Below are 57,671 nucleotides of genomic sequence, written 5' to 3'. Positions count from 1 at the left end.
CCACCCGGACCAATTTGCTCCTGGGCGGCCAGTTGGACGTCACGACGGTGGTCGGCCCCGATCGATCCCGGCTGGCCGCGGCCGGGATCGAGTCCACGGCCATGCAGGACCCGCTCGGCCAGTTGTTGTTCAACGAGGATCCGAACCGGGTCACCGCCGATCCGCAGGTGCGTCGGGCGCTGGTCACGGCGATCGACCTCCGGCAACTCGGCGCGGTCGCCACCGGCGGCAAGGGTGTGCGGCCGACCCGACTGGGCACCGCGATGTCCCCGCCCTGTCCGACCGACTCCGTCACCGCCAACCTGCCGACGCACGACGTGGACCGCGCCGCCGAGATGCTGAGCACCGCCGGGTGGAAGAAGTCCGGTGGGTACTGGACCAAGAACGGGCGGCAACTGTCCATCGCCGTGCCCTACCCGGGCCTGTCCGGCACCCAGGTCGTCGCGGCGGCCGAACTGGCGGTCAAGCAGTGGAAGTCGTTCGGCGTGAAGGTGACCCTCCAGCCGACCACACCGGCGACGAAGGTGTCCACACTGATGACCGGTGAGTGGGACGTGGCGTGGGCGCCACTGTCACTGAGCACACCCGACCAGATGCTCCCGTTCTACTCCGGGACCAAGCCGCCCGAGGGCCTCAACTTCGGTTCCGTGCAGAACCCGGAGTACGAGCGCCTGACCGCGCTCGCGATGGCCAAGCCGGACACCGCCGGCTGCGCCGAATGGACCGCGGCGGAGGAGGAGTTGATGAAGCGGATCGATGTGATCACCTTCGTGGACAGCAACGTCCCCTACTTCACCCGGGGCTACACGTTCGAGGTCGACGGCGGCGGTTTCCTGCCCACATCCCTGCACCGCACCGACGCGCGCTGACGCCCGTTCGGCGGCCGACCCGCGCGCACCTCACCCGCCCGCACCACCCGGGGCCGCCGACGTGTGCTCGCCCGCGGGCGCCCGGGCGGATGAGGGTGCGGAAACGGGGGTCGTCCGACCGGACGACCCCCGCGGCTCGCGACGCTCCCGTACCGCGGCCCGAAGCAGTCCCACCGGCCCGAATGAGATCACCCTTGGCCACTGCTTGTCATCGCGGCAACCGCACAAGCACGACGTTCGCCGACGCTGATTCCGGCTCGGGTCAGGCGCAGGGGGCACCAGGGTAGCCGGGGCCTCCGGGCGGGCCGGAAGGCTTCCAGGAGGAGATGACGTCGTTCATGGACGAGCCACCGATCGGCGTTGCCGCGAGGTTGGGGATACCGCTGTAGCCGGGTATCAGGATGCCGCGGCCCTGGTAGTTGTTGTGTTCGAAGAAGCAGATCGGCGTGGGGGTGGGATTCACGATGGACGAGATGGTGTCCTGATAGCCGGGGCCGACCCCTTTGAGAGCGTCGGACACGGTGGTCGGGACGAGGGTCACACAGTTCTGCTGGCCCGCGTCCCTGCAGACGGTGATTTTGGTTGGGGTGGCCATTGTCCCCGCGTTGCCACCGGAGGCGGCCGCGGTGCCGGTGACGGCGCCGATGATGCCAACCGTCAGTGCGAGACATGCGGTGGCGCTGAAGAGTGGGTTCTTGATGACGCGCATGAGGTGCCTACTCCTTGGGTTCGAGACCGCCCACCGGTGTACTTCCGACAGACGGTGGTCGGCCGACTGCGATCGCCCGGGCATATCCGGATCGTCGACTTCTAGACCGGGTACGCACCTCGGATGTGACAAGTCGGGGACGAGACAAGGCCGTTGCGGTTCGCGATCCGCAGGTGGACCATCTTGCGGTCGAGCGCGACGGCCCGTCGTCGGTCCCTTCTCGCGCCCGGTCGTCTCGAATGGAGAGGCACTCGCCGGGTGGCCTTCGCCGCCACTACCGCCTTGCGGCGCGAAGTCGCTCCCACGAAGCGGCAGTTCGGCATCGAGCGATCGGGGCGCCCCGGGCGGAGGTTGCCGGTCAGTCGGTTCGGTGTGACGGCCCGTAGAGGTCGTCGAGGCGGAGCGGTGCGGGCGGGGGCAGGGGCGGCGCGCCGTCCGTGGCCCGGCAGGACCGGAGGAAGTAGGCGAGCAGGCGGCGCGAGGCGGCCAGGGACACCTCCGGGGACTGTTGCACGACGCCGCTGTTCGCCAGGAGCAGGAGGGTGACGTCGCTGGGATCGAAGTCCTTGCGCAACTGCCCTGTGTTCTTCGCGCGTTGCACCAGCCTGGCGAGTCCCGCCTCGGTGCGGGCGCGCTCGCGACGAAGGTCGGGATCGTCGGGGGACTCGCCGAGGAACGCCGCGCTGAACCCGCGGTCCTCGGCCTGCATCCTGCACACCTTGGCGAGGGCGGAGCAGAAACCGCGCCAGGGATCGTCGTCCCGCAGGGCCTCGTCCAAGGCCCCGGAGCACTCGGTGAGCTGCTCGGAGAACGCCGCGGCGATCAGCGAGCCCCGGGTCGGGAAGTGCCGGTAGAGGGTGGCGGCGCCGACGCCGGCCCGGCGGGCGATGGTGCTGGAGGGTACGTCGGTGCCGTTGAGGGCGTATGCCTCGCGGGCGGCCCGGAGGAGCCGGGCGCGGTTGTGCCGGGCGTCGGCTCGCTGCTCCCGGACGGCGGTCTCGGCGGCGGGCGAGGACTGGTTTCGAGACGGCTGAACAGGCATGTCTCTCACTTAACCACAAATGGAAGAGGTCGTCCGTTTAGCGGGTTAGCGTGATCCGGTGCCGCGACATCGAGGTCACCGAGGTCACCGAGGACGTCCGAGCCTCGTTGTCCGGCAGCCACTTCCCCTTCTTTCATGCGCGACAAGACGCGACGAGGAGACATCATGCGTGCAGTGGAGATCACCGAATTCGGTGGCCCGGAGAACCTCAAGCCGGTCGACCGACCGGACCCGACCGCCGAGCCGGGCCATGCCGTATTGGCGGTGGCAGCGGCCGGGGTCGGCTTCTTCGATGTTCTGCTACGGCAGGGTGCCAAGCCCGATGTCGGCACCGGCGCCGTACCCGGGCTGGAGGTGGCCGGCACGGTCGTCGAGGTCGGTTCGGGGGACGACGCCGGGTGGGTGGGACGCCGGGTCTTCGCGACGACCGGACACGGCGGCGGCTACAGCGACCGCGCCATGGTGCCCGTCGAGTCTCTCGTGGAACTGCCGGAGGACGTCTCGTTCCATGACGCGGTAGCGCTCGGGGTGAATTCCCTGGTCGCCGCGGCAAGCGTGGAAAGGGCCGACGTCAAGGCGGGCGAGCGGGTGCTCGTCCGCGGCGCCGGTGGCGGGATCGGCGTGCTCACCACCCAACTCGCGGCCGCTCGGGGTGCGACGGTGATCGCCTCCGTTCCCGACCGGTCCGTTGCGCAGCGGCTGTACGACCTGGGGGCCGCGGAAGTCGTGGGCGTGGACGCGGTCGACCCGGGCCCGGACGGCCGCTATGACGCCGTCATCGACATCGTCGCCGGTTCCGACGTGGCCGACTTCATTCCCCTGCTGCGCCCGAACGGCAGGTACGTGATCAGTGGTGTCGTCGCGGGTGCCCCCACTCCCGACTTCGGCATGGCGCTGTTCGCGAACTTCCAGCAGTCCTGGACCATTTCGGCCCTCAGTCTCTCCAGTGCGCCGTCGAAGACCGCCGCCGAGACCTTCGCACTCGTCTTCGCCGACGTGCGCGAAGGCCGACTGGAGCCGGTGCTGCACGGCACCTTCCCGCTGGACGAAGCCGCGGCCGCGCACACTCTGCTGGAGTCCCGCGCCGTCTTCGGCAAGATCGTTCTGACCGTCTGATTCGGCGGAACGATCAGTGTTCGTGTCGGGTCACCAGCGCACCGGGAGGGCCTGCAGCTTGAGCACCCGCAGGCCCTCCGACCACACCAACTCCTCGACCGGAACGGCCAGGTCGAGGTCCGGCAGACGGCGTAGCACGGCCTCGAACGCGACCCGCAGTTCGAGCCGGGCAAGGTGCACGCCCAGGCAGTGGTGCGGCCCGTGGCCGAACGCGATGTGGCTGGGCGGGTCGACGCGGGTGATGTCGAAGGTGTCCGGGTCGACGAACCGGGCCGGGTCGTGGTTGGCGGCGCCGAACGGCGCGATGACCCCCTCGTGCGGCTTGACCCGGACGCCGCCGAGCTCGATCTCGGTGGTGGCGATGCGCGGGGTGCCCCCGGAGCCGGGCGGCACGTACCGCAGGATCTCCTCGACGGCGGCGTCCAGGCGCTCGGGCTCGGCACGCAGCAGGGCGAGTTGTTCGGGGTGGGTGAGCAGCATGTAGAGGCCGCGGGTGAACACGGTGGCGGTGGTCTCGTGGCCGGCGGAGATCAAAGCCCGGACGAGTTGTACGAGTTCGTGCTCGCTCAGCCGGTCGTCCTGGTCGCGGGCGCTGACCAGGGCGTCCAGGAGGTCGCCCGCATCCCCGTCGTCGCCCGTGCCGTCGGCCCCGCCGGCGCTTCGCCGTGCCGCGATCAACGTGCCCACGTAGTCGACGTACTCGCGTTGCGCCGCGAGCATCTCGTCGCGCGTCCAGCGGGTGAGCGACAACCCCATTTCGGTCCAGCGCCGGAAGTCGGCCGCGTCGTCGTCCGGAATGCCGAGCAGTTCGGAGACGATCCGGATGGGCAGCGGGAGCGCGAATCCCTCGTACAGGTCGCCGGTCCGCCCCGGGTCGGCAACGAAGTCGTCGAGGAGCCGCTCGGCGACCGCCCGAACCCGCGGCTCCCACGTACGGATCCGGCGCGGTGTGAAGGCGCCCTGCACGATCCGCCGGATCCGGGTGTGCTCCGGCGGGTCCATGCCGACGATCATGTCCTTGACGAGCGACGCGTCGAAGCCGGTGGCCAGTCGCGGGGCGCCGGCGCGGGACAGGTCACGGCTGAAGCGCGGGTCGTCGAGGACGGTCAGGATGTCCTGGTATCGACTGGCCAGCCACGCTCGGTCCCCGGACGGCAGGATCACCGGTGCGACGGGGCAGCCGGCGCGCAGTTCGCGGTACTGCTCGGGCTGGGTGCCGCCGGGTCCGCCGGCGAACGGGAAGTGCAGTGTGGCGTCGTCGAGTTCCATCCCTACCCCCGTAAATTTCCAGAACACGTTCTCATTTCCTGTCGAGAATGGTCGAGTCGCCGCGTCGATACAAGGGCCACCACATGAACGCGCGGGTGAACAAGAGTTCGATGACGCCAGGCTTTGCCCGAGGCCCGTCCCCGTCGGCGCCCGCATCCGCATCCGCAGGGGGCTCCTCCCGTCCGCCCTTCACCAGGGTGATCGCAGGCGTACTCCGCACGCCGAGGCGGGGACCGTGCGACTCCCGGATGGCCAACGGGGCCGACACAAGTCCACGCAATACACAGGGTGACGCATATTCACCGTATAGTGACCGACGGTCGTCACTCGTGACCGTGTGCCGTGCGCCGACGACGCCTGCGGGGAGGCTCGCCGACCGACCGGCGTCTTCCCGGAGCGGCGCCGGCCTCGGCTGATCGTTGCCCAATGGTGGGCGCCGCCCCGGTGGACCGCAGCGTTGATACAAGAATGGAGCAGCCGATGGGGATCGTCGTCCGCAGGCTCTCGGCGGTGGTCGCCGCCGCGTTGCTCGCCACGTTGTCGAGCGGTTGTTCCGACAGCGGTGGAGGGTCGTCGTCTTCGAAGTCCTCCGCTCCAGGTACGGGCACGGCGTCCGCGGGTGCGGCCACGGTCACCACCCGATCGGGTTCACTGGGCAAGATCCTGGTCGACTCCACCGGCCGAACCCTCTACCTGTTCGAAGCCGACACCTCGGGTACGTCGACCTGTTCCGGCGACTGCGCCGTCGCGTGGCCGCCACTGCTCGCACCCGGACAACCAACCGCGGGCGGGGACGCCAAGGCCGACCTGCTCGGCATCACGACGCGGGGCGACGGCGGTCGGGAGGTCACCTACAACGGCCACCCTCTGTACCTCTACCAAGGTGACCGGCAACCCGGCGACACCAACGGCCAGGGGCTCGATCAGTTCGGCGCCAAGTGGTACGTCCTGGGCCCGGACGGAAACAAGGTGACCACCTCCCCGAAGAGCACCAACAGCAGCGGCGGCGGCTACTGACCGTGCGGCGTCCGAGAGTCGCGGTGCCGAGGGTACGCGCGGGCCCCGGCCCAGGTCAGCGGTGGAGCGTGAGCCGGTCGTCGGGCTCCGCTCGCACCTCGGTCCCGAACGGGTGGCCGGCCCGGGTCAGTGTTGCCGCGAGCCACTCGACGTCGACGCGCGCGGCCCGCCGCAGACGCATCTTGACGGCACGCAGCGGCGCCATGCGCAGGCCGACCAGCTCTCCCGTGTCGCTTGCCACGGTGGCGAAGTACAGGAGCCGCAGGTCGTCGCGGTAGGACTCGTAGCCGCGGATGCCCTCGTAGTCGTCGACGCAGTCGCCGCAGCCGTACAGGATCAGCTTGTTCCGGTACACGTGGATCGCTCGCGGGTGGTGCGAGGAGTGGCCGTGCACGACGTCGACGCCGCCGTCGATCAGCCGGCGCGCGTATCGGGTCTGCGCGGGCTCGATGTCGTGGCCCCAATTCGAGCCCCAGTGCAGGGACGTGACCACGACGTCGCCCGGGCGTTTCACCCGCCCCACCCGTTCGAGGAGTTCCGCGACGTTCCGCTCCGATCCCTCGTGCGTGAAGTCGACGCCGGAGCGGTTCGCGGTCGCGGCCCAACCGGGCGGCACCCCGCTGGACGGCATGCCCTGGGCGAAGACCACCACCCGCCCGTCCTCCCCGACGGGCACCACCGCGGCACGCCGGGCCTCCTCCAGGTCGCTTCCCGCGCCGGCGGTGCGCAGCCCGGCCCCGTGCAGCGCGTCGAGGGTGTCCGCCAGACCCGTGCGGCCGAAGTCGAGGACGTGGTTGTTCGCCAGGACGCACACGTCCGGCCGGACCGCCTCCAGGCACGGGATGTTGTCGGGGTGCATCCGGTAGTGCACGGCCTTGAACGGCTCGAAGTCGTCGCAGGTGGTGATGCCGGTCTCCAGGTTCACGACCCGGGCGTCGGGCGCCTCGGCATCGAGGACGTCCAGCGCATCGCCCCAGGGCCAACGGAATCCCACCGGTCGCGGAATCGACCCGTTGGCCTCCTCCGCCAATCGCACGTACTCGCCCGCGTCACGGACGAAGCCCTCGCGCAGCGACGGATCCCCCGGGTGGGGAAGAATCCCGTCGATGCCGCGGCCCAGCATCACGTCTCCGCACAGACACAGCGTCACATGGCGATTCCTCATGCTTCCAGGGTTCCACCACCGGGCAAGCCGTCCCGGAACCATCACCGCCGCGCAAGCCGTCCCGGGTCCATCGCCGAATACGGCGTCGCACCGGCCGCCCGAGACGACGGCCGGGAACTGCTCCATCGGTCGATCGGCCGCAACCGTGCCCGACATTGATAGTTGATTCAGTGGCGCAACTATGTTTCCCTGGGGCGACCGCCGAGCCGGGCTCGCCGGTCGCCCCGGGCGCAGACAGGGAGAGACGCCGTGGAGGATTCGATTCGCACGTGGCTGGAAAAGCACATGGGCCGCGTCACGAGCCTGGAGCGCCAGGCCAGGTGGCGGCCCGTGTGGTTCGCCGACGTCGACAGCGGCGCCGAGTCGCGCGCCCTGTGCGTGCGTGGCGACCGTACCGACTACCCGGGCATCTTTCCGCTGGAGCACGAGATGCTCGTCCAGCGACTGCTCCACGACCGAGGCGTGCGCGTCGCCGCGGTGCACGGATGGATCGACCAACCCCGGGCGTACGTGATGGACCGGGTGCCGGGTCGGTCCGATTTCGCCGAGTGCACCCCGCAACAGCGCGACGCGGTGATGGACGACTACATCGACATCCTCGCGGACCTGCACGCGCTCGACGTGCGGCCGTTCGAGGCGGCCGGCGTGCGGCGCGACGGCATGGGTGCCTACGAGCGCTGGTACCGCTCGTCGAAGAAGCGGCCCGACCCCTTCCTGGAGTACTGCCTGGCCTGGCTGAGGCGTCATCCGCTGGACACCCGCGGCCGGGACTCGGTCATCGTCTGGGACTCCGGCCAGTTTCACCAGGACGGGCAGCGGGTCACGGCGGTACTCGACCTCGAACTGGCCCATCTCGGCGACCCGTTGATGGATCTCGCGGCCATGCGCATGCGCGACACCGTGATCGGCTACGGCGACTTCCGCCGACTGTACGCGAGGTACGAGGAGCGCTCGGGGACCGCGGTGGACCTGGAGGCGCTCCAGCACCACCACTTCGCGTTCACCCTGTCGAACCAACTCGCCTTCCACCACGCGCTCGCCGACCCGCCGCCCGGCTCGGACTACATGACCAACCTGCAGTGGTGCCACGAGACCAATCTGTTCGCGGTCGAGGCATTGGCGGACCACCTCGGAATCGCACTGGAGCCGGTCGCCCTGCCCGAGCCGCAGGTGTCGCCGGCCGCGGTGCCAGGCCGCCACCTGGTCGAGTCGCTGCGCTCCGGCGACTACGAACAGCGCCGCCTGTTCCGCCTGGCCCGACACATCCGGCGTGTCGACGAGATCGGACGCGAGTGCGACGAGGCGAACCTCGACGACCTCGCCGCCGTCCTTGGGCACCGCCCCGGGACCTGGCAGGAGGGGGACGCCGACCTGGAGGCGTTCGTTCTCGCCGACGACGGCAGGTCCGACCACGCCCTCGTCCGACTCTTCCACCGTCGCCTGTGGCGCGCCCACCAGACGCTCGGCCCCGCCGGCTCGGCAATGGCCACACACCACCCTCTCCAGTCGTGGTGACGCGGCCGCCCAAGCGGCACGATCCCGCTCGTTCCCTGCCCGTCCCCGCCCCCTTTCCTGGGAGGAATTCGCCATCGTGAACGACCGCGAGAAGCGCGCCCGCACCGTCGCCGACTTCTGGAAGGGCGTCGACACCCACGACTGGGACCTCGTGGCCTCCACGCTCGCCGACGACTTCGTGCGCGTGGGCATGCGCGACAACGAGGAGGACACCTGCCGCGGGAAGGACGCCTACACGGCGTTCGTGTCCGGGGTGATCGGCCGCACGCAGACGCACGAACTGCGCTCCCGTTTCACGTTCCTGAGCGAGGACGGCCGCCACGCGTTCAACGAGGCCGTCGAGATCATCACCTACGCGCCGGGCGAGGAACCCCTGGCGATGCGCTTCGCGAACCACCTCGAACTCGACGACGACGGCCTGATCAGCAGGCTCGACATCTTCTGGAAGACCCCGCCGGTCATGCCGCCGGACTGGATCACCGTCGACTCCGTCATCGGCGAGCGCAAGGCCGACGCGTGAGCGCCGCCGCGGCGGGGACCCCGCAGGAGAACGCACCTCCTCTGGGGCCGTCGTCGGCCGGGCTCGACGGGCGCGTCGCCGTCGTCACCGGAGCCGCCCGCGGCATCGGTGCCGCGACCGCGGTCGCGCTCGCGCGGTTCGGGGCGGACGTGGCGATCTGCGACCGTGACGTCGCGGGAATGGAGCGGACCGCCGACGAGGTGCGGGCGGCCGGACGGCGGGTGCCGGTTCGTGAACCGGACGTGCGGGACGACGCCGGCGTCGAACACTTCCTCACCGACAGCCGGGACGCGCTCGGCCCCCGGACACCCTGGTCAACAACGCCGGCGGCGGGTTCCGGGCGCCGTTCCAGGACGTCACGGCCAAGGGCCGGGGGGGCGCTGGTCGACGAGAACTTCACCTCCGTCACGCACGTCGTGCGCCACGGCGTGCCGCTGATGAACGACGGCGGCTCCATCGTCAACGTCACCACCGTGGAGGCGTTCCGGGCCGCCCCCGGCTTCGCCGTCCACGCGGCGATGAAGGCGGCGGTGGAACAGCTCACCCGATCCCTGGCCCTGGAACTGTCGCAGCGCCGAATCCGGGTGAACTGCCTTGCCCCGGACGCGATTCCCACGCCCGGTGACGCCGGCCTCGGCGCGACCGTGCCGCACGACGGCGGCGAGGACTACGAGGCGTACGCGGCGAAGGTGCCGCTCGGATTCGGGACGACCGACGACTGCGCGGCGGCGATCGTCTTCCTCGCGAGCGACATGTCCCGGTTCATCACCGGGACGACGCTGCACGTCGACGGCGGGTCGCCGGCCGCGTCCGGCTGGACGCGCCGTGCGAACGGAACGTTCATGCTCTGACGCCGGATCAACCGTCCGCCATGGCGGACAGCGCCTGGGCCAGCCGTTCCAGCAACAGCGGGAGCACATCTCGGTCGGCGGGGCTCCAGGGCGCGGCCGCCTCGCCCAACAGCCGTGCCCACGCCTGCCAGATGTCGCGCAGCGTGGACGCTCCCGAGGCGGTGAGTTCCAAGGTGGCCGCGCGTGCGTCCCGAGGGTCGGGTGTGCGTTCGACCAGGCCGGCGGCGACCAGGTCGGTCACCTGTCGGCTGAGCGTCGTGCGACCCATTCCCATCTGGTCCGCCAGGTCGCTGAGACGGATCGGCTGGAAGTCCCCGATCCGGGTCAGCGCCAGCACCAGGTGGGTGGGCACGTCGACCCGTGCCTCCCGGCCGACCCGTTCCAGCAGACGTTCGTCCCGGGCCGCCCGCACCAGGTCACGCAGCGGCGGAACGAGCGCGGCCAGCCAGGTCGCCTCGCCGATGTCCGGCGGCGTCTCGGGCCCCGGAGCGGTGTTCCCGTCGTCGATCATCCGTGCCCTGTCCCGTGCGGTCTCCTACGGCCGCGACCATCGTAGCGATGTGGTTGCGCCATGAACGCAACTTGATCGGCGGAGCGCCCGTGCCGCCGCACGCGACCACCGGAGCCCGCCCGACCCGTTCTCCGGAGGACCGCATGACACACCGGCAACCGAGGATCGGCGAAGCCGACGGCACCGACACCCCACCGGGCGCGGCCCGCGCGCCGTCCGCGACGCCGGGACACTGTGGGAGTTGGTGGAACGTCGCGCGGCGGCGTCGCCGGACACCCCGATGCTGCTGGATGCCGACGACCGCAGGTTCACGTTCCGCGAGATCCGCGACCGGGCCGAGCGGGTCGCCGCCGGCTATGGTGCAGATCCCCGAGCAACCCGAGATCGTCGACGCGTTGCCGCGCAACGACACCCTGCGCAAGGTCCTCAAGTACCGACTGCGCGACGAGTACGCCGCGAAGCCCTGGACCCCGCACCACCCCTGACGACGAGGACATCGGCGGCAACTGCGGCTTCTCCCTCGCCCCGCTCAAGGCCCGGGACGCCGACTACACGCGCCGAATGACGGCCAAGGTCGAGGGCATGGCCCTGCCGGCACTGGAGAACGGCATCGACTGGAGCTGGGAGACCGCCGTAGGCTGATTGGTGGTGGCCAGTGCGTGCGGGCGCGTCCGACGCACGGATCCGGGCCGCGCGCAGTCTGCGGATCGCCTGTTCGGCCCCGGTGAAAGCGCGGTGAAGGGACATCGATGACTCAGCCGTCGAAGGCCGCGTCCTCGCGCGGTCGTGGCCGTCCGCCGCGACTGTCCCGCGAGAAGATCGTCGATGCCGCCGTGGCACTGGTGTACGAGGATCCGGGCATGCCGCTGACGGTCAAGCGGGTCGCGGAAGCCGCCGACTCGGCGCCGATGGCGCTGTACCGGTACTTCCCCGACCGGGACGACCTGCTCCACGCGGTGGCCGACCGGGTGGCGTCCGACATGCGGTTCGACAAGCCGACGGGCGCGACCTGGCAGGAGCGGTTGCGCGGCTGGATGTTGCTGAGCATGGAACACCTGCGGCCGTATCCACAGTTGCTGCCGTACATCGCCTCCACCCGCCAACCGAGCTGGCTGCCGTCCTTCGCACTGCTGACCGAGATGCTGCGGCCGTTGCGACTGGGCGACGAGGATCTGGCCATGGCCATCGCTCTCATCGGCACGACCATCATGGGCCAGGCGACCCTGGCCGCCTCGCGCGTCCCCGCGGCCGAGATGTCCGCCGTCCTGCGGGAGGCGCTCGGCGAGGCGGATGCGGTGGAGCAGGCCGAGGTGGGTCCGGTGGTCGACGCGCTGCCCGGTGCCTTCGATCGCCTCTACGACGTTGTCATCGACATCACCATCGCGGCGGTCGAGTCCCTCGCCGAAGACACCTCCGGGACGAGCCCCACGCCGAAGCGCGTCCGTGCGGCGCCGACGAACCCGATATTCAGCAGTGCTTCGTCGGCGTAGCCCATCGGGCGGTTCATCGTGGGTTCGCGGCATCGAATGCGCCGGCGCTCGGCGGGTCCAGGGTGGGAGCGTCGTGCTCAGCCCGCGAGTCCCGGGGTCTGGGGGAGGGCCTGCTCGGCCCAGATCGTCTTGCCGGATTGCCGGTATCGGCTGCCCCAGCGCTGGGTGAGTTGGGCGACCAGGAACAACCCGCGGCCACCTTCGTCGGTGTTGCGGGCCCGGCGGAGGCGGGGTTGGGTGTTGCTGCCGTCGGAGACTTCACAGACGAGGACGTTGCCGCGGATCAGCCGCAGGGAGACGGGGCCGTCGCCGCCGTAGCGCAGGGCGTTGGTGACCAGTTCGCTGACGACCAGTTCGGTGGTGAAGGCGAGTTCGTCCAGTCCCCACGTGGCGAGTTGTCGCACCGCCAGGTCGCGGGCCTGCCCGACACAGGCGAGGTCGTCGGGCAACTCCCATACCGTGCTGTCCCGGTCGGTCAGCGGGCTCACGCGGGCCAGCAGCAGGGTGGCGTCGTCCTCGCGTGGCTCGTGGGCCGGTGCGTCGAGCAGGTCGCGGGCGACCTGGTCCAAGTCCCGGTGCATGGCGTCGACTTGCTCGATCCGGTCGAGCAGCCTGCGCATGCCGCCGTCGAGGTCGTGGTCGGGGCCGGTGACCAGGCCGTCGCTGTACAGCACCAGGACGCTTCCCGGCTCCAGGGCGATGTCGGTGAGCTCGAACGGCATGCCGCCGACGCCGAGCGGCGGCCCGGGCTCCAGTTCGACGTACCGCGCGTGTCCGTCGGGGCCGACGACAACGGGTGGCAGGTGCCCGGCGGAGGCCATCCGGCAATGGCCGGAGACCGGATCGTACTCCGCGTACAGGCAGGTCGCCCCCGCGATCGCCGCCGAGCCTCCCGGGTCGCCGGGGAGCCGCAGGATCAGGTCGTCGACATGGGTCAGCAGCTCGTCCGGCGGCAGATCCAAATCGGCGAGGGCCTGTACGGCGGTGCGCAGGCGTCCCATCGTGCCGCTCGCCGCGAGGCCGTGGCCCACCACGTCGCCGACGACGAGGGCCAGCCGTAGGGAGGACAGCGGGATCGCGTCGTACCAGTCGCCGCCGACGCCCGCCGCGGACGCGGTCGGCAGGTATGCGCCGAACGTCTCGGCGGCCGGCGCACCGGTGCTCGCCCCGGCCAGGAGGCTGTGTTGAAGGGCCAGCGCGACGCGGCGTTCACGGGTGTATCGGCGCGCGTTGTCCACGCTCAGGGCGGCGCGCGAGGCGACCTCCTCCAAAAGTCGGGCGTCGTCCTCGTCGAAGGCATCCGGGCGCTCGGTGCGCCACAACTGCACCGCGCCGAGCATGTGGCCGCGGGCGAACAGCGGTACCGCCAGGATGCTGTGACCGCCCGCAGGCAGGATTCGGCGGAGCAGGTCGGGATCCTGCCGCGATCCGACGACCAGCTGCGGGGTCAGCAACGTTGCCCCACGTTCGAGGGTCAGGGCCTCCGGCCTGCCCGGCGGGACCGGGGGTTCCTGGCCGACCTGCACAAGATCGGCCGGCCACTCCGCGCCGCCCCGTGCGACCGCAGCCCGGACCGCGGGCGTGTAGCCGGTCGCCGGATCCCGCACGGGCTCGTCGCCGTTCAGGACGGCCCGGGCCAGGTCCACGGCGGCCAGGTCCGCCCAGCGTGGCACGAGCAGGTCGACCAGTTGCTGCGCGGTCTCCGTGACGTCCAAGGACGCGCCGATGGTCGCTGCCGCTTCGTGCACGATGGCCGCTCGTGACTCGGCGCGCACCTGGTCGGTCACGTCGTAGAGAGTCATCAGAAGCCCGCGCGGAGGAGCGTCGCGCGGGGGGATGCGAATGATCGCGATCCGCAGATATCGCGTGCCGTCGCTCGGCGTATGGGCGGCGAGCGGTTGTCGGCCGACGACCGGGGCATCGGCCGTCAGCGCGTGCCGGAGCTGCGCCCCGGCATCGTCGACACCGAGGGCGGCCAGCAGGGTGTCCGCGTGGGTGCCGACCCGGACCGGAGCGTGGCGGAAGAGTGCCGCGCCGGCGTTCGCGGCGATCACCCGCAGATCGGCGTCCAGGACCACCAGCCCGATCGAGTCCTGGATGAACAAGGAGGCGGTCAGCTGCTTCGCCCACTCGGGGGGCAGCCCGAGCCCCGCGACGAGCCGGTGCTGTTCGTACATGCTCGGACCGCTTTCAGTACCCCGGAAACCGGCGGGTGCTCTCCAGTATCTCCCTCCGTGGCCCGAACGAGCAGGTGCAGCCGATCCGCCGCGCGGCGGATACGCGCTCGGGGCGGCGGGCCGAGGGGCTCGCAACGGCATGGCCCGGGGCCGCCCGCCCCGAGGCGGTCGCGGACGGCACGACCGGTGAGTGGACGGATCGATGTCGGACGTCTGCATCGGATCGGTACGCTGACGACATGCCCGCCCCCACGCGCCGTTCCGCCGATTCCGCAGGCCGCTCCTCGGCCCCGGACCTTCGTGCCCAGCAGAAGCGATATACCCGGCAACGACTGATCGAGGCCGCAGCCGGTCTGTTCGAGGCGAAGGGCTACGAGGCCACGACCGTCGACGACATCGTCGCCGAGGCGGGAGCCGCCCGGGCCACGTTCTACCTGCACTTCACCGGGAAGGGCGACATCGTCGCCGAGCTGGCCGACCGTATCTGGGCGGACACGGCCGCGATGTTCGCCGCGTTCGGCGAACTGCCCGACTGGTCGCACGCGAGCATCCGGGCGTGGTTGAGCGCGTACGTCACGCGGGGCGAGGAGAACCGGCAGGCGCTGCGGATCTTCGCCGAGCAATTGCCGCACGCATTGCGCAACCAACACCAGGATCACGTCAAGGAGTTCGTCGCCCTGCTCACCCGGCCGCCCGAGCGCTGGGCACATTTCTCCAAGCCGGAGGCCAAGCGGCGCGCCTACCTGCTGATCACGCAGTTGGAGACGTTCATGCCCTCGTGGATGGCGGGCCGCTGGAGTCGGGAACGCTCGGCCATCCTGGACACGCTGACCACCGTCTGGCGCAACACCCTGGAGGCCGACAACGATCCCCGCGCAGACGTCGATCGGGCGACCGCACGCGGGTGACCCACGCCGGTCGCCGGCCGACGTCCCGCCCCGGACTCCCGACGCCGCATGCCCGGCAAGTTATGTGTAGCCTGTACGCAAAACCAAAAGACGAAGCAGGATCGGCATTTTACGACGTCATCATGGCTATGATAACCATCATGTGAACGGGGCTGCACCGGCTCTCGACCGAGCCAAGGCCCCCAGCGAACGAGGAGTTTCGGCATGCCCGCACCCGAGGACGATCCCGTATCGCGGCGAATCACCCACGTGGAACTGCTGCACCGTCCCGGCGAGCGCGCGCAGGCCCGGCGGCTGCTCGAACTGCTGGGGTGTCGTGTCCTGGACCGGGGAGGTCACTTCTTCAGCGCCTTCGTCGAACCCGGGGTGACCGACTACCGGAGCAACGTCCTGTACGCGTCCGAGGTGACCCCCCAGCAGTGGGCCTTCGAACAACAACTGGACGCCGAGGCCGCCGACGGGCCGCTCGCCCGAGCACGGTCGGCCTGGAGCACGCACATGCGGGCGCATCCCCAGTACACGTACCACTTCGGGTTGCGGCTGCCGTCCGAGCAGGCACTGGACGCGGCCTTGGCGCACATCGAGGCGGCCGGTCGCGAGGGCGGCGAACTCGCGGGCCGGGTCGAGGTGGTGGCGGTATTCCGCCCCGGTGATCCCGGCGCCGCGACCGACACGATGGTCCAGGCGTTCGTCCGCACCGACGTCGTGGCATGCGGCCTGGTCGGCCTCGGGCAACACATCGAACTGCAATGGCACCTGCCCTCGACCACCTGACCCCCGCGACCGCTTCGATCGTGGCCACCGCCACTCGAAGGCATCGACCGGGCGCGACCTCGCAGGCAAGGTCGCGCGGGTGATCGAAGGCGTCAACGCGTATGGCGGCCGGCGCCCGGAGGGGTCGGATCGGCGTATCGCTCCCGAAGGTCTCGCTTGAGGACCTTGCCGCTCGGGTTCTTGGGCAACGACCGGGTCGGCACGACGGTTTTCGGAACCTTGAACCCGGCCAGAGTCGACGCGCAGTGTTCGATCAGCCCCTCGCCGGTGACGGTGGCGCCCGGACGCAGGACGACGGCCGCGGTCACCGCCTCGACCCAGTACGGGTGCGGCACGCCGAAGACGGCGGCCTCGACCACGTCGGGATGCATGTGCAGGACTTCCTCGACCTCGCGGCTGGAGACGTTCTCGCCGCCGGTGTTGACCATGTCCTTCTTGCGGTCGACGACGTACAGGTAGCCGTCCTCGTCGAAGCGGCCCAGGTCGCCGCTGTGGAACCAGCCGCTGCGAAACGCCTGGGCGGTGCGCTCGGGGTCGTTCCAGTAGCCGTACATGGTGTGCGGGCCGCGGTGGACGATCTCGCCCACCCGACCGGCCGGCACGGGGTTGTCGTCCTCGTCGACGACGCGGGTCTCCACGTTGAGTCCGGGGCGCCCCGCGGAACCGGCTCTGCGTCGTTGGTCGGCTGGGCCCAGTACGGTCGCCACCGGGGACATCTCGGTCTGGCCGTAGAAGTTGTACAGCCCCAACTCCGGTAGCCGGCGCCCGAGTTCGGCCAGCACCTCGACCGGCATGGCGGCCGCCCCGTAGTAGCCCTTGCGCAGGGAGGACAGGTCGCGGCGGGCGAAGTCGGGGTGGCGCAGCAGGGATATCCATACCGTGGGCGGGGCGAAGAACTTGGTGGCGCGCTCGCGCTCGATCGTCTCCAGCACCCGGCCGGGCTCCGGTCCCGGCAGGACGATCGAGGTGGCACCGAGGTGGACGTTCGGCGTGAGGAAGCAGTGCAACTGCGCACAGTGGTAGAGCGGCAACGCGTGGATCTCGACGTCGTCGCGGGACATGCCGCCGTCCACGATCGCGCTCGTGTACTGCGCCGTCAGGTTGCGAGTGGTCATGACGGCACCCTTGGGCCGTGACTCGGTTCCCGAGGTGTACATGATCTGCACGGGATCGTCGTCGTCGATCCGCGCCTCGAACGCGTCGCCCCGTTCCTTGCCGAGGCTGTCCAGCCGGACCCAGCCGTGGTGGTCCGTGTCGCCGATCACCACCCGCAACGGTGCGATGGGCGTGGCGAGTTGCAGCGCCTCGCGCGCGGTGTTCAGCACGTCGTCGCCGGCGATCATGCCGACCGCCCCCGAGTGTTCGAGCACGTAGGCGACCTCTGCGGCGGTGAGCATGAAGTTCACCGGTACCGAGACGGCGCCCACGCGGGCGAGGGCGAAGTAGGCCACCACGAAGCCGTGGCTGTTGCGGGACAGGACGACCACCCGGTCGCCCTTGGTGATGCCTCGGCGGGCGAGTGCACCGGCCGTGCGGCGCACCTGGGCGTCGAGTTCGGCATACGTCTGGCGCAATGCCCCCGCGACCACAGCGGTCTTGTCCGGGTCGCGGGCGGCGCTGCGCGCGAGCAGATCGGCGATGCCGTGGCGGCGCGCCCGCGTCACGTCGGCGGGCAGAGGGCGCTCGATGGTCATGACAGTGCTCCGGTCGAGGATTCGGGTGGTTGCGGCGGCCGCGTCGTCACCTCGCGGTTCGCCGCCGCGAGGTGACGGTGGGGGAGCGGACCGCGTTCGCCTCCGGGAAGGGGCGGGAGGGGCTCGCTCCGGTCGGCCCGGTCAGGTGAGGAGGTATTCGTTCTCCTGCGGCGCGCGGGTCATCCACCAGTAGTCGACCAGGCGCCAGGGGTTGGAGACGACCACGCGGCCGGAACTGTTGCGGTAGTAGCCGCGGACGGAGGAGTGGCTCCAGACGAGACCGTCCAGGGCCCGGTCGACGGTCTCGTTGTAGGCGTCGTGGGCCTGTTCGGTGGGTTCGATCGCGGTGGCGCCGCGGGCGTGCATGAGGCCCAGGCAACCGAGGATGTAGTTGACCTGCGCCTCGCTGATGATGTTGACGCCGGCGCCGTGGTTCGGGCCGGAGTTGGGGCCGCCGATGACGAAGAAGTTCGGGAACCCGGGCACGGTGACCCCGCGCAGGGCTCGGGGGTCCTCCTCGCCCCAGACGTCGCGCAGGGCGACGCGGTCGCGGCCGGTGATGTCGATGCCGTCGAGCATGGGCAGCAGGTGGTACCCGGTGGCCAGGACGACGACGTCGACCGCGACCACCTCGCCGTCGGCGGTGGCCAGGCCCTCGGCGGTGGCGTGGGTGATCGCCGAGGTCTCCAGGCGCACGTGGTCGCGACGCAGCATGCGGTACCAGTCGCAGTCGCGCAGGATCCGCTTGCCGAACGGGGGGTAGGCCGGGACGGCCTTGGCGAGGAGGTCGGGCCGGCCGTCGAGTTCCTCGCGGGCGTAGGCGAGGAGCCACTGGCGGGCGTCCTCGTTGGCCTGGGACACCGATTCGGTCATGGTCCAGTCGGGGTCCACGACCACGCGGGGGTAGTTGCCGTCGGCGGTGATCCAGTAGGTGAGGGTGCGGAACCACTCGGCGTAGAACGGCACGTGCCGCATGGCCCAGCGGGCGCCGTCGGGGACGACGAGACCGTCGGCGCGGCGCGGCATGATCCACGAGGGCTGACGTTGGAAGACGGTCAGTTCACCGACTCGGTCCACGACGGCGGGGCCGAGTTGCATGGCGCTGGCACCGGTGCCGATCAGGGCGACCCGCTTGCCGGTGAGGTCGACGTCGGGGTCCCAGGCGGCGGTGTGGATCACCGGACCGGCGAACTTCTCCAGGCCGGGGAAGCCGGGACGCATCGGGGCCTGGAAGAACCCGATGGCGCTGATGACGGCGTCGGCCTGCTCCGTGTGTTCGACGCCGTCCGGTCCGCGGCTGGTGACGGTCCAACGGCGGGTGCTCTCGTCATAGTGGGCGCCGGTGACCTCGGTGTCGAAGGTGGTGTTCTCGCGCAGGCGGTGGGCGTCGGCACAGGTGCGCAGGTAGTCCCAGACCACCTGGCCGTTCGAGTAGTACTCCGGCCAGTCGGGGTTGATCTCGAAGGAGAAGGAGTAGAAGTGGCTGGGGGTGTCCACCCCGATCCCCGGATAGCGGTTGGCCAGCCACGTTCCGCCGACGTCCGCGTTGCGGTCGTAGACGTGGTAGCTGTAACCGGCCTCGGCGAGCTTGATGGCCGCGCACATGCCGCTGAGCCCCGCGCCGATGATCACCGCGTGAAAGCCGTCCGGCGGACTGGCGCGGACCGTGCCGGGGACGGCCTCGCGAGCGCTGAAACCGCCCTGCTCGCGCAGCAGCGGCAGGAACTCGACGTCGACCGGCTCGCCGACGCAGACGGAGGCCATGCGTTGGAACAGCTCGTCGGGCAGCGGCCGATCCGCCTCCGGCGGGGCGGGACGGGTCAGCGCCTCGGCGAGCAGGTCGCGGGCACGGCCGGCAAGGTCCGCCCGGTCGGCCGCTTCCGTCGTCGGCGCGACGGCCGGGGCGAGTTCCTCCAGGAGCGCCGCGTCGCGGGTGAGCTGGATCAACGCCATCAACACGATGCGCGGGTCGGCCTGTGCCAACTGCCGCCGGATCTCGGCCCGATCGGTCTGCGGCAGGGGCAGGGCCGCGGCGCGAGGGCGCGGATACGCGGCTTCGACGGAGCGCATGGGCGTGGGCATGAGGGGCCTCCGGGAACGTTCTGCCTCGATCGTGGTCGGCCGTGCCCGGGACACCTCCCGCCGGCTGACCAATGAGGATGGTCAATAGACACGCTGTCCAGCGAGAAAAGAATGCCCACCCGGGCGACAACTGTCCAGAGCCACCGCCGAACATCGGACCGTGCGAGGTCACGAATTTGTGTACTGACCTCTCGAAATCAACCCGGTCCACCCGGTGGAATCGCCGAAACGCCGCCGCATGGTGGTCGGACCCCGGCCGTCGCGCTTCGGCGTAACCGGTCCACGAAACACCCGCAGCGGATGCCGGTGCGGGTGGCTGCGGAGGTGGAACGGACAGGCGATCCCTCGAATCGGCACCGCGCGCCCGTTCGCCCCTTGCGGAAGGGGGCGGGACGGGCGCGCGTTCCGCGGGACGCGTCAGACCACGCCCGGTGTGGCCCAGTCGGTGGTGGGGGCGATCGCGTAGGTGGCGATGAGGGCGCGGATGAAGTCCTTGTCGTTCATGGGGTCCGAGGGTTCGGCGACCTCGACTCCCCGGGCCCGCAGGTCGGCGAGGAGGCGTTCGAAGACGAGGTCGTGGGTGAGGTCGTCGGTGTGGTCCATGTTCTTCTTCAGTTCGTCGTGGTCCGCGTAGACCTCGGCGTTCCAGTGCACGAGCAGGCGCATCTCCTCGGGCCGGTAGCGGCGGATCGCCTCGCCGTCGGTGGTGATCGCCCAGTCCTCGCGGGAGGCGTCCCAGCCCAGGAGCGAACGGTTCTTCAGGCCGGGTGTGTCGCGCTCCTCGGGGCGGCCCACCGGGTCGCCGCGGTGGAACATCGACTCGTTCTGCACGACCACGCCCTTGTTCCACAGGGGGTGGTCCAGGCGCTTGGGCTCGCCGTGCGGCCCGTCGGGCCAGTAGGTGAAGGTGCCGTTCTCGCCGAGGTACCACCACGTGATGACCTGGGCCATCTTCACCAGGTGGTCGGTGAACAGGCCGGAGCGGCCCATGACGTTCATCAGCCACGTGGGGGAGTTCTCGTAGCGGATGCCGCGGAAGGTGACCGCGTCCAGGTGCGAGGTGAGTCCGCTGTGGTGCGGGCCGCAGAAGTTGAACAGCATCATCGTGGGGCGGGCGTACTCGCCGCCCCAGTACGCCTTCGCCAGGTCCAGGAAACGGGAGTTGTAGAAGCAGTCCGCCAACTCCGGGTACAGCACCGTGGAGTTCTGGGCGAAGAACCCGCGGAAGTGGGCGCCGGCGACGTCGTCGAGCGTGAGGTCGAGGACCTGGTCGTTGTCCGGGCCGCTGGAGGTGGCGACCAGTTCCTCGATCGAGTCGAAGGTCTGGGCGATGATCGTCCGCCACGGGCCGTGCTGCTTGAGGACGTCGAGGATCCGGCGGTGCTGGTCGTCGGTGTACACACCCTCCACGACTCTGGGCGGGGCCACCGGGCGCAGGATGTCGTTGAGCTGTGTCAGTGTCCGGCTCATCGTGTGTTGTCCTTTCCGGGCGGCCGACGCTCGGTGGCCGCCTGCGAATACTTGATCCGTACACAAATTCCGCCCCGCGTCACGCCGACTCCTCGTCGGGTGCGGCGAATCGCCGGGCTCGGCGCACGGGGCCGGCCGCGGGGGATCGCTCCCGGATCGGGAGGATCGTCGACGCGGGCGGGACCTCGACCCGCGGTTCGGGTCGACGGGTTCGTTCGGTGATTCCGGGGCGGTCGAGACGCCGGGAGCAGCCCGTCGGGGGCGGTGGTTCCCGGCACAGTAGGACGACGGGAAGGCGAGGTCAACGGGCTCGACCGTGTGACCGAGGTCATCCGGGTGAAGCCGTCGGTGGCCAGGATATCAATTTTGCGTTTCTGATACGCGAAATCCTGCCATCCGTCGGCGCGACCCGCCACCCCGGATCGTTCGAGATCGGCCCGGGAGGCGTGGAGCGCCGCCCGGTAGTCTTTCCTGTACAGGAATAGGTCGAGTCGGATGTGCTGCCGGTGTTCGCCGGGGAACGGGCAGGTATGAGCACGAACATCGAGGACAGGTCGTGGCGTGGCCCCAAGGCGTCGCAACGGCTGGCGCAGGTCCTGGCGCGGCCGATTCTCACCGGCGCCCTCCGTGAGGGCGACCGCCTGCCCAACGAGCAGGAGATGATGCTGCGCTACGAGGCCGGCCGCCCGACCGTGCGCGAGGCGCTGCGACTTCTGGAGACCCGCGGTCTGATCGTGCTCAAGAGCGGCCCGGGAGGGGGGCCGGTCGTACGACACCCGCGCAAGGACAGCCTGGGCGAGTCGCTCAGTCTCCTGCTCCAGATCGAGGGTGCCTCCTTCGGCGACGTCGCGGACGCCCGTCGCGCGTTGGAGCCGATGCTCGCCCGGCGGGCGGCGGAGCGGATCACCGCGGAGCAGGTGGTCGAACTCGACGAGACGGTACGCCTGCTGCGGGAGAACCCCGGCGACCAACAGGTGTTCGCCGTCCAGAACCAGCGATTCCACGCCGTGGTCGCGGAGGCGGCGCGCAGTGTCGTGCTGGACGTGTTCGCCAGTTCGCTCAAGGCGCTGGCGGACGGCGTGCGGGTGGGCGTGACCTATTCGGCCCGCAAACAGGCCGCCGTGGCGACGGCCCACGAGGTCATTGTGGCGGCCCTGCGGACGGGCGATCCGGACGCCGCGGAAGCGGCGATGCGCGAACACCTCGAAGAGGCCGAGCGGTATTGGCGTCGCCGATACCCGGACCTGATGGGCCGCCCGGTCGAGTGGACGTATTGAGGTCTCGCGACCCGGGCCCCGGCCGCGCCCGACGTGCCGGGGCCGGCCACCGTCACAGTTGCAGCGACTGCAGTTCGTAGTACTCCTCCAGCCCCGCGCGGCCGAACTCGCGGCCGCGTCCGGAGCACTTCACGCCGCCGAAGGGGGCGGCGGTGTGGAAGCGCCCGCCGTTGACGTCGACCTGCCCGGTGCGCAGCCGCAGCGCCACGGCGGCGGCGCTCTCCCGGTCCGGGCCCCACACCGCGCCGGAGAGGCCGTATCGGGTGCCGTCGGCGATCCGGATGCCTTCGTCGACGTCGTCGTAGGGGGTGATGGCCAGGACGGGTCCGAAGACCTCCTCCTGCCCGAGTTCCGACTCCGGCGCGACGTCGGCGAACACGGTCGGGCGCACGAAGAACCCGCGTTCGAGGCCGTCCGGCGCGTGCGCGCCGCCGACGGTGAGCCGGGCGCCGTCGGCGCCGGCGCGCTCGATGAATCCGCGGACGCGGTCGCGCTGGGCGGCCGAGATCAGTGGCCCCTGCTTGGTGGCCGGGTCGGCGGGATCACCGAGGGTGAAGCGGGCGGCGGTGGCGGTGGCCGCCTCCACCGCCTCGCGGTAGAGCGAACGGTGCACCACCAGGCGGGTCAGCGCGAGGCAGGTCTGGCCGGAGTTGAGGAAGCAACTGTTCACGGTGGCCCGCGCGGCCGCGACCGCGTCGGCGCCGGGCAGTACCAAGGTAGCGGACTTGCCGCCCAGTTCGAGCTGTACGCGCTTGAGCCCGGCCGCGGCGTGCACGGCCCGGCCGGCCGCCGTGGAGCCGGTGAAGGAGACCATGTCCACCTCGGGGTGGCGTACCAGCGCGTCGCCGATTTCGAGGCCGAGGCCGGACACCAGATTGAACACCCCGGGCGGGAAACCGGCCGCGTCCACCGCCTCGGCGAGCAGGTGCGGGACCAGCGGGGCGACCTCGCTCGGCTTGAGGACGACCGGTGAGCCGCTCAGCAGCGCGGGCACGACCTTGGCCACGATCTGGAGCAGTGGATAGTTCCAGGGGGTGATGGCCACGACCACGCCGACGGGCCGGCGGTGCACCAGCGAGTTCGCGACCCCATGGGGTTCCTCGATGCCCTCCGCCGCGGCCAGGAAGTCGGTCACGGCGCCGATCGGCAACATCGTCTGCAGCGGACCGGCCATGCGTACCGGGGTGCCGACATCGCGCACCGCGGCCGAGGTCAGCTCGTCGGCGCGGGCGGTGAGCGCGTCCCGGAGCGTGCGCACGAGGGCGATGCGCTCGGACTGTGGGGTCGCCGCCCAGGTGTCTGCCGCGCGGCGGGCGGCCAGCACGGCGTCGTCCGCGTCCCGGGCGGTGCCTCGCGGGACGTGGTCGTAGACCTGTTCGGTCGTCGGGTCGATCACGGGGACGGTGGCCGGGGACGAGGAGTCGCGGAAGCGTCCGTCCAGGTAGATGGTCGGTGGCATGAGAGTCCTCCCGATGGTGGGGGTGTCCGGGCGGGCGGTGGCCCTTGACGATTTCTCGGGTCAATGATCTATTCCATGTACATAGATAGCACGGGCATCGAGAGGCGGATCACCCAATGTTCGAAGGACGCATCGCCCGGTTCGACGCACCGGAGCAGCCGTTCGGGATCCGGGAGGTCTCGCTCGCCGGTCGCGGGATCCTCCCCGGCGAGATCCTGATCCGGGTCACCCGGGCCAACGTCTGCGGCAGTGACCTGCACGCCTGGCACGGCAACTTCGACACCCGCGGCCTCGGCGGCAAACTCCCCACCGTGCTGGGGCACGAGATGGTCGGACGCGTCGCCGCCCTCGGCGAGGGCACCGGCCGCGACACCGACGGCAAACCCCTGGAACCGGGGACGCGCGTCGTCTTCCCGTACTTCTTCAGTTGCCACGTCTGCCGGTACTGCGTCTCCGGACGCAGCGCCGGCTGCACCCGGCTGCGCATGGCCATGCTCACCAGTGCCGCCGAACCGCCCTACTACGTCGGCGCGTTCGGCGACTACTTCGTCCTGCCGCCGGGCGCGTTGCTCTACACGGTGCCCGACACGCTCTCCGACGAGGTCGTCTCCGGCGCCAACTGTGCGCTGTCGCAGGTGATGTACAGTCTCGATCGCGCACAACTGGGCTTCGGCGAGACCGTCGTCGTCCAGGGCGCCGGCGGCCTGGGCCTGTACGCCACCGCCCTGGCCAAGGCCCGCGGCGCCCGCACCGTGATCGTCCTCGACGCCGTTGCCGAACGCCTCGAACTCGCCCGCGAAATGGGCGCCGACGCCACCGTCGACATCACCGCCGAGACCGACGCGCGATCCCGGATCAAGAAGATCCAGGCACTCACCGACGGCGGCGCCGACGTCGTGGTCGAACTCGTCGGGTCACCGGCCGTCGTCGACGAGGGCATCCGCATGCTCGGCCGCTTCGGCCGCTACCTCAGCGTCGGCAACATCAGCGCGAAGCGTACCTACGAGGCCGACCCGTCCCGACTGACCATGACCAACAAGAGCGTCATCGGCGTCTCCCTGTACGAACCCTCCGCACTGGGCAAGAGCCTGCACTTCCTCGAGACCGTGCACGACCGCCTGCCCAAGCGGTTCACCGAAAGCACCGTCTTCCCCCTGGACGCCATCAACGAAGCGTTCCGGGCCGCCGACCACCGCGACGTCGTGCGCGCCGCGATCGTGCCCTGACCGCCGCCCACCGCCGCAACCGGTGCAACCGGTGCAACCGAACCCGCGAACCCATCCCGAACCCGAGGACTCGATGAGCAGCCCCACCGGACTCGACTACTCCCTCGCCGACCACATCGCCACCATCACCCTCGACCGCCCGCACCACAAGAACGCTTTCACCCTGGAGATGGTGGACGCCTGGGCCGAGGCCCTGCGCAGAGCCGAGGCCGACCCCGAGGTGCGGGTGGTCGTCGTCACCGGCGCGGGCGGCACCTTCTGTTCGGGGGTGGACCTGGACGCCTTCGCCGAGCGCGAGCGCACCCCCCTGGCCGAGCAGCAGCTCATGTCCCGCATCCACCAGGTGGCTTTCGCCGCAGAGGCACTGACCAAGCCCTACCTCGCGGTCGTGGCCGGCGCGGCCGTCGGCGCGGGCATGGACATGGCGCTGATGGCCGACATCCGGATAGCGGGCGAATCGGCCCGCTTCTGCGAGGGCTACGTCCGCGTCGGCCTCGTCCCCGGCGACGGCGGCTGCTGGTACCTGCCCCGCATCGTCGGCACCGCCACCGCCCTGCGCCTGCTGTGGACCGCCGACTTCGTCGAAGCCCCGGAAGCGCTCGCCCTCGGCCTGGTCAGCGCCGTCCATCCCGACGACCGACTCCGGGACGAGGCACGCCGGTTCGCCCTCAAGCTCGCCGCCCGCCCGCCGTTGGCCGTGCAACTGATCAAGCGCGCCGTACGCGCGGGCGAACGTCAGGACCTGCGCACCGCGCTCGACCTGATCTCCTCCCACCAGGCCGTGATGACCTCCACGGCCGACTCCCGCGAGGCGATGGACGCCTTCCGCACCCGCCGCCCCGGCGACTACACGGGGAAGTGAGATGACCACCACACGGGCACGCGAGACGACCGCCGCGGCGGGCGGCCGCCCCGCGACCGGCACCGCCGTCGCGGACCTGCGCCGCGAGGTTCGCGACCTCACCGCCCAATGGCGCGTCCAGGGCCGCTACACCCCGCGCAGCGACAACTGGATGCGCGGCTTCGCCCCCGACTTCAGCCGCGAACTCGCCCGGCGCGGCCTGCTCGGCCTCGCTTGGCCCACCGAGTACGGCGCCGGCCTCGGCCAGGTCGCCCGGCTCGCCGTCACCGAGGAACTCCTGCGCGCCGGCGCGCCGGTGGCCGCCCACTGGATCGGCGAACGCCAGATCGGCCCCGCCGTCCTGCGTTACGGCAGCCCGGAGCTGCGCGCCGAGATACTGCCGCCGATCGCCCGCGCCGAGGCCGTCTTCTGCCTGGGCATGAGCGAACCCGACGCCGGATCCGACCTCGCCGCCGTTCGTACCACGGCGGAGGCGGTGCCCGGCGGATGGCGGGTCAACGGCCGCAAGACGTGGACCACCGGCGCCCATCACGCCACCCACATCTACCTGCTCGCTCGCACCGCGCGTACCGAACGCAGGCATCAGGGCCTCACCGAGTTCGTCGTCGACATGGACACCGCCGGCATCGAGGTCACCCCCATCGTCGACCTCGCGGGCGAGCACCACTTCAACGAGATCACCTTCACCGACGTCCACGTACCCGCCCACCGCCTGCTCGGGACCGTCGGCGAGGGCTGGCGCCAGGTCGTGGAGCAACTGGCGTTCGAACGCGGCGGCCCCGAACGTGTCCTGTCGACGTATCCCCTGCTGGCCGGGTGCGTGGAGGCTCTCGCGGGCGACCCCCCGCACGCGCGTGACCTGCGCGTCGACCTGGGGAGGCTGACCGCGCGCCTGGCCACGTTGCGTCGGCTCGCGCTGCGGGTCGCCCGGCAGGTGGACGAGGGCCGGGCGCCGACGGTCGAGGCCGCCACGCTCAAGTACCTCGGCAACGCCTTCGAGAACGACGTGGTCGACTTCGCGCGCCGCGTGTGTCGGCGCATCCCGGACCCGGCCCTGCGGGCCGCGTTCGACCAGGCGCTGCTCGCCTCGCCGGGTTTCACCATCCGAGGGGGCGCCGCCGACGTGCTGCTGTCCCTGATCGCCAAACAGGAGACCCGCACGTGAAAGACGTCCACGCCGAATTGCGCGACCTCGTCGACGACATCACCGCCGGGCCCGGTGACCCCGACCGGCTGTGGGACACCGTCGTCGGTCTGGGCCTGCACACCATCGGCGTCCCCGAGGGCGACGGCGGTTCCGGCGGCGACGTCGCCGACCTGGCCACCGTGGTACGCCGCTTCGCGCACCGGGCGGCGTCCGTGCCGGTCGCCGAACACGCCGTGGCCGCCTGGGCGTTGACCTGCGCCGGCCGGCCGTTGCCCGCGGGCGGGCCCCTGGCGGTCGTGTTCGGCGGCGTTCCCGGGGTGGGCGGCCCGTACCCGGCCGTGCCCTGGGGCCGCCGCGCGACCGGCCTGGTCGTGGTCGGCTCGGACGACGTGGTTCGCTACGTCGACCTCGCCGGGCGGCGGGTCGTGGTGGGGGAGGGGGCCAACCTGGCCGGGGAACCGCGCGACGCCGTCGACCCGGGTGACATCCCCCTCGCCCACCTCGCCGGGGCACCCGACGCGGACGTGATCCGAGCCCGGATCGCCACGCTGCGCGCCGCGGCCCTGGCGGGAGCGTGCGCGGGAGCATACGAACTGACGCGCTCGTACGTCAAGGAACGCCGGCAGTTCGGGCGCCCCCTCATCGACATCCCCGCCGTCGCCGGCTCTCTCGCGACCATGAAGGTCACCGGGCTCCAGGTGAACGCCGCCGTGGACCGCGCGGTGGACCTGCACGCCGGCACCGCGGGCCCCGAAACCCTGCTCGCCGCCGCGGCGGTCGCCCGCGTCGTCGCCGCGGAGGCCGCCGACACCGTCGCCAGGCTCGCCCACCAACTCCACGGGGCGATGGGCGTCACCCGCGAGTACGGCCTGCACCCCCTCACCACCCGGCTGTGGGCCTGGCGCGACGAGTACGGCGACGAGGAATCCTGGGCCCGGCTCCTGGGCGCCCACGCGACCGACGGCGGGGAACTCGACCTGTGGGAACGGCTCACCGGCTGAACACCCCGCTCGGCCACCGCACGCCACCCCACCCACTGGTCGGTCCCACCGCCGCCGACCACCCCGCGAGGCACCACCCCTCCTCCGCCGCGCTGCGCTCGGGCCTGCCGCGCCATCGAGGCACACCTCGTCGCGCCTCCCGGTCCGTCGGCCGCAATCCGACACCGCACCGCCCCCGCCGCCGCACGCGAGAACCTGCCGGACACCGACCGCGTCGTCCATCCACGGGCGCGACCTCCGGTGGATCGGGACGTTGCTCGCCGGTCGCCCGGAGCGCCGGTCGGGGAGGCGCCACGGCCGTCGCCCCATCCGTGCGTTTCGTCGGGCCACCTTGGCGAGCGCACATAGAGTAATGCCTACGCAAATTCGATGCACCGAGCGACGTCGTGGGATTTGTGTACTGGACTATCGCAATTGTTCGGTCCACACTCAAGGCGCGATCCCGGGTGTCGACGGTCCGAAGCGGCCGATCCCCGATCAGTTGTCCGAATATGCGCCGCCGCGCGTGCTGCCGGCGATGCGACACCCCGCGACGGCCCGACAGTCGCCGTGTTCTCTTCCGACGAGAGGAAGCTCGTGCTCAGGAGACGCACCGGAGTCACCCCCCGGACTCCCGCCCCAGGCTCCCGCAACCGCGCGAGGTTGTGGGCCGCCGTGACCGCCGCCGCCGCACTCGTCGCCGGTTGCGGATCGAGTGGCGAGGCGAACCGTGCCGCCGACGGCCCGCCACGATCCGGCGGCAGCATCGTCGTGGACAGCCTCCAGGACGCGGCGACCCTCGACCCGTTCACGGCGCTCAAATCCGCCCTGGCCGACTCGCCGCGCCTGGACGCCCTCTACGACGGCCTCGTGTACATCGACGCCAAGAGCGGCGCCCTGCGACCGCAGTTGGCCGAGTCCGTCGCCATGACGCCGGGCAATCCGTCCGAGTGGACGGTCAAGGTTCGTTCCGGGGTCACCTTCACCGACGGCTCCGCCTTCGACGCGGAGGCGGTGAAGTTCAGTTGGCAGACCCAGGCCGATCCCGCCGTTCGGTCCTATCGCATGCTCGCGGCGTCGGGATTGACCCTGACCGTGGCCGACCCGCTCACCCTCACGGTGAAGCTGCCGGAACCCAACACCTTCTTCGACCGGGTGATCGCCCAGGAACTCAACTGGATCGTCTCGCCGACCGCGTACCGCGCGGACCCGAAGGGTTTCGGTGCCAAGCCCGTCGGCGCCGGCCCGTTCAAGCTCCAGACCTGGGTCCGCGGCAGCCGGATGACGATGGTCAAGAACCCGACGTACTGGGGCGGACCCGCCCGCCCGTACCTGGACCGCATCATCTTCGACGTGGTCGCGGAGGAGAGCCAACAACTCACCAACATCGCCTCCGGCCAGGCGCAACTGGTGAACTCGTCCAACGGCGCGAACATCCAACGGGCGCGGACCGAGAAGCTCGATGTCGACGAAGTAGTCTCGGGTGGTGGGCAGTTCGTCACCTTCAACACGACTCGCCCCCCGTTCGACGATGCGCGAGCACGTCGTGCCGTCGCGCTCGCACTCGACCCGGCCGACATGGCGAAGACCCTGCGCAACGGATACGTGCCGGCGCTCGGGCTCTCGCCGTCCCGGAATCCGTTCGTCTCTCCGGGCGTGGACCAGCCACGACCCGACAAGGCGGAGGCACAGCGCCTGTTCGACCAACTCGCGGCCGAGGGCAAACCGATGACCTTCGGGTATCTCGTCCCCCAGAGCCGCAGCTCGATGCAGGTCGCGGAATACTTCCAAAGCCGACTCAACGAGTTCCGCGGGGTCCGGATGAGCATCGAGAGCCTGGACTACTCCGCCTACGCCACGCGGTACAGCATCCAACGCGACTTCCAGGCGACCCTGTCACAACAATGGTGGGCGCACCCCGAGCCCAACCTCCACAACCTCGTGCACTCCCAGAGCCCCCAGAACTACGCCGGCCTACGCAGTCCCGAGATCGACGCGGCCCTGACCCGAGCGCGGACCAGCCAGGACGAGGTGGTGCGCCGGCAGGCGTACACCGAGGTCCAACGGATCCTCTCACGCGAACTCCCCTACTGGGTCTATGCGCAGGCCACCGTCGCGGTGATCGCGCACGCGAAGGTCACGGGCGTGGTCCAGGTCAACGACGGCACCTATCTGCCCGGTGAACTCGCCCTGACCGGCTGAGGAATCGGCGCGGGCTCGTCCCGTCGTCCACGCCGCGGCCGATCGCACCGCGCCTCGCCGGCGGCAAGCCCCAACCCGCCTTCCGCGGCGACGTCTTCACGACGTTTTCACGCCAACGCGCCCCCGGAGACAAGGAGAAGGACAAACATGCACGACCGCCTCGCAGTCCACGAACTCATGCATCGCTGGTGGTACGTCTACGACGAGGGACACTTCGACATCTGGCCGCAGATGTTCACCCGGGACACGTGGTTCACCTCCCGTACCGACACCGGCAAGCATCCCTATGAAGCCTTCATCGCCTCCGACAACCGCGGGCGCGACAAGGTGTTGGCCTGGCAGCGGGAACACCGCCTCGCCAGCCCGTACCCGCTGCGCCACAACGGCACCAACATCCACGTCGACGGCGAGACGGACCAGGAGGTCTCGATCACCTCGTACATCCACGTCACACAGATCGTCGGACAACTGCCTTCGGCGGTGGCGAGCGGCATCGTGCGGGCCGTGGTTCGCCGAGAAGGCGATGCCTACCGATTCGCCGTCGTACACGTCGTGCTCGACACGGTCGACTCCGTTGCCTTCGCCGAGCGTTCGGTCGATTCCTGACTTCGTAGGAGCCCGTCCCGGGACCGACGGACGACGTGCTTCGGTGATACGCCGTCGGGTCCCGCCGCCTGGGCGGCGCCGGCGGTTCGGCGGGCCACGGGCGCAGCGTCTCGTCGTGCCTCGTCGGCAACCCGGGCTCCACTCCCGCCCCTTCCGAAGGCAAAGCAGGTTTCTCGACCTCCTTGCCACGATCCGGTTTCCTTCCCAAGGCCAAGCAGGTTTCCCGACCTCCTTGCCACGATCCGGTCCCACCTCGGCCATACCACACCTTCGAAGGAACGCATGATGGGAACTCCCCTGCACCGCCGCGACTTCGTCCGCATCACGGCCGCCTCCGGCGCGGTCGCCGCCGGTGTCGTCGCAGCAGCCCCCGCAGCCCGGGCCGCCGGGGTCGACGAGCCCGAGGCGGTGAGCGTCGCGAAGGGGGCGACGTTCCTGCACGGCGTCGCGTCCGGTGACCCCCTGCCCGACGGGGTCGTCATCTGGACCCGGGTCACCCCCAACCCGGACTGCCGCCCGGGCTCGTGGCGCGGCCCGGCCTCCCTCGTGTTCTGGGAGGTCGCCCTCGATCGCGACTTTCGGCACCCGGTGCGCACCGGTCGAACCCGCACCGGCCCCGACCGCGACCACACCGTCCAGGTCGACGTGCGCGGCCTGCGCCCCGGCACCACCTACCACTTCCGCTTCCGCACCGCCCACGACAGCTCGCCGGTGGGGCGCACCAGGACCGCGCCGGCCGCCCGGCAAGACATCGGGGGCCTGCGCTTCGGCATCGCGACGTGCACCAACTACGCCAACGGCCACTTCGCCGGCTACCGGCACCTCGCACGGCGCGGCGATCTCGACGCGGTGATCCACCTCGGGGACTACACCTACGAGTTCGCGACCAAGCCGGGGAACATCCGCGCCATGGAGCCACCCGTCGTGTGTCGTACGTTGGCCGACTACCGCGCCCGGCACGGCCGGTACCGCACCGACCCCGACCTTCAGGCGATGCACGCCGCGGCACCGATCATCGCCACGTGGGACGATCACGACGTATGCAGCGGGTGGTGGTCCGGCGGCGCGGACGAGCACGATCCGGCCTCCGACGGGAGTTGGGCGGACCGCCTCGCGGCGGCGAAACAGGCGTACTTCGAGTGGCTGCCGGTACGCCGGGCGGTGCCCGGTTCCACGCAGCGTCGGCTGTCCTTCGGCACCCTCGCCGACCTGACCATGCTCGACCTGCGCAGCTTCCGCTCCCGGCAGGTCGCGGCGACCGACACCGCCGGCCTCGACGACCGGGCGCGCACCCTCACCGGCCGCGAGCAGATGGGCTGGCTCAAGGACGGCCTCGCGCGCGGCACGGCCGGCTGGAATCTGATCGTCAGCTCCGTCATGGCGGCGCCGTGGTGGCTGCCCAGCGGACGTCCCGAGGCGCCCGTGACCGTCAACTCCGACCAGTGGGACGGCTACCGGGCCGAACAGAGCGAGTTGTTCACCCACCTGCGCCGGCACGACAAGCGCAACACCGTCTTCCTGAGCGGAGACCTGCACTCCTCGTGGGCCGGCGAGGTCCCGGCGCCCGGGGGAGGGGCGCCGGTCGCCTCGCAGTTCGTGATGACGTCGGTTACCTCGACGCCCTTCGGCACGCTTTACCCCGGCGGGGTGGGCGCGCAGATCGTCGCCGCGATCCGCGCGTTGAACCCGCACCTGCAGTGGGGCGAAGCCGAATCCAACGGCTGCGGCGTGCTGGACGTGACCGCCGCACGTGTGCAGATGGACTGGTACAAGATCGCCGACCGTACCAGGCCGGACAGCGCGGTCACCCACCTGAAGTCGTTCGCCGTCGACGGAGCGACGAAGCGGATGGTGCCCGCGACCACGCCGGTGTGACCGTGCAGGGCGGCTTCACGCCGGCGCGGGGGTACGGCAGCGCGCTCGCCACCGGTGAGCCCTTCGACGGCGCGTCGCCCACCTCACGGGCGAACACGCCGGTGGGTGCCCGCCCGACGGCGGGCGTCGGACGGGCACCGGGGGCGGCTGCCGTGCCCCGTGTCGAGGGGCTGGGCCGCCCTGCGCGGTTTGCTTTCGCGCCGGGAGCTCACCCGGGGTGTCGCCGCCCGTGGGGCGGCCTGCTCGATCTGCTCACCGCGTCGGCGCGGGAACGCCCGCTGCCGTGCCTGGTGGACGACGCGCACCGGCCGGAGCACGTGTCGGCCCGGGTGGTGGCCTTCGCGGCGCGCCGGCTACGGGAGGAATCGGTGCCCGTGGTCCCGGCAAGCCGTCGGTCGATCACCGGCCTGTGCGGCCTGCCCGAGTCGACGGTTCAGGGCCTCGGGACCGCCGCCGCGCCGGACCCGCGGGATCGACACGAGAACGACGGGGCCGCCGCCGCGACGGTCCGGCCCCGCAGAGGTTCGTCGTCGGTGTGGTGATGCTCGTGCGTCTCACACGGGCTTTCGGAGCAGGAAGACGTGGTATCCGGCGTGGTCGCGGACGAACTCGCGCAGCTTCGGCATGGCGTCGTCCATGGCGGACGTGGTGTCGGAACCGTAGCGCGCCAGGATCCGGTCGTGGTTGTCGCGATACAGGACGTCCATCACTTCGCCGCACAGCGCCAGGTCCTGGGTGTGGTTCTCCAGTCGCACGAGTTCGAATCCGGCCTCGGCCGTGCGGCTCAGCAGGGTGGCCGGGTTCTGCGGCGGCAGGGACGTCCACACGGCGCGAAAGACGGCCAGGTGTTCGGGGGTGGGGTTCCCGCGTTGGGTGAACTCGGTGAACAGCAGTCGGCCGCCGGGCCGGAGGACGCGCAGGGCGTGCCGCAGTGTGGCGAGTTGGTCGTGCATGTGCGGGAACGAGTCGATGGCCCAGGCGGCGTCGTACGACTCGTCGGCGTGTTCCGCACCGAGGTTCATGGCATCGCCGAGGCGAAAACGCACCCGATCGTCGAGACCCGCCTGCCGGGCGCGTGCCTCGCACAGGGGAATCTGCGAACTGCTGACGGTGATTCCCGTGACCCGGGCGCCGGTTGCGCGGGCCAGCCGGACGGCGGGACCACCGGTGCCGCAGCCGATGTCGAGCAGGTGGTCGTCGGGTCCCAGGCCCAGGGCGTCGATGTAGTGGTCGGTCTGCTGATCCATACCGAGATTGGCCAGATCGAGCAGGCTGGAGGCGGGGGCGCGCCCGTCGGGCGGTGCCCAACTGCCCACGTGGATGGCGGAGTCGCCGAGAATGAGGCTGTAGAGGTCGCCGAACTCGTCGTACGAGGCGCCCACCTCCTCGGGGGTCGGCGCAGTCTGTGTACCTTCGAGGCTTTCATCCGCTGCCATGCCGCTCACGATAGTGGCGAACCCACGGCCCACAGAAGGCGATCGCCGGACATCGCCGTGCGACCGCTCCGTGCGAACGCCATCCGGGGCGTCGGGTGTCGGGCGAGGGCGCGCCGCGGACAGGCGGATGGCGCATCCCCGCCGCCGTGCGGGTGTCCCGGGTGCGCCGGGCAGCAGTCGGCCGTGGTGCTCGCGTGCCGCCCCGGCACCCACGCCCGGCACGCGCGTGCCCCCGTGGCGGCCACACCGGTGGAGGAATCGGCTGTGACGGTGGTCCGGAGCCGATGGCGCGTGGAGTGGTCCCGGTCGGCAGGCCGGCAGGGACCCGGCCGGAAACCGCTGCCTGCGGTCGGGCGTCGGCCTGTGGTGGGCATACCGGGATGTCGCGGGCCGACCTCGACCCGTGGGGGCGGACGGGCGTCGTTCGGTGTGCCGAGGCAACTCCGCGGCGGCCCCGAGGCGATGGTGGTCGTGGGCGGTCGGGTGGACGCGGAACCGCGGACGGCCCGCCGACGTCACATCACCATGGCAGAGTCGAATGCGCGACCACCCGCCGCACGGACGACCTACGTCGTCACCGCCGCACTGATCGCCGCCGTCTGCATCGGGATCGCACTGTGGTTCCTGTTCGCCGACGGTGACGACGACAAGCCCGAGGCGGGGGCCTCGATACCGACGGTGTCCGACACACCCGTCACCGCCCCCGTCACCCCACCCACCGCCACCTCGCCCACCTCGCCCACAGTTACCCCCGCCGGGACCCCGGCCACGACGACGACCGCACCATCGCGCACCGCAGCCCCCGCCACACCCGCCGACGGCCGCCTCGACACGCGGACCGTCTCCTTCGCCGACGCTCGCGGCCTCCCCAAGGTGTTCGCCGTCGCCGAATCGGCGACCCAGGACGCGAACGTCCTGGCCGCCGTGTTCGCGGGCAACCCGTCCAAACGTCCCGGCGAACCCGTGCCCACCACCGACTTCGCGCGCAACGTCGTGGTCACCGTGACCGTCGAGGCGGGCTGCCTCGACCCCGAGGGCGCCCGCCTGTACGCGAACGGGAACCGGCTCAGGCTCGACGTACGCCTCCCCGACCGCAGCGCCCCGCCGGAGTGCATCGCCCCCTACACCCGGCTCGCGCGCTTCGAGGTGCCGCGCACGTCGATGCCGAAAGCACCGCTCCTGAACGGCACCCCGCCCGCCACCCCGCCCGCGAACGCCCGCTCCTGACCGGCACGTCGATCATGTGACACAGACCTCCGCACAGACCGCGGGCCAACCGGACTCCGACTCGACGCCATGCGTCGGGGCGGAGGGCAACTCGGGTGCCTGCGGCTACCGGTGGGCGTCCGGTACGCCATGGTGGCCACCGACCACGAGGTGTTCGTCTTTCGGGTCCGCACCGAACCGGCCCGACCGGCGGACCACTTCGTCGTGTCCTCCTGCGTGCCGACGTCTCGCCGGGCGCCGCCGCAGCGCTCTGCGGCATACTCGCGTCTCGGTCAACTCCCCACCCCACACCCGGATTACGGGCGACCGGCGGCCGCGCGCGGTAGGGTCGGGCCGGGGAGTGGGAGAACGTGTTCTCGCGTTGGTCACACGGCGCGAGGCGTGGGGGGAGTGCGTCGTGTCCATGAGCGCGTGCCTGGAGATCCATCAGATCAACGTCAGCCAGGGCGACTCGGTTCTGATCATCAACCGCGACCCGGTCCGGGTGAAGGCGGCGATCGACGCCGCGCGCGCGAAGAACGCGGCGCTACCCGATCCCGGCGAGCCGATCGACCATGTGCCCTACGCCGTGCACTACGACATCCCGCTGAAGGGGACGGTCACCAAGGCGCTGCTGATCGACGGCGGCAACGACGAGTTCGGCGGCGACGTGGTGGATTACCTGAGCACGCACGGCGTCGTCGACACGTCCGTGGCGTACCAGCCGAACCTCTACGTGATGATCAGCCACTACCACGCGGACCACATGGACGGCTTGCGCAGCATCTTCAAGCGGCGCAAGAAGCCGGGCTCCACCGTACTCGTGCGCAACATGCACCCGGCACGCGTCTACCAGGCGGCCGGCAAACGGGCCGGGATGAGCGGCGGCTTCATCGCGCTCCAGACCGACATCAACGAGGCGATGACGGGCAAACCCAAGAAGGAACGCACGCAGTTGGTCGCGATCTTCCCCGGCGGCCTGGACACCGACGAGGACTACACCAAGGTGTGGGATCCGCAGGCCGGGACCGAGACCGACACGGCGGAGGTCTGGCTCGGAAATTCCGCGAGCGGGATCCGCATCTCCTTCCGGGTGATCGCGTCGGGCCAGGCCGTGCGCAAGAAGCCGTACGGTGGCAACGTCGTCGTGTCGTCCAAGACGAAGACGGTGGACCAGAACGACCGTTCCATCGTGGGGATGTTGTCGTACGGCTCGTTCCGGTTCTTCATGGGTGGCGACATCGCCGGCGACGGCGGCCCCGCAGGCGGGAACCGCGGCAACAACGACAAGGCGGCCCAGTTGTTGCCCAACGACGCGCTGAAGTCCTTCACCGCGCACGCCGACGTCGAATCCCCGGTCGGCGACGCCCTCGTGCGGTTCTTCCCCATGCCGCACAAGCGGCGGCCCGGCAAGGACAAGGCTGCGAGCGCGGGCTACGCGACGGTGATGAAGGCGAACCACCACGGCAGCAAGTCCAGCAACGACGTACGGCTGCTGGCCTCCGTCCAGCCCATGCTGTTCCTGATCAGCAGCGGGTTCCGCTCGCTGTTCCACCACCACCCGACGCAGCACGTGATCAACCGCACCAACGACAGGGTGACCCCGCAGTGGGTGGACCTGACCGGAGCGCGGATCACCAACTCGATCGTCCAGACCTACGTCACCGAGTGTGCGGACGTGGTCGTCACCTCGAAAGGCAGCACCAAGAGGTTCGGCGTGAACCTGCACGACGCGCCGATCATGGGGGACATCGTGGTACGGCCGGTCGACGAGTCGGTGCTGGCGCTGCGCGCGGCGGATCACAACGACTACCCGGACCTGGTCGTCCAGGTCTACGGCACCGGCACGCTGACCAATCTCGACCGCACCCGGACCACCCTACGGCCGACGGAGCCGCGCAACTCCGGGCCCGGGGACATCTATCCGATCGGCCCGTTCGTGCACGAGACCGAGTTCTGATCGCCTGTTCGTTCTCTCCGTCCTGTTCGTGCACCCGACCCGGCTCTGCTCGCTCTGCTCGCCGCGATCGCGCGGCCGCTGCCGCCCGGGCGATGCGCGCCCGGTCCCCTTGGAGTCGCCATGCCGTTCACCCTGGTCCAGCCCGATGCGGGGAACCCCCGATATCGCCTCGACGGCGTCTTTCCCGAGCCGGAGGTCGAGGCGACGCTCGGCACCACGTACTGGAAGCAGGGCCCGCACTGGATCGGCTTCGACGAAGGATTCTCCGAATCGGTGGTCGTCCGCGCCTACTTCGACCCCGCCGAGTATCGGGAACAGCAGCGCGGCTTCGGCACCGACCCGGCCGCCTTCCGATATGTCGGCTACCTCCAGTGCGCACAGTTCACGTTCCTCGGCACGCCGATCACCCCGGCGGCGTTCGGCGGCCGGGTCGCCGACCGACAGCCGTACGTCTTCGACCGGACGCAGAAGTACTTCGTCGACCTCGTGGACCCGGCGAACGCCCGGGCCTGCAACATCCCCGTGCCGCTGTACGCGTTCAACTCCCTGCTCACCGACGGTGATGTGCGCAGCATCGACGACCTGTACGTGCCGCACTCGCACGGGGCGTTGTGGGCCTCGGACCCCGACTTCCGGTACTCCGAGGCCGCCGTGCTGACCGCCGAGGTCCCGCCGGGGCTGCTCACCCCGGACGCCGTCGGGGACTGCCTCACGCCGGACAACCTGGTGCTCGCGCTGCCCGTGACGCCGGCGCAACTGGCCCACGCCGAGCCGTATCAGCTCGCGCTGCGGTCGCTGGCGACCACCGCGTTGCCCGGCGACGACGCGCCGTGGCTGCCCGACCTCGTCCGCGAGGAGGTGGCCGCCCAGGTCGTCGGCCGGTTCGTCCTGCTGACCCTGCCCGACGACGAGGAACTGGGCGACACGCTGGTCATCTACTCGCGGCCGGGGTTCGAGGACGACAGCGAGGTGTGCGTGCACGTGCTGTCCGAGTACGACATGGCCGAGCTGGTGGCGCGGACCGGCAACGAGGCGCTGTGGCGCATCAAGGAGCACCTGGATCCGTACGATCTCGGTTTGGCGGTGGACGGGTTGGCGCCCCCGCCGCAGGTGCGCGGCGCGCGGGGCCTGCTGGCACCGCCGTTCGCGTTCCCGCCGGAGACGTATCCGCTGGAACTGACGTACTGGATGTGCGCGGTCGGTGTCCGTGGCCGGGGTACCGCGACGCGCGGCAGCGCCAAGCTGCTGAGCGCGGTGCGGTGGTCGGCGCTGTACCGCTACGACGACGACCGGGGCCGGCTGGTGTTCGGGGCCGTGCGCCCGCCGCGGTGGGTGGACGACTTCGACGTGCCGGCCGCGCTGAGGCGCTACGACCAGGCCAAGCGGGAGGCGCCGACGGGGGCCGGGTTCGACACAGGCAATTTCACCCTCGCCGCACTCAAGCGGGACAGGTTCGGGGCCGGCCCGAAGCCGGTCTACGGCTGACCCGCCCGCCGGCCGTTCCCCGCCCCAACCCCTGCCGTGTGCACCGCCGACCCCATGTGAGGACCGATCCGCCATGCCCGACCCCACGGACGCCGAGATCCTGAACGCGCTGCGCGGTCGGCTGGTCGCGACCCGCGGCCCGGCCGCCGCACCGGGCACCTTCGCCTACCGGCTGGACGCGACCACTGTGCCGGGGCCGACCGGCGACGTGCTGCGCCAGACGCTCAACCGGCAGTTGCGGCTGTCCGCGGGTGCCATGCCGACCCTCGTGTCGGCGGGCTCCCCGAGCGTGGACGCGGGCGTGCTCCGGCTCACCGGCACCTCCGACGTGCTGACCGGCGACCCACTGACCGAGGTCTCCCTCGTCTTCACCGTGTCCGCGGACCGCGGCCTCCGGTGCGCGTGGACCGCGCGACCGCCCGCCGACTGGCAATTCACCGACTCGTTCCCCGAGTTGATGGAGTCGAGGTTCGAGTATCTGCCGCTCACCGACGCCGTGTTCATCGCGACCACGCACGCGCACGTCGACCCGGCGTTCTTCTTCCCTCTGTATCCGGGCGCCGGGTTGAACTTCCAGGCGACCCTCGCGGTGCGCAGCGACCTGCGGCCGGTGGGCGGCGCGGCCGGCGACACCGGCGTGCAGCGGGTCCGGATCGGCGGGCGGGTGGTGGCCACCGTCCCGGGAGTGCGGCCGTCGCTGCAATGGGGCAGCGAGGCCCCGCTGGGCCCGCTCACCGCGGCACGCTTCGGGCAGAGCCCGAGCACGGTGCGCTCGGGCAGGCTGCGGCTGGAGTGCGGGAGGGATCCGGCCGCCGACGTGCTGATCGTCCAGGGCAGCACCGGAGTGGGTCGCGCCACGGTCGAGTGCTCGGTGGATCTGCCGACTTCGGGTGCCGGCCGGCCGGTGCTGCGGATCACCGGCCCGCTCGCGAACGCGGGCTCGACGAGCGCGGCACTGGCTCTGTGCGGAGTGCCGGACGCCGCCGCGAAGCGGCTGCCCACGTCACTGCTGGACCTCGCCGGGGCCACGGTGACCGGCTACGCCGAGCAGGTGTCCCCGGCCGGTGACGAGGCGGGCCGCAGCACCGTCACGCTCGGCTTCGGCGCGGGCGAATGGACGCTGATACCGGGCGCGTTGGCGATATCCGGCGTCACGCTCGCCGTCACGGTCATCCGGGCGCCCGCCTACCCCACCGGAATCTCCGTCGCCTTCTCCGGGGCGATCTCCGGCACCGTGACCCTGGGCGGAAAGCCGTTCGCGGTGCGCGCGACGGTGCCGGCGAACGGCCCGTGGCGGGTGGAGATCGCCGACGACGCGGGCCGGCTGCTGTCCGAACTCGCCCGCCTGGACGGCCTCGCGGGTTTCGACGCCGCCCGGCTGACGGCCGCGCTGCCGCCGACACTGGTCGACGCCGGACGGCCGACCTCGGTGAGCGCGATCGCGTTGCTGGTCGACCCGGTGGCGCGTGAACTCCGGGAGGTCTCATGCACGATCGCCCAGCCGGGCGGGAGCGCGTGGCCGGTGCTCGGCGGCCTGCTGACGCTGTCGGGCTGGGCCGTCGACCTGACCGCGGTTCGGGACGCGGCCGGCGCCTGGACGGTGTCCGGCGCACTGCGCGGCCGGGCCGCGCTCGGCTCCGGGCCGCAGGCGCCCGCGTTCGACATGCGGCTGCCCGTACCCGCGCGCGACGACGAGCCGTGGACGCTCGTGCTCGACCGGGACACCCCCGTACGGCTGCCCTCGATCGGCCACGCGCTGGCCCTGCTCGGCGGCGACCCGACGGTGCTGCCCGCCGGGATCGCGACGCTCGGCGCACTGACCCTGACCCGGCTGGCCGTGGCCCTCGACCCGCGGACCCTCACGCTCACGCAGCTCTCGCTCGCGTTCGAACAGTCGGCCGACGCCTGGACGATCATCGACGGCAAACTCGCGGTCCGCGGTGTCTCCGCCGCCTTGGTGTTCGATCCCGAGACCGACCCGGTGGGCGTACTCGGCACCATCGACGGCGAACTGACGCTGTGCGGCAGCCCGGTGGACGTCACCGCCGTGAAGAACGACTTCGCGGGCGGCTGGCAGGTGCTGGCCGGATTCACGCACACCGTGCACGTGCCCGGCTTCGAAGCGCTCGACGGCTGGCTCGCCGGCCCGCGGGCGCGTGCCGCGCTGCCCGCCGCCCTGCCCCTCGCCAAGGGATTCGACGTGTGCCGGGTGGCGCTGGCGTTCTCCGGCGCGGCGGGCGGGGCGTTGGCCCGCTTCGGCTTCGCGGTGGAGGCCCCCGAGGCATGGACGCTGGTTCCCGGCCGCCTGGCCCTGACCGGGGTCACCGCCGAGGTGCGCAGTGCCTACCCCGTCACCGCGGACACCGTGGTCGCCGCCGTGTTCGGGACGCTCGCGATCGGCGCCACCGACATCCGGCTGGGCGCGGTCAAGCCGGCTCCGGGCCGGCCGTGGGAATTCACCGGACGCCTGGCAGGCGACCGGGTCCTGGACGTCGCCGAGACCGCCGCCGCAGTGGCGGCGCCGGACCGCACGCCCCTGGCCCTCCCGTCGGGCGCCAAGGATCGCGGGCTCTCGGACCGCGTCACGCTCACCGCCGCGGAGATCCGCGCGATCCCCGAGACCGGCGCGCTCCACCTCGAAGGCCGGGCCGAGTTCGACGCGTGGCGGATCCCGCTGGGCGCCGCGAAACTGCCGGTGACCTCGATCGGCGCGACCCTGGACCTGCCGAGCCGGGCCGCAGCCGCGAGCGCGAGCGTGACCGGCACACTGGAGTACGCGGGGCTGCGCGCCGCGGTGACCCTGGCGCTCGGCGCGGCGTCCGCGCCCACCGTGCTCACCGGCACGGTCACGGTCGCCGACGCACCGCGCGTGTCGATCGCCGCGCTGACGGACGGGGTGTGTACCCCCGCGGCGGGCACGGGATGGCGGGCCGTCGCGCCGGGCAGCCTGGCGCCGTCGACGTTCGGCTCCGCCTCGCTCCACCTGAACGCGACCACCTCGCAGCTCATGTTGTCGGGGCAACTGGCCCGGCAGGGCGCCGTCCCCGCGTGCAACGCCTTTGTCTACCTCGCCCCGGATCCGCGCCCCGGGCAGGGCGGGCGCATGCACTACGCGGTGTCGCTGGTGGTCGGCGCGGGCTTCCGGTTCGACTCGATACTGCCCGCCGCGTGGAAGGTCGACGACCGGCTGCGGGTCGGCGAGGCACATCTGGTGGTGTCGGATCTCGCGGGCACCACCCTGGGCGAACTGAGCCGCGCCACCGCGCCGTTGCTCGAACGCGCCGGATTGTCGCCGGCGCCGCTGAAGAATCTCGGCGACCAGGCGCTGACACTGTCCACCGGGGTGGCCTGCGCCGTGCGGATCGACTTCGCGCGGACCGCGCTGTTCGCGCACCTGCTGGAGATCGGCATCGGTGCGGCGACGCCGACACTGTGGTTGACGGCGATGATCGAACACGCCGACCCCTCGCGCACGGTCTTCACCGCCGACCTGCCCGACATCACGATCGCGCGCACCGTCCGGCTCACCCACACCCCCGACCGTCCGCGCGGCATCCGGGTCGAATACCGGCCGGCCCTGGCCGATCGGGTGGAACTGGCGGGTCGAGTCGAGCTGGTCGAGATCTTCGGGCGCACCTACGCCTTCGACGTGACTCTGGTCGCGGACGCCGCCGGGCTCACCACCCGAGTCCGACAGGGCACCGCGGACACCGTGCCGGCGCCGTTCATGCTGCGCGGTCTGGCGCTCGAACACCTCAGTGCGGACATCGCCTACCGATGGGCCGTTCCGGCCGCGCCCGGCCGCCCGGCCGTCCCGCAGACGTCGACGGTCATGATCCGCGGCCGGGTGCTGCTCGGGCCCGCACCCCGCACGGGCGAGCCGGACCGGCGGCTCGACTGCGCCGCGCGGCTCGTGCTCCGCGACGGCGTCCCGGTGCTCTACGACGTCTCGTTGGCCGCCGACTGGTCGCTCGCCGGGTTCCTCGCCCAGTGCTTCACCGGAACGTCCGCGACCCGGCCCGGCACGCTCATCGACGTCGGACTCCGGTCCGGCACCCGGATCTCGTACTACGAGGCGGACCGGGACCCGGGCGCCACGCTCCGAGCCCCCGACGGCACGGTGCCGCGCGACGGGTACACCATCGACGCCCGGCTCACCGTGCGCCTGATCGCCGACCTCGACCTGCACGCCATCGTCACGGTCCTGCGCGACCCCAGGACCGGCCAGTGGGACCGCGTCGCGGCGACCGCGGTATTGGACGCGCCGCTCGACCTCGGGTTCATGTCGCTGGCGGGCACGACCCGCCCCGGCGGCAGCGGGACGTACCAGGGCGGCCCCGAACTCGGCTTCGAGACCGGGCCCTCGGCGACGGCGCGGTTGTCGGCGGGCATCAACTTCCTGGGCGAGGCGTTCGCGGTGGCGTCCGTGTCCGTGGCGCCCGGGCACGACGGGGGACGGGTGTTCACCGGGCGGCTCACGTCCCTGCGTTCCCTTCCCCCGTTCGGGCCGCTCGCCTGCGGGTTCCGCTACAGCACCCATCCGGCGGGCGCGGGTGCCGAGTTCGCGCTCGACGGGTGGCCGTCGTTCGGCCTCGCGGAGAACCTGGTCGACTTCGTGTCGGCGATCAAGGCGCTCGCGGACGCCGAATCCCTGTCGCTGTGCGGGCCGTTGGGCAAGCTCGTCGCCCGGCACGCGGTGAACACCTCGTACACGGTGACGCCCGCGGTGACCGCGGTGGGCGACGACCTCGTCTTCAGCCTCACCGGCACATGCTCCCTCACCCTGGTCGGGGCCGACGCCCCGTTCCTCACCTCGGCCTTCCCGGCGTTCGCCGTGCACGTCCCGACGACCACCCGGTGGGACCGGCTTCCCGGCGTCCTCGCCGACGGGATCCGCGGCGCCGCCGCGCAGTTCGCCCGGGCACTGCTCGCGGACCCGGCGAAGATCGCCCTGTTCCTGGCGCTGGTCGTCGGGGAGGAGGCCCTCGACGTCGCCACCGTCCTGCTGTGCGACGGGCTGATCACCAGTGCGGCCGTCGAGGGGGTCGAGGCCGCCGCGCTGGTGCTCGCGACGATCGGAGCCGGGGGCATCCTGGGGTCGGCGACCGTCGCCACGCTGGCGGCGGCCATCGCGAAGGCCGTCTCCGACGCGGCAAGCCACGGCGGGCCCGGCACGAACGGCGGGATCGGCACCCCGGCGCTGCACGAGGCCGGCTACGACAACGGCACGGTCGCCGCGCGCTGGGCCGGCGCGAGCCGCGCCGCCGGGTACACGCTGGCCGTGTTCCGCCCCGACGGCACCCAACTGGCGAGCCGCAACCTGGGCCTGGTGCTCCAGGGCGCACTGCCGCTGGACCCGAACACGCTGCCGCCCGGCGACTATCCGGTACGGGTCAGGGGCATCCGAGGCCCCCTGAGCGGACTGTGGTCCGAGCCGCTCGTGCTGAGCAAGCCGGCCCCGCCGACGGCGACCCTGGCCTACGGGCGCTCGCAGCTCGTCGCGACCGGCACGCCGCAGGCCGGCACCGAGCAGGTGGTCATCCGGGTGTTCGACCCGAACGGCGTGATGCTCGCAAACGAGGTGAGGCCGGCCTCGGCCCCGACGCTGACGGTGCCGCTGCCGGTGGCCGCCGGCAGCGCCGTCCCGCTCGCGCAGCCGGTGCGGGGCGCGTACACGGTACAGGCGCAGGCACTCGGGCACGGGCACTTCCCGGGGGCGTGGAGCCCGCGGGTGCCGTACACCGTCCTGTCGCAACCGGCGCCGACGATCCTGTCCGTCACGCAGTCCGCGGGGGACTTGACGATCGCCTGGAACACCCCGGTGCCGTGCGACGTGGCCGTGGTCGACCCGACCACCAACAAGGCCGTGGCCACCTCCACCGGAGTCCTGAACGGGCGTGTCACGCTGAGCCCTTCGCCCGCGCCGGTCTCGGGGCGGGCGTACTACGTCCATGTATGGGTGAACAACCCGGGCGTCGGAATGAGCGGATGGGCCGGCCGGGTGTTCAACGCCTGGGTGGTCGCCGCCCCCGCGCGCGCCGAACTGCGCAACGACCTGGGCACGGTCACCGCGTCGTGGACGGCGGTCGCCACGCCGGCGGGCGCACCCGCGGCACCCACCTACACCTACGAACTGGTCGACTCCTCCCCGGGCTCGGGCCCCTACGCGGTCGGCGGCGGCAAGGAAATCGTCGGCACCGACGCCCGCGGGGTCGTGCTCGCCGACGGACGCGCCCTGCACACCCGGTCGACCTACCGGATCCGGGTGCGGGCCGAGATGTACGGCAACACCAGCGCGTGGACGACCTCGCCCGGCCTCCTGCTGGTCACCCTGCCGCGACCGCTCACCCCGCAACTCACCGCCGACGACGCGGAACTCACCCTGGTGTGGACGGACCCACCCAACATCGTCGCCGACGCCGCGCGCACCACCCTGACCCTCACGAACTCCGAAGGCCCGCTGCCGGCCGGCGCCGTCGTGCAACTCGGCTACGAGGCGGTGCTGTCGTGCGGCGGGGCCGAGGTCGGACGGGCCCGGGCGATCACCGCGCGCGGCCTCGTGCTGCGCCGCGCCGACGGCCGCCGGCCCGCGCCGGGGGAGGAGTACACGGCCCAGGTGCGGCTGGCCACTCCGCAGACCACCGGGCCGTGGGCGCCTGCCACGGGGGTGGTCGTCCTGGGGGCCGTCCGCGACGCGCGGGCCTACGGGCTCCCGCCCAAGCAGAACCCGGTGTCGGTCTCCTGGACGGCCCCCATCGGCCCGCTGCCGCCCGGCCTCCACTACGAGGTCGTCGCCATCCGCGACCGCGACGCACTGGGCCGGCCGCTCGAAGGCGCGGCCCGCACGATCACCACGACCACCGTCACCCCGACTTCCGCCGACGCCCCGGCCGCCACGACCCGACTCGCCACCACGAACTGGTTCGGCTACTACATCGTTCGCGTCCGCGCCCGCACCCTCCAGGCCGGCGGCCCCTGGTCCGATGCGGCCACCCTGGCCTTCCGCGACCCGGGAACTCCCTGACGCGGACGCCGAGATGCGGGCGGGTGCGGGTGCGGGTGCGGGTGCAGGTGTGTGCGGGCGGTCTCGCGGTATCGGCTTCTCCCATCGGATTTCACGGCCTCTCCGTGCCATCCGTCGACCCCGGTCGGGTAGCGTCCCAGGATGACCGTGACATTCGACGAGGCCGTCCGCGCCCGGCTGCAAGCCCCCAACATCTGGTACGTCGGCACCGTGTTCCCCGACGGAGCCCCCCAGGTCAGCCCGATGTGGGTGGACCTGGAAGGTGAGGGGGAGTTGACGTTCAACACCTCGGCGGGTCGGGTGAAGGAGGAAAACCTGCGCCGAGACCCCCGCGTCTACCTCTCGCACGCGGACACCGCCGACCCCTTCGACCGCGTGCAGATCAGCGGCGTGGTGGCCCGCTTCGTCGACGGTCGGGAGGCGCACGACCGGATGGACGTACTGGCCCGCAAGTACCTGGGCGTCGACCGCTTCGAGTGGACCATGCCGGGGGAGCGGCGCATCGCGGTGATCGTGCGCCCGCTCAAGGTGCGGCACATCGTCGGAGTGGAACGATTCCGGCCCGGCGGCCCCGTCCCCGCTTCCTGAAGGACTTCCTGCGTCGCCTCGAACGCTTCGGCGACTCGGCCGGGCGGAAACTGTCGACGACTTGAACGCTCGTACGGGTGTGCGATGTTCGGTGGGAGCGGTAGCGTCGGCTCGTGGAACGTTGCCCCGCTGCGCACGACGACGACCCGGTTCCTTGCGAGGGCCCAGCCGACGCGGTCCGCGTCGTGGATCAGCTCGGCGCCGAGACGCTCGCCTGTGTCCGGCACGGCGCCGTCCTGTACGCGTCGCTGCTCGAACCGCACGTGTACCCGGGCCCCGGCGGACGAGACGGCGACGCCGCCGAGGTGCACCACCTGGGCCGCGCGCTGCGCCCGTTCGCCTTCGCCGCCGACGAAGACCACGACATCACTCGCGAGATCGAGACCTACCTGAGGTATCGAGGCGCCTGACCGAGGGCGGACGAGCGGGGGAGGCCGTGCCTGCCCTCCCGCGGCGGAAAGCGTCGAGACCGCGGCCAAGACCGCATGGCCGGTCGCCGCTCGCGGTGCGTCCCTGTCGCGCGGAGGCAGGGGTGCCCGGGGCGGAAGGCGGGCGCGGGGTGCCCGCCGATCTGCGGTGTTGGAGCCGGGGCCACCCCGACACGGCCCGGATGACGTCGGGTTGCTGCGCCGAACGGTGCCGTCCGCGGCGTGCGGAACGCAGTCGACGGGAGCGCCCGGGATGCGGAACAAGGCGCCCCGGTGTTCGCGCTACCGGAAACTACGGGTGGCCGTGGTGCTGTTGGCGGTCCTGGTTGCCAGGCTCGGGGGCTCGTTCCGCAGGTGACCGGCGCGCCGGCCGGAGTCGGCCGACAGGCGAACGGCTTCGAGTCGGTCCAGGTCCGCGACTCGGCCCGGGAGCACTTCGGCGGCTCCCCCTGCCCAGGACCGTGAGCCACGACGCGCGCCGGCCGACGAGTCGCTCGACCGGAGCGGCGGTTCGGGGGTGGCGGCGGGCAGTTCGGCCGCGCGGCCGACGACGTGAGGCGCGTGTCCGCGTCAGGCCGTCTGCCCGTTTCACACGGCCCGGGTCGGCGAAGTGCCGTCGGCCGAGGCGGACTCGGCGCGGTGCGTGCATCCACCCCGACCATGACGGCTCCGCCGGGCCGGATGATCTCGGACACCCCTGCACCCCGCAGATCGGCCATCGGGGGTCGACAGGAGCTCCTCGGCGATGTCGCACCTCGGAGGACGAAGCCGCGGTCCGATGTGGTCGGCGCGCGGATCGTGCGGCGAACTCCCGCCGGTGGAAGCCATGTTGGGGTGTCGTGTCCGTGCCCGGAGAACGTGGGCGGCTGCCGCTGCTCGGGGATACGTTTCGGGAGAGAGTTGCCCGGAAAGCTGGTGTCGGCCGGTACAACGGACCCGGGAGGTCCGGCCTGAACCGGGAGTCGGACCCGCTCGTGTCGGACATGCATCGCGCCGTCAAGCGGGCCCTCGATCCCGCAGGAATCCTCAAGCCGGGCAAAGTCTTCGCGATGGACAACCGATGGCAGGGCGGTCTCCCCACCGCATGCGAGCCGGGTACCCCGCGCTGCCGACGCGGCGCGGGGTGCATTCGATGTTCGGGGACGAAAGGGTGTGGGCGGCCGTGTTACCCGGGGGCTGAACCGCCGGCGAGTTCGGTTGCCGCGTGGTCGCACCAGGTGAGGCCGGCCCGGGCCTGGCCGAGGCCGTAGGCGCGGAGCAGGGGTCGGGTGGCGGTGCCTGCTTCGGATTCGAAGTACGCGATCCAGCCGAGGAATTCGCGGCGCTTGTGGGCGATGAGGGCGAGTGCGTCCGTCGAGGACAGCGTGTCGACGAAGGTGAGCTTCAGCAGCGCCTCGTCACGCAGCCGGGGTGGGCCGGGCGGGGCGGCCAGCCAGTCGTGCAGGGCGGCGCGGCCCGCGTCGGTGGCCTGCCAGATCGTCTGGTTGCGGGGCCCGGAGGTGCCGAGCGGCTCGGTCAGGCCGAGGTCCTGTAGTTGTTTGAGCTGCGGGTAGAGCTGGGCGTAGCTGACGCCCCAGAAGGCGTCGACCTGGGCGAGCGCGGCCTGTTTGATCTCGTAGCCGGAGCGGGGCTGCAGCACGATGAAGCCGAGCGCGGTCCACCCGGTCTCGGTCAGCGGCGGCAGGGGTGCGGATTCGGTCACGGCTCTTGCCTCCTCAACATGCATGGCATATATGTATCCCAGTTATATCGGATCGCGTGGAGGTGCCACTCATGGAGCGACTGATTCTGGCCGACGCGACCGTATTGGACGGCGTCAATCCGTCTGCGGCGGGGCGGACCGTGGTCGTCGAGGGCGATCGCATCACGGCGGTCACGCCCGGCACGGTGGTGCCCCGGGACGGAGACCGGGTCGTGGACCTGGCCGGGCGGACGGTCATGCCGGGCATGTTCACCTGCCACTTCCACGCCACCTACCACGAGCTGGGGTCGCGGCCGAACGTGCCGTACGGCAACGAATACCCGCCCTCGTACCAGGCACTGATCGCGGCGAAGAACCTCGACACCGCGCTGGCGCACGGCTACACGTCCGTGATCGGCGCGGGCGCCGCCAACGAGGTCGAAGGCGGCGTGAAGCGGGCGATCGAGGACGGGATGACGCCCGGCCCCAGGTTCTGGCCCTCCGGTCGTGAACTGTCGACGACCGGGCACGCCAACGACGGGGTGCCGTGGCACTGGGGCATGCCCGCGCCCGGCGCGGTGCGGCTGTGCGACGGGGCCGAGGGCTTCCGGTACGGGGTACGCGAGGAGATCAAGCGCGGCGCCGAGGTGATCAAGCTGTTCGTCACCGGCGGGCACGGGACCACGGCGCCCAAGGACCGCATCGAGATGACGCGCGACGAGCTGGCCGCCGCGATCGAGACCGCGCACTCGCGCGGCGCGCTGGTGCGCGCCCATCTGGTCAACAAGCCCGCCATCATGATGGCCCTGGAGCTGGGCATCGACATCGTGGACCACTGCGACGAGATGGACGACGAGGTCATCGCGGCGCTGGTGGACACCCGCGCGTTCGTGGTCCCGTCGCTGCACTTTCCCAAGCACTTCCTCGAAGTGATGGGTGCCGGCCTGGGGTTCGCGGCGGACGCGATCCGCGCCGACCTGGAGAGCATGTACGCGGCGATCCCCAAGGCCCAGGCCGCCGGCGTGCGGTTCGTCCTCGGCGACGACTACGGCGCGGTCGGCTTCGCGCACGGCCTGTACGGGCGGGAGTTTCGCCTCTACACCGAGCACGCGGGCATCACCCCGGCGGAGATCGTCGGCTGGGCCACCCGCAACGGTGCCGAACTGGTCGGCCGCGCCGCCGACCTCGGCACCGTGGAGACGGGCAAGCTCGCCGACCTGCTCATCCTGGACGCCGATCCCACCGTCGATCTCGCGGTTCTCGCCGAGGGCACGCCCCGGGCGGTCCTCAAAGGCGGCGAACTCGTGCACGGGCAGTTCCCCGGCTGACCACACGTGCCCCGACCGGCACCCCCGTACCCACAAGACAGAACCGCAGCACGGAGGTTTTCCATGGCGACCGCGATCGGCTCCATCCACCAGCTCGGCTACGTGGTCCGCGACGTCCGCGCGGCGATGCGGCACTGGACCGAGAACCTCGGCGTCGGGCCGTTCTTCCACTTCCCCGACGCCGGCATCGTCAACACCTACTACCTCGGGACGCGCACCGACGCGCGCATCGCGGTCGGCATCGCCTACTCCGGCGACCTGCAGATCGAACTGATCCAGCAGCTCAATCCCGAAGCGCCCAGCGCCTATACGGAGTTCCTCAGTGAGCACGGCGAAGGGCTGCACCACCTGTGCCACTTCACCACCGAATACGACGCGTACGTGCGCCGCTTCGCCGACGCCGGCGTCGAGCCGTACCACTGGGGAGACGCCGGGCCGCAGGCGCGGTTCGCGTACTTCCCCACCGAAGGGCACGGCGGTTCGGTCGCGGAAGCCTACGAGAGCACGCTGCACGGCGACTTCTTCGCCATGATGCGCGACGCCGCCCGCGACTGGGACGGCACCGACCCGGTTCGCGAGGTGACCCTGTGATGAAGGCGGTGCGCAACACCGCCGACGGCATCCGGGTCCTGGAGGTTCCCGAACCGGCGGACCGCAACGGGGTGCCGCCGGTGGAGGTCACCGTCGTCTCCACCGCCATCTGCGGCAGCGACCTGCACCTGATGGCGATGGGCCCATCCCCGGTCACCCCCGGCCACGAGTTCGCCGGCCTGCTGCCCGACGGCACCCCCGTCGCGGTGCGCCCGTACCTTCCGTGCGACGCCTGCGACCAGTGCGCCGCCGGGGCCGGCCAGCTCTGCCGGACCGGCGGCGAACGCCTGCTGGGCGTCGCGATCGACGGCGGCATGGCCGAACGCGTCCGGGTCGATCCCGGAGCGCTGTTCCCGCTCGTCGACACCTCGGGCGCCGGCGTCGACCCGCGTGACGGCGCCCTCGTCGAACCGCTCGCCGTCGCCCTGCACGGCCTCAACCGCGCCGGCGTGACCGCCGGCCGGCGCGTGCTGGTGATCGGCGGCGGCCCGATCGGACTGTGCGCCGTCGCCGCCGCCCGCCACCTCGGCGCCGACGTCGACCTGACCGAACCGCGGCCACACCGCGCCGAAGCCGGCGAAGCGCTCGGCGCCCGCATCCGCGCCACCGGCGAATACGACACGGTCCTCGACGCCGCCGCCGTCCAATCCTCCTTCGACCTGGCCGTCGCCCACCTGCGGCCACGTGGCACCCTCGGCCTGCTGGGCACGTTCTGGACGCCGGTGGCGATGGACTACACGACCCAGATGAAAGAGATCACCATCGTCCCCGCCTTCATGTACGGACACCACCACGGCGCACCCGAGTTCGCACAGGCCACCGACATCCTGCGCGCCGTACCCGACTTGCCTCGGGTCCTGATCACCCACCGCTTCCCCCTCGACGAAGCCGCCCGCGCCTTCGCCGTCGCCCAGGACCCCGCCGCCGCAGCGATCAAGGTCGTCCTCGAACCCTGAGCGGAACCCCGCACACGCGCCCCCACCCTCACCGGCCACGCGCCTCACGCTCCACGGCCCGCCGCTGCGCCGGGACCGCAACGGATGCGGGTCGCCGAGGCTCGGCGTCCGCGTGGCCGGGGGCGGACCGGGCGATCGTGCCCTCGCACCGGAGTGGTCGGGGCGGGCGGGCCAGGCGTCGGTGATGGTGTCGGTGTCGGGTCGGTCGGGGTGCGCCACGTCAGGACGGCGGTGCCGCCCATGCGGGTGAGTTCGTAGCGGTCGCCGCGCAGTCGGGTGGCGTGGGGCGCGGCGGATTCCGTCGGCGTCGCGGTATCTGTCGGAGACCGTGTACTGGTTGCGGAACGTGCGCCATTCCGGTGTCGGCGTCCGGGAGCCCACGGCGGTCGGGACGTGGTGGTCGCTGCGGTGCCAGACGCCTTGGAGGCCGCGACGGGGAGGCCGTAGCCCGACATCGCCTCGGTGGGGGCCGGCACGGTCTCCAGGGACCGGTAGGCGGCGTACGCGGTTACGGGCAAGGTTTGGTGGTTCGTGTCTGCACCGGGTTCGGGGTTCCGTGTGTCCGGTGGGGTGGGTGTCGGGTTTCCGGGCTGTGCCAAGTGTGTTCGGTCATGGGGCGGGTTCCACGGCGTGCAGGACTGTTCGGTCCTCGTTCCCGGTGAGCAGGAGCGCGCGGCCGGTGTTGACGGCCCAGGGGACGGCGGTGTGGTCCGGCATCGTGAGGGCGCCGCGGACGGTCAACGCGACGGGGTGGCCCTCGCGGGTGCCGTAGACGCGATCGCCGGCGACGGAGCGGGCGACGGCGCCCGGGGTGACCGACGCGCGTCCTTCGGCGAGGTCGACGACGACGGGTCCCAGGGCCGCGAGGGGGCCGTCGTCGGAGCGGATCCAGGTGTTCGAGAGGGATCCGGCGGGGGCGTCGGCGTGGGCGAGTACCCGGCCGGAGGAGGAGTCGTGGACGGCGAGTGTCTCGGTGTCGTCCCGGGGCCCGGACCACACGACGGCGACCGACCCGTGTCCGCCGCCGGCCACGCGGAGCATGCGCGCGCCGGGGTGCGGCGGGACCGGGGCGACCCCGCGTGTCGTGCCGTCGAAGCCGAGCAGTTCCCAGGGTCCGACGGCGCGTCCCGCGAGGACGTGCGTGGCGTCGGCGGCCATCGCGACGGTTCCGGGGGGCACCCGGACGGGGACGAGGACGCCGCCGCGCAGCGCGGCGGCCGATCCGTCGGGTCCGGTCACCAGGGGGAGGGCGCCGGCGTAGCTGACGCGGGCGCCGGGCGCGAGCGCGACGGTGTCGGGCGGGCTCCAGGGGCGGGGGCCGCCATGTGTGGGCCACACCACGAGTCCGTCCCGGGTCTCGGCGACGAGTACCGGCGCGGTCGGGTCGCCGGTGGCGTGGAGCGCGAGATGGCCCGCCGGCAGCGGTTCGCCGGCTTCCTCGATCCGCCCGTCTCGGGGATCGAGGAGGGCGACGCGACGGTCCGGCGTGAGTACGGCCAGGACGTTCCCGAGCGCGGCCACGCTCGGGCGGCCGGCTCCCGGCGGTGCGATCGACCGCGTCCAGGCGGACGTTCGTTGCCAGCCGGCCGGGGAGGTGAATGCGGCGGTCTCGGCACGCGAGGTCGTGCCCGGTCCGGGGTCGGCGGGTTCGTCGTCCGGCCACGCCAGGACCGCGGCGACCGTGACCGCCGCGGCGATCGCGAGGCCGATCGCGGCCGGGGTGACGCGGGGGAGGGACCGGGTCGCACGCCGCCGTGCGCGACCGGGGCGCGCGGGCGTGGTCGAGGGTGGCCGCCCGGTGGGCGGCGGGGCGGTCTCGGGCGGGTCCGGCGTCTCGTACGGATCGTGTTCGTGGGTGAGGTGTCCGTCGGGGTCGGCCCGTTGCCCGTCGAACTCGTCGTCGTCGGTCGCCGCGGCGTCCTCCCCGAACGTCGGGGCGTGCGCCTGGTCGTCGGGGGCCTCGTCGTCGGGTTCGGGATCGGGATGGGGTTCGGCCAGGAACGTGAGCGTCCCGTCCGGGTCGACGAGGAGTGGGTAGTGCGTGCCGTCCGGATCGATGTCGATCGCGCGTACGGGCCGGTCGAGGAGGGAGGCGGTGAAGCGCACCTCGTCGATGGCGGCGTGCCGGGCCTGCGTCCCCTCGGGAACGTGGACGGGCGTGCCGTCCACGGTCGCGGTGCCGTCCTGGGGGTACTCGATGACGAACAAGGGCGTGGCCGGGACGGCGGAGGCGTGGGTGGTCAACGGTTCTCCCGCGTTCTCGGGCGATTGGGGCGGGTGCGGTCGTGGCATGGGCGAGGCCCGGACGGCGCGCGGGTGGCCCGGCGGGGGCCGGACGGCGCGCGGGTGGCCCGGATCGGAAGGCCGCCCCGCGCGGACTGCGGCGCCTGACGTCCCGGCGCGCGGGGGCTTCGCCTTCGTGGGGCGGGACGCGTACGGGGCCGCGGGGCATCGCGCCGGGTCCGGCCGGGTGGCGGTTGTTCCGGTCGGACGTGTTCGGGACCGTCCCGCGCGTCGACGCCCCCGTCCGACGTCTTCGGTCCGACGTCCCGGGGGGAGACGGGGTCCGACCCCGCGACCAGGACGATCCTCTCGGCCACGGTCGGCTCCTCGCTGTCGTCGATCGAGTGGTCCCGGCCCTCGGCTCCCGCACCGTCGGCGCCCGCGCCTCTCGCGATACCGGTTCAACGAGCGGCCCACGCCCCGGCAACGGATCGGTCGCCCGATCGCGTTGGCGACGACACCGAACGGCCGGCCCGCCGCGCCCGCCCCGCGCCGAAAGACGCCCGAGCCCCGACCCCGAACCCCGACCCCGAATCCGTCGACACCACGCCGCCGATTCCGTGTCCGTCGACGTCGCACCGCCGACCCCGTGAACCATCCACCGCGATCAGCGACTCGCCCCGTGAGGCCACCACGGCACCCGAGTGACTCCCCGAGCGTCCGCGCGTTACCCCCTACGGGACAGACCTCGTGCTCACGGAGGAATACGTGCATATCACCCGACCGGCCGCCGCGACGGCTCTCCTGCTCCTGCTCCTGGCCGCCTGTGACACCGCGCCGGCCACCGGCCCCACCCAAGCCCTCGATCCCGCCCTGGCCGCGAACAGCGCGCCTCTCCCCGACGCCGGCACACCCCGGCTCCCGCCACCCGCCACCCTCCCCCTCGGCCCGACCGGCCCCGCGACACCCCCGCCCCCGGCGCCGTCCACCACGCCGCCCGACCCGCGCGGGGACACCCGACCGGCCGGATCCCCCCAGCCGCCCCGCGGATCCGGCACCTCGGGCCGTGTCGACCGTCCCCCCACACGACCCGACCGCGTCACCTCCCGACCGGACGCGGTCGACCCCTGGGCCGCCTGCGGCTTCGGAGTCCGCTTCGCCGGCGGCAAGGACGATTCCCCCCAGGCCCGCATCTGCCGCCCCAACCACGGCTGACTCCCCCCGAACGACGCCCGGCACCCACCCGAACACTCGATCCGGCCGCCATCGACCGCTACGGAGACCGCCTCGACATCGTCCCCGTCGACCTCGGCAGCCACCACTTCCCGGTCGAGTCCCCCCAAGCCACGGCGAAACTCCTGACGGCCATCCGCAACCGACGCGACCTCGGTGTGGGCCGTGGCCGATCCACGGCCCGCATCGCCCACGGCTCACGGCCCGACCCGGACGGCAGTGTCGAACCAATCACCGGTCACGGATCCCAATCGGCCCTGCCGACCGGCCACTTCACCCGCAAGGTAAAGAGTTCGACCGTGCCCAGCCCGCTGCGCCGGCGGAACGTCACCATCCCCAACCGGGTGTCGCACCGTCCCCGGAATGCAACCGCAGGCCGCCCGCAGGAAGGATGCACACCAACTCCCCAGGACGGGGGCCGGGCGGAACGGTTCCCTGGGTGCGGACGACGGCGGCCGGCAGACCCTCGCGCCGTCGGCGATTCCCTTCGGCGACCTGAACGCACCCCGCCAGGCCGACCACACCGACATCGACGAGATGGTCCAGGCGTTCGCCCGGGACGGGTCAGCGGGTGCGTTCGTAGTGGCGGCGTGCCTTTTCGCGGTTGCCGCAGGCGGCCATCGAGCACCAGCGGGCGCGGTTGGCGCGGCTGCGATCGAGCAGGAACAGTTGGCACTCGTCATTGGCGCAGGCGCGTAGCCGGCCGGGCAGTTGCTTCTCGGCGGCGGCCCAGGCGAGAACGACCTCGACGGCCAGGCGGGCGTGCGGGGGAGTCTTGACGGTCCACTCAAGACCATCCGAAGTGAGTTCCGGGACCTGGTGGACGCCTTCGAGCAGCGGGCACAATGCGGTGGGCGGGCTGTCTCCGCGCACTACGTCCCGCAGGATGTCCCGCGTTTCACGCAGCAGCGCCAATTCCGCGAGGCTGCCTTCGCCGTCGTGCTCCCGCGCCCAGCGTCTGCCTCCGGCCGGATCGCCGAGCGCGTCCTGTTCCTCGCCGTTGACCAGTGGCCTGCTGTTGAGCAGGTCCAGCAGCGTGTCCATCGGGTGCCGCTCCCTTCCGACTAACCAGATCGAGTCGTTTGACAGGTTAGCTCACTCGTGCTTGCATGACGAGAAGCTAACCGGATCAAACACGTGAAGGGGTTAGAGAATGCGCTCGGTGCACCACCGGACCGCCACCGTCGACGGCCATGAGATCTTCTACCGCGAAGCCGGCGCCGCAGACGCCCCCGCGATCGTCCTGCTGCACGGCTACCCGACCAGCTCGTTCATGTTCCGCGAACTCATCCCGCTGCTGGCCGACGACTACCACGTCATCGCGCCGGACCACCTCGGCTTCGGCCACTCCGACGCCCCCCTCGTCGAGGACTTCACCTACACCTTCGACGCCCTCACCGAACTCACCTCCGGACTGCTCGACCAGCTGGGCCTGGACCGCTACGCCCTCTACGTCCAGGACTACGGCGCCCCCATCGGATGGCGCCTCGCGCTCAAGCACCCCGAACGCATCTCCGCCCTCGTCACCCAGAACGGCAACGGCTACGAGGACGGTTTCGTCGAGTCGTTCTGGACCGACGTCTGGGCCTACGGGGCGAACCCCGGTCCCGACACCGAACCCGCCGTTCGCGCCGCGCTGAGCCTCGACGCCATCCGCTGGCAGTACGTGCACGGTGTGCCCGATCCGAGCCTGGTCAGCCCGGACACCTGGGAGCACGACTTCGCCCTCGTCTCCCGCGAGGGCAACGACGAGATCCAACTGGCGCTGTTCCGCGACTACCGGAACAACCGCCCGCTCTACCCGCTGCTGCACGAATTCCTGCGTGCCGGCGAGGTCCCGGTGCTCGCGGTGTGGGGCCGCAACGACGAAATCTTCGGCCCGGCGGGCGCGCGGGCCTTCGCCCGGGACGCCAAGGACGCGGAGGTGCATCTGGTCGACGGCGGTCACTTCCTGCTGGAGAGCCACCTGGACGTCGTTGCGGGTTACCTGCACGGCTTCCTCGGGCGGGTGCTGCGATGAGAGCCCGGTGGGGCCGCGTCGGATACCGGGCGAAGCACCCGGCCGCCGGTGGACCCGCACGGGCCGCACCGGCCGCAGGGGTGATCGGTTCCGTTCAGTTCTGTTCCAGGACGAATACGGCGCTGGTTTCCGGTGCCAGGGCCTCGAAGACGTGGGGGATGTCGCCGCGGTAGCTCACGTAGTCGCCGACGTCGAGTTCGACGGCCTGGTCGAGAGGCCCTGCCATCGCGCGTCCGGCGGTGAGGACGACGTGTTCGATCGTTCCCGGCAGGTGCGGTGAGGACCGGCGGGCTCTGCCGGGTTCGGCGCGGATCCGGTAGATGTCGCACTGCGCTTCCGGCGCGCAGGATGCGAGCAGTGTGGCCGTGTAGTCGGATTCCTCCGCGTGGGTGGGGCTCCCCTCGTCGGCGCGCAGGATGCGGATGGCGGGGCGCGGCGGTGTGACCAGCCGGCTGAACGGGACGCCGAGCGCCACGCTGAGCGCCCATACGGTCTCCACTCCCGGATTGCCCGTACCGGCCTCCAGTTGCGACACGGTGGCCTTGCTCAGACCTGCGAGGCGGGCGAGTTCGCTCAGTGACAGCCCCCTGCGCTGTCGCTCGCTGCGAACCGCGGCCGAAATCGCTGCGACGGGTGATGCCATGGGGGACGACTCCAGAGGCTTGTGGGTTCGACGCCGGCGTGGCCAGTGGCCCGGCA

46 protein-coding genes (1 of these 46 running past the window's edge) are annotated in these 57,671 nt (G+C 71.6%); 31 read left to right on the top strand and 15 right to left on the bottom strand.

The features are described 5' to 3' along the window. Positions 1-869: the 3' portion of an ABC transporter substrate-binding protein gene (locus ACFXMF_RS13520; RefSeq protein ID WP_360310041.1), read on the top strand. Its footprint begins 676 nt before the window's first position; 869 of the gene's 1,545 nt are visible here — the last part of the coding sequence; the start codon falls outside the window, past its left edge; it ends in the stop codon at positions 867-869. Positions 870-1,131: 262 nt separating this feature from the next. On the opposite strand, the gene ACFXMF_RS13515 is transcribed toward ACFXMF_RS13520, so the two are convergent. After that, on the bottom strand, positions 1,132-1,578 hold the full coding sequence (locus ACFXMF_RS13515; protein WP_360310043.1) for a hypothetical protein: 447 nt from the start codon (positions 1,576-1,578) through the stop codon (positions 1,132-1,134). A gap of 358 nt (positions 1,579-1,936) precedes the next feature. Continuing rightward, entirely contained in the window at positions 1,937-2,620 is a 684-nt protein-coding gene (locus ACFXMF_RS13510) for a TetR/AcrR family transcriptional regulator (protein WP_379991926.1), read from the bottom strand. Positions 2,621-2,785: 165 nt separating this feature from the next. Here ACFXMF_RS13510 and ACFXMF_RS13505 point away from each other — a divergent pair, with 165 nt between their 5' ends. Next, positions 2,786-3,736 (top strand): zinc-binding dehydrogenase, encoded by a 951-nt coding sequence (locus tag ACFXMF_RS13505; RefSeq protein WP_360310047.1) that lies wholly within the window; start codon positions 2,786-2,788, stop codon positions 3,734-3,736. A 30-nt stretch (positions 3,737-3,766) separates the two neighbouring features. On the opposite strand, the gene ACFXMF_RS13500 is transcribed toward ACFXMF_RS13505, so the two are convergent. Further along, positions 3,767-5,005, bottom strand: a complete 1,239-nt coding sequence (locus tag ACFXMF_RS13500; protein ID WP_379991927.1) for a cytochrome P450 — start codon at positions 5,003-5,005, stop codon at positions 3,767-3,769. Between the two features lie 480 nt (positions 5,006-5,485). On the opposite strand from ACFXMF_RS13500, the gene ACFXMF_RS13495 reads away from it, so the two are divergent. Continuing rightward, on the top strand, positions 5,486-6,022 hold the full coding sequence (locus ACFXMF_RS13495; protein ID WP_360310051.1) for a hypothetical protein: 537 nt from the start codon (positions 5,486-5,488) through the stop codon (positions 6,020-6,022). Positions 6,023-6,077: 55 nt separating this feature from the next. Here the strand turns inward: ACFXMF_RS13495 and ACFXMF_RS13490 are convergent, their stop codons facing one another. Continuing rightward, positions 6,078-7,187 carry a CapA family protein gene (locus tag ACFXMF_RS13490; protein WP_360310053.1) on the bottom strand — a complete coding sequence of 370 codons (1,110 nt, stop codon included), beginning with the start codon at positions 7,185-7,187 and terminating at the stop codon, positions 6,078-6,080. 249 nt (positions 7,188-7,436) lie between these two features. On the opposite strand from ACFXMF_RS13490, the gene ACFXMF_RS13485 reads away from it, so the two are divergent. The 3 genes from ACFXMF_RS13485 to ACFXMF_RS13475 all read left to right on the top strand — a co-directional run bounded on the left by ACFXMF_RS13485 (position 7,437) and on the right by ACFXMF_RS13475 (position 10,073). Continuing rightward, positions 7,437-8,702 (top strand): phosphotransferase family protein, encoded by a 1,266-nt coding sequence (locus ACFXMF_RS13485; RefSeq protein ID WP_379991928.1) that lies wholly within the window; start codon positions 7,437-7,439, stop codon positions 8,700-8,702. A gap of 76 nt (positions 8,703-8,778) precedes the next feature. Further along, positions 8,779-9,222 (top strand): nuclear transport factor 2 family protein, encoded by a 444-nt coding sequence (locus ACFXMF_RS13480; RefSeq protein ID WP_360310057.1) that lies wholly within the window; start codon positions 8,779-8,781, stop codon positions 9,220-9,222. After that, positions 9,219-10,073 carry an SDR family NAD(P)-dependent oxidoreductase gene (locus ACFXMF_RS13475; protein WP_379991930.1) on the top strand — a complete coding sequence of 285 codons (855 nt, stop codon included), beginning with the start codon at positions 9,219-9,221 and terminating at the stop codon, positions 10,071-10,073. The genes ACFXMF_RS13480 and ACFXMF_RS13475 overlap by 4 nt, the downstream gene beginning before the upstream one ends. Before the next feature lie 7 nt (positions 10,074-10,080). Here ACFXMF_RS13475 and ACFXMF_RS13470 read toward each other — a convergent pair whose 3' ends face one another. After that, positions 10,081-10,584, bottom strand: a complete 504-nt coding sequence (locus ACFXMF_RS13470; RefSeq protein ID WP_360310059.1) for a MarR family transcriptional regulator — start codon at positions 10,582-10,584, stop codon at positions 10,081-10,083. A gap of 356 nt (positions 10,585-10,940) precedes the next feature. Between ACFXMF_RS13470 and ACFXMF_RS13465 the strand changes: the two genes are divergently transcribed. Then, positions 10,941-11,069, top strand: coding sequence for a hypothetical protein (locus ACFXMF_RS13465; protein ID WP_379991933.1), 129 nt, complete (start codon positions 10,941-10,943; stop codon positions 11,067-11,069). 264 nt (positions 11,070-11,333) lie between these two features. Beyond that, positions 11,334-12,074, top strand: coding sequence for a TetR/AcrR family transcriptional regulator (locus ACFXMF_RS13460; RefSeq protein ID WP_360310061.1), 741 nt, complete (start codon positions 11,334-11,336; stop codon positions 12,072-12,074). 77 nt (positions 12,075-12,151) lie between these two features. Here ACFXMF_RS13460 and ACFXMF_RS13455 read toward each other — a convergent pair whose 3' ends face one another. Continuing rightward, complete coding sequence (locus ACFXMF_RS13455; protein ID WP_379991932.1) at positions 12,152-14,251, bottom strand: SpoIIE family protein phosphatase; 2,100 nt, start codon at positions 14,249-14,251, stop codon at positions 12,152-12,154. A gap of 239 nt (positions 14,252-14,490) precedes the next feature. Here ACFXMF_RS13455 and ACFXMF_RS13450 point away from each other — a divergent pair, with 239 nt between their 5' ends. Both ACFXMF_RS13450 and ACFXMF_RS13445 read left to right on the top strand, forming a co-directional pair. Further along, positions 14,491-15,159, top strand: coding sequence for a helix-turn-helix domain-containing protein (locus ACFXMF_RS13450; protein ID WP_360310065.1), 669 nt, complete (start codon positions 14,491-14,493; stop codon positions 15,157-15,159). A 204-nt stretch (positions 15,160-15,363) separates the two neighbouring features. Next, entirely contained in the window at positions 15,364-15,933 is a 570-nt protein-coding gene (locus ACFXMF_RS13445; RefSeq protein ID WP_360310067.1) for a hypothetical protein, read from the top strand. A gap of 92 nt (positions 15,934-16,025) precedes the next feature. Here the strand turns inward: ACFXMF_RS13445 and ACFXMF_RS13440 are convergent, their stop codons facing one another. From ACFXMF_RS13440 to ACFXMF_RS13430, 3 genes are all read right to left on the bottom strand, one after another. After that, positions 16,026-17,627 (bottom strand): fatty acyl-CoA synthetase, encoded by a 1,602-nt coding sequence (locus ACFXMF_RS13440; protein WP_360310069.1) that lies wholly within the window; start codon positions 17,625-17,627, stop codon positions 16,026-16,028. A 141-nt stretch (positions 17,628-17,768) separates the two neighbouring features. Continuing rightward, entirely contained in the window at positions 17,769-19,709 is a 1,941-nt protein-coding gene (locus ACFXMF_RS13435; RefSeq protein ID WP_360310071.1) for an NAD(P)/FAD-dependent oxidoreductase, read from the bottom strand. A 417-nt stretch (positions 19,710-20,126) separates the two neighbouring features. After that, positions 20,127-21,179 (bottom strand): hypothetical protein, encoded by a 1,053-nt coding sequence (locus tag ACFXMF_RS13430; RefSeq protein WP_360310073.1) that lies wholly within the window; start codon positions 21,177-21,179, stop codon positions 20,127-20,129. A gap of 530 nt (positions 21,180-21,709) precedes the next feature. On the opposite strand from ACFXMF_RS13430, the gene ACFXMF_RS13425 reads away from it, so the two are divergent. Continuing rightward, complete coding sequence (locus tag ACFXMF_RS13425) at positions 21,710-22,456, top strand: FCD domain-containing protein (RefSeq protein ID WP_360310075.1); 747 nt, start codon at positions 21,710-21,712, stop codon at positions 22,454-22,456. A gap of 52 nt (positions 22,457-22,508) precedes the next feature. Here ACFXMF_RS13425 and ACFXMF_RS13420 read toward each other — a convergent pair whose 3' ends face one another. Further along, the gene (locus ACFXMF_RS13420) at positions 22,509-23,915 is read right to left on the bottom strand and encodes an aldehyde dehydrogenase family protein (RefSeq protein ID WP_360310077.1); all 1,407 of its coding nucleotides are present in this window, start codon (positions 23,913-23,915) and stop codon (positions 22,509-22,511) included. A 116-nt stretch (positions 23,916-24,031) separates the two neighbouring features. Between ACFXMF_RS13420 and ACFXMF_RS13415 the strand changes: the two genes are divergently transcribed. From ACFXMF_RS13415 to ACFXMF_RS13380, 8 genes are all read left to right on the top strand, one after another. Beyond that, on the top strand, positions 24,032-25,141 hold the full coding sequence (locus tag ACFXMF_RS13415) for a zinc-binding dehydrogenase (protein WP_360310079.1): 1,110 nt from the start codon (positions 24,032-24,034) through the stop codon (positions 25,139-25,141). 73 nt (positions 25,142-25,214) lie between these two features. Continuing rightward, positions 25,215-26,003 carry an enoyl-CoA hydratase-related protein gene (locus ACFXMF_RS13410; RefSeq protein WP_360310081.1) on the top strand — a complete coding sequence of 263 codons (789 nt, stop codon included), beginning with the start codon at positions 25,215-25,217 and terminating at the stop codon, positions 26,001-26,003. Between the two features lies 1 nt (position 26,004). Continuing rightward, positions 26,005-27,168: an acyl-CoA dehydrogenase family protein gene (locus tag ACFXMF_RS13405; RefSeq protein ID WP_379988973.1), complete on the top strand. Its 1,164-nt coding sequence runs from the start codon at positions 26,005-26,007 to the stop codon at positions 27,166-27,168. After that, complete coding sequence (locus tag ACFXMF_RS13400) at positions 27,165-28,151, top strand: acyl-CoA dehydrogenase family protein (RefSeq protein WP_360310085.1); 987 nt, start codon at positions 27,165-27,167, stop codon at positions 28,149-28,151. The genes ACFXMF_RS13405 and ACFXMF_RS13400 overlap by 4 nt, the downstream gene beginning before the upstream one ends. 654 nt (positions 28,152-28,805) lie before the next feature. Further along, the gene (locus ACFXMF_RS13395; RefSeq protein WP_379988974.1) at positions 28,806-30,332 is read left to right on the top strand and encodes an ABC transporter substrate-binding protein; all 1,527 of its coding nucleotides are present in this window, start codon (positions 28,806-28,808) and stop codon (positions 30,330-30,332) included. A gap of 147 nt (positions 30,333-30,479) precedes the next feature. After that, positions 30,480-30,938 (top strand): nuclear transport factor 2 family protein, encoded by a 459-nt coding sequence (locus ACFXMF_RS13390; protein ID WP_360310089.1) that lies wholly within the window; start codon positions 30,480-30,482, stop codon positions 30,936-30,938. Between the two features lie 282 nt (positions 30,939-31,220). Then, positions 31,221-32,813, top strand: coding sequence for an alkaline phosphatase D family protein (locus tag ACFXMF_RS13385; protein WP_379988976.1), 1,593 nt, complete (start codon positions 31,221-31,223; stop codon positions 32,811-32,813). Next, positions 32,810-33,355 (top strand): hypothetical protein, encoded by a 546-nt coding sequence (locus ACFXMF_RS13380; protein ID WP_380017721.1) that lies wholly within the window; start codon positions 32,810-32,812, stop codon positions 33,353-33,355. Before ACFXMF_RS13385 ends, ACFXMF_RS13380 begins: the two co-directional genes overlap by 4 nt. A 12-nt stretch (positions 33,356-33,367) precedes the next feature. On the opposite strand, the gene ACFXMF_RS13375 is transcribed toward ACFXMF_RS13380, so the two are convergent. Next, on the bottom strand, positions 33,368-34,249 hold the full coding sequence (locus ACFXMF_RS13375; protein WP_360310094.1) for a methyltransferase domain-containing protein: 882 nt from the start codon (positions 34,247-34,249) through the stop codon (positions 33,368-33,370). A 525-nt stretch (positions 34,250-34,774) separates the two neighbouring features. On the opposite strand from ACFXMF_RS13375, the gene ACFXMF_RS13370 reads away from it, so the two are divergent. From ACFXMF_RS13370 to ACFXMF_RS13340, 7 genes are all read left to right on the top strand, one after another. Continuing rightward, on the top strand, positions 34,775-35,476 hold the full coding sequence (locus tag ACFXMF_RS13370; RefSeq protein WP_360310096.1) for a hypothetical protein: 702 nt from the start codon (positions 34,775-34,777) through the stop codon (positions 35,474-35,476). Positions 35,477-35,873: 397 nt separating this feature from the next. Then, on the top strand, positions 35,874-37,415 hold the full coding sequence (locus ACFXMF_RS13365) for a hypothetical protein (protein WP_379988980.1): 1,542 nt from the start codon (positions 35,874-35,876) through the stop codon (positions 37,413-37,415). 120 nt (positions 37,416-37,535) lie between these two features. Continuing rightward, a complete protein-coding gene (locus ACFXMF_RS13360) occupies positions 37,536-38,900 on the top strand; it encodes a hypothetical protein (RefSeq protein ID WP_379988981.1) in 1,365 nt (454 codons plus the stop codon). A 73-nt stretch (positions 38,901-38,973) separates the two neighbouring features. Then, positions 38,974-45,924 (top strand): hypothetical protein, encoded by a 6,951-nt coding sequence (locus tag ACFXMF_RS13355; protein ID WP_379988983.1) that lies wholly within the window; start codon positions 38,974-38,976, stop codon positions 45,922-45,924. 141 nt (positions 45,925-46,065) lie between these two features. Next, positions 46,066-46,512 carry a TIGR03618 family F420-dependent PPOX class oxidoreductase gene (locus ACFXMF_RS13350; RefSeq protein WP_360310106.1) on the top strand — a complete coding sequence of 149 codons (447 nt, stop codon included), beginning with the start codon at positions 46,066-46,068 and terminating at the stop codon, positions 46,510-46,512. Between the two features lie 113 nt (positions 46,513-46,625). Then, positions 46,626-46,922, top strand: a complete 297-nt coding sequence (locus ACFXMF_RS13345) for a hypothetical protein (RefSeq protein ID WP_360310108.1) — start codon at positions 46,626-46,628, stop codon at positions 46,920-46,922. A 200-nt stretch (positions 46,923-47,122) separates the two neighbouring features. Beyond that, a complete protein-coding gene (locus ACFXMF_RS13340; protein WP_379988988.1) occupies positions 47,123-48,190 on the top strand; it encodes an FAD-linked oxidase C-terminal domain-containing protein in 1,068 nt (355 codons plus the stop codon). Here the strand turns inward: ACFXMF_RS13340 and ACFXMF_RS13335 are convergent. Further along, positions 48,106-48,642 (bottom strand): PadR family transcriptional regulator, encoded by a 537-nt coding sequence (locus ACFXMF_RS13335; protein ID WP_360310112.1) that lies wholly within the window; start codon positions 48,640-48,642, stop codon positions 48,106-48,108. The two genes, ACFXMF_RS13340 and ACFXMF_RS13335, sit on opposite strands and share 85 nt — an antisense overlap. Positions 48,643-48,713: 71 nt before the next feature. On the opposite strand from ACFXMF_RS13335, the gene ACFXMF_RS13330 reads away from it, so the two are divergent. From ACFXMF_RS13330 to ACFXMF_RS13320, 3 genes are all read left to right on the top strand, one after another. Next, on the top strand, positions 48,714-49,949 hold the full coding sequence (locus tag ACFXMF_RS13330; protein WP_379988985.1) for an amidohydrolase family protein: 1,236 nt from the start codon (positions 48,714-48,716) through the stop codon (positions 49,947-49,949). Between the two features lie 63 nt (positions 49,950-50,012). Beyond that, positions 50,013-50,540, top strand: coding sequence for a VOC family protein (locus tag ACFXMF_RS13325; protein ID WP_379988986.1), 528 nt, complete (start codon positions 50,013-50,015; stop codon positions 50,538-50,540). Further along, on the top strand, positions 50,540-51,496 hold the full coding sequence (locus ACFXMF_RS13320; protein WP_360310118.1) for a zinc-binding dehydrogenase: 957 nt from the start codon (positions 50,540-50,542) through the stop codon (positions 51,494-51,496). Before ACFXMF_RS13325 ends, ACFXMF_RS13320 begins: the two co-directional genes overlap by 1 nt. Before the next feature lie 609 nt (positions 51,497-52,105). On the opposite strand, the gene ACFXMF_RS13315 is transcribed toward ACFXMF_RS13320, so the two are convergent. After that, entirely contained in the window at positions 52,106-53,740 is a 1,635-nt protein-coding gene (locus tag ACFXMF_RS13315) for a hypothetical protein (RefSeq protein WP_380018092.1), read from the bottom strand. A 747-nt stretch (positions 53,741-54,487) separates the two neighbouring features. On the opposite strand from ACFXMF_RS13315, the gene ACFXMF_RS13310 reads away from it, so the two are divergent. Next, positions 54,488-54,934, top strand: a complete 447-nt coding sequence (locus ACFXMF_RS13310) for a hypothetical protein (RefSeq protein WP_360310122.1) — start codon at positions 54,488-54,490, stop codon at positions 54,932-54,934. A 582-nt stretch (positions 54,935-55,516) separates the two neighbouring features. On the opposite strand, the gene ACFXMF_RS13305 is transcribed toward ACFXMF_RS13310, so the two are convergent. After that, the gene (locus ACFXMF_RS13305; RefSeq protein WP_379991209.1) at positions 55,517-55,996 is read right to left on the bottom strand and encodes a CGNR zinc finger domain-containing protein; all 480 of its coding nucleotides are present in this window, start codon (positions 55,994-55,996) and stop codon (positions 55,517-55,519) included. Positions 55,997-56,105: 109 nt separating this feature from the next. Between ACFXMF_RS13305 and ACFXMF_RS13300 the strand changes: the two genes are divergently transcribed. Beyond that, on the top strand, positions 56,106-56,972 hold the full coding sequence (locus ACFXMF_RS13300) for an alpha/beta hydrolase (protein ID WP_360310126.1): 867 nt from the start codon (positions 56,106-56,108) through the stop codon (positions 56,970-56,972). A gap of 94 nt (positions 56,973-57,066) precedes the next feature. Here ACFXMF_RS13300 and ACFXMF_RS13295 read toward each other — a convergent pair whose 3' ends face one another. Next, positions 57,067-57,615, bottom strand: a complete 549-nt coding sequence (locus ACFXMF_RS13295) for a helix-turn-helix domain-containing protein (protein ID WP_360310128.1) — start codon at positions 57,613-57,615, stop codon at positions 57,067-57,069. Positions 57,616-57,671 lie beyond the last annotated feature (56 nt).

The organism is Embleya sp. NPDC059213, assembly GCF_042754445.1.
In the GTDB taxonomy this organism is placed as follows: Bacteria; Actinomycetota; Actinomycetes; order Streptomycetales; family Streptomycetaceae; genus Embleya.
This window is presented reverse-complemented; position numbering and strand designations above follow the sequence as displayed.

Excerpts from the sequence above, each read along its gene's own strand:
- ACFXMF_RS13515 (WP_360310043.1), bottom strand. The coding sequence starts at position 1,578 with ATGCGCGTCATCAAGAACCCACTCTTCAGCGCCACCGCATGTCTCGCA.
- ACFXMF_RS13510 (WP_379991926.1), bottom strand. The coding sequence starts at position 2,620 with ATGCCTGTTCAGCCGTCTCGAAACCAGTCCTCGCCCGCCGCCGAGACC.
- ACFXMF_RS13505 (WP_360310047.1), top strand. The coding sequence starts at position 2,786 with ATGCGTGCAGTGGAGATCACCGAATTCGGTGGCCCGGAGAACCTCAAG.
- ACFXMF_RS13500 (WP_379991927.1), bottom strand. The coding sequence starts at position 5,005 with ATGGAACTCGACGACGCCACACTGCACTTCCCGTTCGCCGGCGGACCC.
- ACFXMF_RS13495 (WP_360310051.1), top strand. The coding sequence starts at position 5,486 with ATGGGGATCGTCGTCCGCAGGCTCTCGGCGGTGGTCGCCGCCGCGTTG.
- ACFXMF_RS13490 (WP_360310053.1), bottom strand. The coding sequence starts at position 7,187 with ATGAGGAATCGCCATGTGACGCTGTGTCTGTGCGGAGACGTGATGCTG.
- ACFXMF_RS13470 (WP_360310059.1), bottom strand. The coding sequence starts at position 10,584 with ATGATCGACGACGGGAACACCGCTCCGGGGCCCGAGACGCCGCCGGAC.
- ACFXMF_RS13465 (WP_379991933.1), top strand. The coding sequence starts at position 10,941 with ATGGTGCAGATCCCCGAGCAACCCGAGATCGTCGACGCGTTGCCGCGC.
- ACFXMF_RS13460 (WP_360310061.1), top strand. The coding sequence starts at position 11,334 with ATGACTCAGCCGTCGAAGGCCGCGTCCTCGCGCGGTCGTGGCCGTCCG.
- ACFXMF_RS13455 (WP_379991932.1), bottom strand. The coding sequence starts at position 14,251 with ATGTACGAACAGCACCGGCTCGTCGCGGGGCTCGGGCTGCCCCCCGAG.
- ACFXMF_RS13450 (WP_360310065.1), top strand. The coding sequence starts at position 14,491 with ATGCCCGCCCCCACGCGCCGTTCCGCCGATTCCGCAGGCCGCTCCTCG.
- ACFXMF_RS13445 (WP_360310067.1), top strand. The coding sequence starts at position 15,364 with ATGCCCGCACCCGAGGACGATCCCGTATCGCGGCGAATCACCCACGTG.
- ACFXMF_RS13440 (WP_360310069.1), bottom strand. The coding sequence starts at position 17,627 with ATGACCATCGAGCGCCCTCTGCCCGCCGACGTGACGCGGGCGCGCCGC.
- ACFXMF_RS13435 (WP_360310071.1), bottom strand. The coding sequence starts at position 19,709 with ATGCCCACGCCCATGCGCTCCGTCGAAGCCGCGTATCCGCGCCCTCGC.
- ACFXMF_RS13430 (WP_360310073.1), bottom strand. The coding sequence starts at position 21,179 with ATGAGCCGGACACTGACACAGCTCAACGACATCCTGCGCCCGGTGGCC.
- ACFXMF_RS13425 (WP_360310075.1), top strand. The coding sequence starts at position 21,710 with ATGAGCACGAACATCGAGGACAGGTCGTGGCGTGGCCCCAAGGCGTCG.
- ACFXMF_RS13420 (WP_360310077.1), bottom strand. The coding sequence starts at position 23,915 with ATGCCACCGACCATCTACCTGGACGGACGCTTCCGCGACTCCTCGTCC.
- ACFXMF_RS13415 (WP_360310079.1), top strand. The coding sequence starts at position 24,032 with ATGTTCGAAGGACGCATCGCCCGGTTCGACGCACCGGAGCAGCCGTTC.
- ACFXMF_RS13410 (WP_360310081.1), top strand. The coding sequence starts at position 25,215 with ATGAGCAGCCCCACCGGACTCGACTACTCCCTCGCCGACCACATCGCC.
- ACFXMF_RS13405 (WP_379988973.1), top strand. The coding sequence starts at position 26,005 with ATGACCACCACACGGGCACGCGAGACGACCGCCGCGGCGGGCGGCCGC.
- ACFXMF_RS13390 (WP_360310089.1), top strand. The coding sequence starts at position 30,480 with ATGCACGACCGCCTCGCAGTCCACGAACTCATGCATCGCTGGTGGTAC.
- ACFXMF_RS13385 (WP_379988976.1), top strand. The coding sequence starts at position 31,221 with ATGATGGGAACTCCCCTGCACCGCCGCGACTTCGTCCGCATCACGGCC.
- ACFXMF_RS13375 (WP_360310094.1), bottom strand. The coding sequence starts at position 34,249 with ATGGCAGCGGATGAAAGCCTCGAAGGTACACAGACTGCGCCGACCCCC.
- ACFXMF_RS13370 (WP_360310096.1), top strand. The coding sequence starts at position 34,775 with ATGGCAGAGTCGAATGCGCGACCACCCGCCGCACGGACGACCTACGTC.
- ACFXMF_RS13360 (WP_379988981.1), top strand. The coding sequence starts at position 37,536 with ATGCCGTTCACCCTGGTCCAGCCCGATGCGGGGAACCCCCGATATCGC.
- ACFXMF_RS13355 (WP_379988983.1), top strand. The coding sequence starts at position 38,974 with ATGCCCGACCCCACGGACGCCGAGATCCTGAACGCGCTGCGCGGTCGG.
- ACFXMF_RS13350 (WP_360310106.1), top strand. The coding sequence starts at position 46,066 with ATGACCGTGACATTCGACGAGGCCGTCCGCGCCCGGCTGCAAGCCCCC.
- ACFXMF_RS13340 (WP_379988988.1), top strand. The coding sequence starts at position 47,123 with ATGACGTCGGGTTGCTGCGCCGAACGGTGCCGTCCGCGGCGTGCGGAA.
- ACFXMF_RS13330 (WP_379988985.1), top strand. The coding sequence starts at position 48,714 with ATGGAGCGACTGATTCTGGCCGACGCGACCGTATTGGACGGCGTCAAT.
- ACFXMF_RS13325 (WP_379988986.1), top strand. The coding sequence starts at position 50,013 with ATGGCGACCGCGATCGGCTCCATCCACCAGCTCGGCTACGTGGTCCGC.
- ACFXMF_RS13320 (WP_360310118.1), top strand. The coding sequence starts at position 50,540 with ATGAAGGCGGTGCGCAACACCGCCGACGGCATCCGGGTCCTGGAGGTT.
- ACFXMF_RS13305 (WP_379991209.1), bottom strand. The coding sequence starts at position 55,996 with ATGGACACGCTGCTGGACCTGCTCAACAGCAGGCCACTGGTCAACGGC.
- ACFXMF_RS13300 (WP_360310126.1), top strand. The coding sequence starts at position 56,106 with ATGCGCTCGGTGCACCACCGGACCGCCACCGTCGACGGCCATGAGATC.
- ACFXMF_RS13295 (WP_360310128.1), bottom strand. The coding sequence starts at position 57,615 with ATGGCATCACCCGTCGCAGCGATTTCGGCCGCGGTTCGCAGCGAGCGA.